At 41.1% G+C, this 57495-nt stretch carries 68 protein-coding genes and 3 pseudogenes (2 of these 71 running past the window's edge); 4 read left to right on the top strand and 67 right to left on the bottom strand.

All coding sequences use genetic code 11. The features are described from left to right. The 20 genes from BMY78_RS07960 to BMY78_RS07865 all read right to left on the bottom strand — a co-directional run. On the bottom strand, window positions 1-346 hold the start of the coding sequence (locus tag BMY78_RS07960) for a class I SAM-dependent methyltransferase (protein WP_090896389.1). It extends 536 nt beyond the left edge of the window; 346 of the gene's 882 nt are visible here — the first part of the coding sequence; it begins with the start codon at window positions 344-346; its stop codon lies beyond the left edge, outside the window. Window positions 347-359: 13 nt separating this feature from the next. Continuing rightward, window positions 360-791 carry a GNAT family N-acetyltransferase gene (locus tag BMY78_RS07955; RefSeq protein WP_090896385.1) on the bottom strand — a complete coding sequence of 144 codons (432 nt, stop codon included), beginning with the start codon at window positions 789-791 and terminating at the stop codon, window positions 360-362. Between the two features lie 33 nt (window positions 792-824). Next, on the bottom strand, window positions 825-1247 hold the full coding sequence (locus tag BMY78_RS07950; RefSeq protein ID WP_090896381.1) for a DUF1801 domain-containing protein: 423 nt from the start codon (window positions 1245-1247) through the stop codon (window positions 825-827). Window positions 1248-1262: 15 nt separating this feature from the next. Beyond that, a complete protein-coding gene (locus BMY78_RS07945) occupies window positions 1263-1487 on the bottom strand; it encodes a hypothetical protein (protein ID WP_143067012.1) in 225 nt (74 codons plus the stop codon). Window positions 1488-1492: 5 nt separating this feature from the next. Beyond that, on the bottom strand, window positions 1493-1915 hold the full coding sequence (locus tag BMY78_RS07940) for a GNAT family N-acetyltransferase (RefSeq protein ID WP_090896376.1): 423 nt from the start codon (window positions 1913-1915) through the stop codon (window positions 1493-1495). 15 nt (window positions 1916-1930) lie between these two features. Then, a complete protein-coding gene (locus BMY78_RS07935; protein WP_090896373.1) occupies window positions 1931-2416 on the bottom strand; it encodes an NUDIX hydrolase in 486 nt (161 codons plus the stop codon). A 77-nt stretch (window positions 2417-2493) separates the two neighbouring features. Next, window positions 2494-3270: an rRNA adenine N-6-methyltransferase family protein gene (locus tag BMY78_RS07930; protein ID WP_090896370.1), complete on the bottom strand. Its 777-nt coding sequence runs from the start codon at window positions 3268-3270 to the stop codon at window positions 2494-2496. 206 nt (window positions 3271-3476) lie between these two features. Beyond that, a complete protein-coding gene (locus tag BMY78_RS07925; RefSeq protein WP_090896367.1) occupies window positions 3477-3950 on the bottom strand; it encodes a GNAT family N-acetyltransferase in 474 nt (157 codons plus the stop codon). A gap of 103 nt (window positions 3951-4053) precedes the next feature. Continuing rightward, window positions 4054-4536, bottom strand: coding sequence for a GNAT family N-acetyltransferase (locus BMY78_RS07920; protein ID WP_256221996.1), 483 nt, complete (start codon window positions 4534-4536; stop codon window positions 4054-4056). A 43-nt stretch (window positions 4537-4579) separates the two neighbouring features. Further along, window positions 4580-5089 (bottom strand): DinB family protein, encoded by a 510-nt coding sequence (locus tag BMY78_RS07915; RefSeq protein ID WP_090896363.1) that lies wholly within the window; start codon window positions 5087-5089, stop codon window positions 4580-4582. Window positions 5090-5277: 188 nt separating this feature from the next. After that, window positions 5278-6222: an aminoglycoside phosphotransferase family protein gene (locus tag BMY78_RS07910; protein WP_090896358.1), complete on the bottom strand. Its 945-nt coding sequence runs from the start codon at window positions 6220-6222 to the stop codon at window positions 5278-5280. Next, window positions 6223-6747, bottom strand: coding sequence for a P-loop nucleotide/nucleoside kinase family protein (locus BMY78_RS07905; RefSeq protein WP_090896354.1), 525 nt, complete (start codon window positions 6745-6747; stop codon window positions 6223-6225). A gap of 18 nt (window positions 6748-6765) precedes the next feature. Then, window positions 6766-7266 (bottom strand): GNAT family N-acetyltransferase, encoded by a 501-nt coding sequence (locus BMY78_RS07900; RefSeq protein ID WP_090896351.1) that lies wholly within the window; start codon window positions 7264-7266, stop codon window positions 6766-6768. A 26-nt stretch (window positions 7267-7292) separates the two neighbouring features. Further along, entirely contained in the window at window positions 7293-7841 is a 549-nt protein-coding gene (locus tag BMY78_RS07895) for a GNAT family N-acetyltransferase (protein ID WP_090896348.1), read from the bottom strand. A gap of 163 nt (window positions 7842-8004) precedes the next feature. Continuing rightward, the gene (locus BMY78_RS07890) at window positions 8005-8529 is read right to left on the bottom strand and encodes a GNAT family N-acetyltransferase (RefSeq protein WP_090896345.1); all 525 of its coding nucleotides are present in this window, start codon (window positions 8527-8529) and stop codon (window positions 8005-8007) included. A gap of 133 nt (window positions 8530-8662) precedes the next feature. After that, complete coding sequence (locus BMY78_RS07885) at window positions 8663-9658, bottom strand: serine hydrolase domain-containing protein (protein ID WP_090896340.1); 996 nt, start codon at window positions 9656-9658, stop codon at window positions 8663-8665. A 26-nt stretch (window positions 9659-9684) separates the two neighbouring features. After that, a complete protein-coding gene (locus BMY78_RS07880; protein ID WP_090896336.1) occupies window positions 9685-10155 on the bottom strand; it encodes a DUF5662 family protein in 471 nt (156 codons plus the stop codon). 17 nt (window positions 10156-10172) lie between these two features. After that, window positions 10173-11282, bottom strand: coding sequence for a CHAP domain-containing protein (locus BMY78_RS07875; protein ID WP_256221994.1), 1110 nt, complete (start codon window positions 11280-11282; stop codon window positions 10173-10175). Between the two features lie 162 nt (window positions 11283-11444). Then, window positions 11445-11990: a GNAT family N-acetyltransferase gene (locus BMY78_RS07870; protein ID WP_090896333.1), complete on the bottom strand. Its 546-nt coding sequence runs from the start codon at window positions 11988-11990 to the stop codon at window positions 11445-11447. Window positions 11991-12149: 159 nt separating this feature from the next. After that, entirely contained in the window at window positions 12150-12374 is a 225-nt protein-coding gene (locus BMY78_RS07865) for a helix-turn-helix domain-containing protein (RefSeq protein ID WP_090896328.1), read from the bottom strand. A gap of 150 nt (window positions 12375-12524) precedes the next feature. Between BMY78_RS07865 and BMY78_RS07860 the strand changes: the two genes are divergently transcribed. Further along, window positions 12525-12812, top strand: coding sequence for a DUF6809 family protein (locus BMY78_RS07860; RefSeq protein ID WP_090896323.1), 288 nt, complete (start codon window positions 12525-12527; stop codon window positions 12810-12812). 70 nt (window positions 12813-12882) lie between these two features. Here BMY78_RS07860 and BMY78_RS07855 read toward each other — a convergent pair whose 3' ends face one another. The 31 genes and pseudogenes from BMY78_RS07855 to BMY78_RS07705 form a co-directional block, all read right to left on the bottom strand. Next, entirely contained in the window at window positions 12883-13284 is a 402-nt protein-coding gene (locus BMY78_RS07855) for a GNAT family N-acetyltransferase (RefSeq protein ID WP_090896320.1), read from the bottom strand. Between the two features lie 90 nt (window positions 13285-13374). Further along, window positions 13375-13860 (bottom strand): AAA family ATPase, encoded by a 486-nt coding sequence (locus BMY78_RS07850; RefSeq protein ID WP_090896318.1) that lies wholly within the window; start codon window positions 13858-13860, stop codon window positions 13375-13377. A 276-nt stretch (window positions 13861-14136) separates the two neighbouring features. Then, window positions 14137-14883, bottom strand: a complete 747-nt coding sequence (locus tag BMY78_RS07845; protein WP_090896315.1) for a class I SAM-dependent methyltransferase — start codon at window positions 14881-14883, stop codon at window positions 14137-14139. A gap of 203 nt (window positions 14884-15086) precedes the next feature. After that, window positions 15087-15968: a GNAT family N-acetyltransferase gene (locus tag BMY78_RS07840; protein ID WP_090896313.1), complete on the bottom strand. Its 882-nt coding sequence runs from the start codon at window positions 15966-15968 to the stop codon at window positions 15087-15089. A 255-nt stretch (window positions 15969-16223) separates the two neighbouring features. Beyond that, the gene (locus BMY78_RS07835; RefSeq protein ID WP_090896310.1) at window positions 16224-16865 is read right to left on the bottom strand and encodes a DEAD/DEAH box helicase family protein; all 642 of its coding nucleotides are present in this window, start codon (window positions 16863-16865) and stop codon (window positions 16224-16226) included. A 303-nt stretch (window positions 16866-17168) separates the two neighbouring features. Then, window positions 17169-17789 carry a zinc dependent phospholipase C family protein gene (locus BMY78_RS07830; protein WP_090896306.1) on the bottom strand — a complete coding sequence of 207 codons (621 nt, stop codon included), beginning with the start codon at window positions 17787-17789 and terminating at the stop codon, window positions 17169-17171. An 80-nt stretch (window positions 17790-17869) separates the two neighbouring features. Further along, complete coding sequence (locus BMY78_RS07825; protein WP_090896303.1) at window positions 17870-18385, bottom strand: phosphotransferase-like protein; 516 nt, start codon at window positions 18383-18385, stop codon at window positions 17870-17872. Window positions 18386-18660: 275 nt separating this feature from the next. Continuing rightward, on the bottom strand, window positions 18661-19767 hold the full coding sequence (locus tag BMY78_RS07820) for a DUF3626 domain-containing protein (RefSeq protein WP_090896301.1): 1107 nt from the start codon (window positions 19765-19767) through the stop codon (window positions 18661-18663). Window positions 19768-20035: 268 nt separating this feature from the next. Continuing rightward, window positions 20036-20563 (bottom strand): YfiT family bacillithiol transferase, encoded by a 528-nt coding sequence (locus BMY78_RS07815; protein ID WP_090896298.1) that lies wholly within the window; start codon window positions 20561-20563, stop codon window positions 20036-20038. A 237-nt stretch (window positions 20564-20800) separates the two neighbouring features. Further along, window positions 20801-21367, bottom strand: a complete 567-nt coding sequence (locus BMY78_RS07810) for a histidine phosphatase family protein (protein ID WP_090896295.1) — start codon at window positions 21365-21367, stop codon at window positions 20801-20803. Between the two features lie 190 nt (window positions 21368-21557). Further along, the gene (locus BMY78_RS07805) at window positions 21558-22109 is read right to left on the bottom strand and encodes a 2'-5' RNA ligase family protein (RefSeq protein WP_090896292.1); all 552 of its coding nucleotides are present in this window, start codon (window positions 22107-22109) and stop codon (window positions 21558-21560) included. A 113-nt stretch (window positions 22110-22222) separates the two neighbouring features. After that, the gene (locus BMY78_RS07800) at window positions 22223-23158 is read right to left on the bottom strand and encodes an acetamidase/formamidase family protein (RefSeq protein ID WP_090896291.1); all 936 of its coding nucleotides are present in this window, start codon (window positions 23156-23158) and stop codon (window positions 22223-22225) included. 235 nt (window positions 23159-23393) lie between these two features. Further along, window positions 23394-23981, bottom strand: a complete 588-nt coding sequence (locus tag BMY78_RS07795; RefSeq protein WP_090896287.1) for a histidine phosphatase family protein — start codon at window positions 23979-23981, stop codon at window positions 23394-23396. A gap of 223 nt (window positions 23982-24204) precedes the next feature. Further along, a complete protein-coding gene (locus BMY78_RS07790; RefSeq protein ID WP_090896284.1) occupies window positions 24205-24582 on the bottom strand; it encodes a VOC family protein in 378 nt (125 codons plus the stop codon). 245 nt (window positions 24583-24827) lie between these two features. Next, window positions 24828-25481 (bottom strand): lysozyme inhibitor LprI family protein, encoded by a 654-nt coding sequence (locus BMY78_RS07785; RefSeq protein WP_090896280.1) that lies wholly within the window; start codon window positions 25479-25481, stop codon window positions 24828-24830. Between the two features lie 194 nt (window positions 25482-25675). After that, window positions 25676-26197 (bottom strand): annotated as a pseudogene (locus BMY78_RS07780) (GNAT family N-acetyltransferase); the annotation flags it as partial. 215 nt (window positions 26198-26412) lie between these two features. Beyond that, complete coding sequence (locus BMY78_RS07775; protein WP_371129123.1) at window positions 26413-27018, bottom strand: GrpB family protein; 606 nt, start codon at window positions 27016-27018, stop codon at window positions 26413-26415. Between the two features lie 326 nt (window positions 27019-27344). Beyond that, window positions 27345-27605 carry an NUDIX hydrolase gene (locus tag BMY78_RS33220; protein WP_256221990.1) on the bottom strand — a complete coding sequence of 87 codons (261 nt, stop codon included), beginning with the start codon at window positions 27603-27605 and terminating at the stop codon, window positions 27345-27347. A 266-nt stretch (window positions 27606-27871) separates the two neighbouring features. Beyond that, on the bottom strand, window positions 27872-28747 hold the full coding sequence (locus BMY78_RS07765; protein ID WP_090896272.1) for an alpha/beta fold hydrolase: 876 nt from the start codon (window positions 28745-28747) through the stop codon (window positions 27872-27874). Between the two features lie 254 nt (window positions 28748-29001). Beyond that, complete coding sequence (locus BMY78_RS07760) at window positions 29002-29409, bottom strand: hypothetical protein (protein ID WP_143067011.1); 408 nt, start codon at window positions 29407-29409, stop codon at window positions 29002-29004. Window positions 29410-29618: 209 nt separating this feature from the next. Continuing rightward, window positions 29619-30290 (bottom strand): hypothetical protein, encoded by a 672-nt coding sequence (locus tag BMY78_RS07755; RefSeq protein ID WP_090896266.1) that lies wholly within the window; start codon window positions 30288-30290, stop codon window positions 29619-29621. A gap of 143 nt (window positions 30291-30433) precedes the next feature. After that, window positions 30434-31000 carry a hypothetical protein gene (locus BMY78_RS07750; protein ID WP_090896263.1) on the bottom strand — a complete coding sequence of 189 codons (567 nt, stop codon included), beginning with the start codon at window positions 30998-31000 and terminating at the stop codon, window positions 30434-30436. A gap of 230 nt (window positions 31001-31230) precedes the next feature. Next, window positions 31231-31758 carry an AAA family ATPase gene (locus BMY78_RS07745; RefSeq protein ID WP_244192865.1) on the bottom strand — a complete coding sequence of 176 codons (528 nt, stop codon included), beginning with the start codon at window positions 31756-31758 and terminating at the stop codon, window positions 31231-31233. A 219-nt stretch (window positions 31759-31977) separates the two neighbouring features. After that, window positions 31978-32973, bottom strand: a complete 996-nt coding sequence (locus tag BMY78_RS07740) for a phosphotransferase enzyme family protein (RefSeq protein WP_090896256.1) — start codon at window positions 32971-32973, stop codon at window positions 31978-31980. A 130-nt stretch (window positions 32974-33103) separates the two neighbouring features. Beyond that, window positions 33104-34042 carry a Cthe_2314 family HEPN domain-containing protein gene (locus BMY78_RS07735; protein ID WP_090896251.1) on the bottom strand — a complete coding sequence of 313 codons (939 nt, stop codon included), beginning with the start codon at window positions 34040-34042 and terminating at the stop codon, window positions 33104-33106. Window positions 34043-34250: 208 nt separating this feature from the next. Further along, complete coding sequence (locus tag BMY78_RS07730; protein WP_090896246.1) at window positions 34251-35348, bottom strand: Gfo/Idh/MocA family protein; 1098 nt, start codon at window positions 35346-35348, stop codon at window positions 34251-34253. A gap of 89 nt (window positions 35349-35437) precedes the next feature. Further along, window positions 35438-36610, bottom strand: coding sequence for a Gfo/Idh/MocA family protein (locus BMY78_RS07725; protein ID WP_090896243.1), 1173 nt, complete (start codon window positions 36608-36610; stop codon window positions 35438-35440). Continuing rightward, on the bottom strand, window positions 36607-37521 hold the full coding sequence (locus tag BMY78_RS07720) for a sugar phosphate isomerase/epimerase family protein (protein ID WP_090896239.1): 915 nt from the start codon (window positions 37519-37521) through the stop codon (window positions 36607-36609). The genes BMY78_RS07725 and BMY78_RS07720 overlap by 4 nt, the downstream gene beginning before the upstream one ends. Before the next feature lie 231 nt (window positions 37522-37752). Beyond that, window positions 37753-38250 (bottom strand): metallophosphoesterase family protein, encoded by a 498-nt coding sequence (locus tag BMY78_RS07715; protein WP_090896234.1) that lies wholly within the window; start codon window positions 38248-38250, stop codon window positions 37753-37755. Between the two features lie 36 nt (window positions 38251-38286). After that, window positions 38287-38721: an Rrf2 family transcriptional regulator gene (locus tag BMY78_RS07710; RefSeq protein ID WP_090896231.1), complete on the bottom strand. Its 435-nt coding sequence runs from the start codon at window positions 38719-38721 to the stop codon at window positions 38287-38289. A 62-nt stretch (window positions 38722-38783) separates the two neighbouring features. Next, window positions 38784-39161, bottom strand: a complete 378-nt coding sequence (locus BMY78_RS07705; RefSeq protein WP_024630343.1) for a DivIVA domain-containing protein — start codon at window positions 39159-39161, stop codon at window positions 38784-38786. A gap of 205 nt (window positions 39162-39366) precedes the next feature. Here BMY78_RS07705 and BMY78_RS07700 point away from each other — a divergent pair, with 205 nt between their 5' ends. Together BMY78_RS07700 and BMY78_RS33215 are read left to right on the top strand one after the other, a co-directional pair. Beyond that, window positions 39367-39837, top strand: a complete 471-nt coding sequence (locus BMY78_RS07700) for a TraR/DksA C4-type zinc finger protein (protein WP_256221989.1) — start codon at window positions 39367-39369, stop codon at window positions 39835-39837. Then, window positions 39782-39934, top strand: coding sequence for a hypothetical protein (locus BMY78_RS33215; RefSeq protein WP_256221988.1), 153 nt, complete (start codon window positions 39782-39784; stop codon window positions 39932-39934). Before BMY78_RS07700 ends, BMY78_RS33215 begins: the two co-directional genes overlap by 56 nt. Before the next feature lie 157 nt (window positions 39935-40091). Here BMY78_RS33215 and BMY78_RS07695 read toward each other — a convergent pair whose 3' ends face one another. The 7 genes and pseudogenes from BMY78_RS07695 to BMY78_RS07665 all read right to left on the bottom strand — a co-directional run bounded on the left by BMY78_RS07695 (window position 40092) and on the right by BMY78_RS07665 (window position 46244). Then, the gene (locus BMY78_RS07695) at window positions 40092-40775 is read right to left on the bottom strand and encodes an ArsR/SmtB family transcription factor (protein WP_090896228.1); all 684 of its coding nucleotides are present in this window, start codon (window positions 40773-40775) and stop codon (window positions 40092-40094) included. 110 nt (window positions 40776-40885) lie between these two features. Next, window positions 40886-42172 (bottom strand): MFS transporter, encoded by a 1287-nt coding sequence (locus tag BMY78_RS07690; protein WP_090896223.1) that lies wholly within the window; start codon window positions 42170-42172, stop codon window positions 40886-40888. A 189-nt stretch (window positions 42173-42361) separates the two neighbouring features. Beyond that, entirely contained in the window at window positions 42362-42637 is a 276-nt protein-coding gene (locus BMY78_RS07685; protein ID WP_090896220.1) for a barstar family protein, read from the bottom strand. A gap of 17 nt (window positions 42638-42654) precedes the next feature. Then, window positions 42655-42984: pseudogene (locus tag BMY78_RS07680) on the bottom strand (ribonuclease); the annotation flags it as partial. Between the two features lie 407 nt (window positions 42985-43391). Beyond that, entirely contained in the window at window positions 43392-44399 is a 1008-nt protein-coding gene (locus tag BMY78_RS07675) for a Gfo/Idh/MocA family protein (RefSeq protein ID WP_090896213.1), read from the bottom strand. A 2-nt stretch (window positions 44400-44401) separates the two neighbouring features. Next, complete coding sequence (locus BMY78_RS07670; protein WP_063563231.1) at window positions 44402-44776, bottom strand: replication termination protein; 375 nt, start codon at window positions 44774-44776, stop codon at window positions 44402-44404. Between the two features lie 322 nt (window positions 44777-45098). Beyond that, window positions 45099-46244: an acyltransferase gene (locus BMY78_RS07665; protein WP_090896208.1), complete on the bottom strand. Its 1146-nt coding sequence runs from the start codon at window positions 46242-46244 to the stop codon at window positions 45099-45101. 61 nt (window positions 46245-46305) lie between these two features. On the opposite strand from BMY78_RS07665, the gene BMY78_RS07660 reads away from it, so the two are divergent. Next, window positions 46306-46716, top strand: a complete 411-nt coding sequence (locus BMY78_RS07660) for a YidH family protein (protein ID WP_090896205.1) — start codon at window positions 46306-46308, stop codon at window positions 46714-46716. A gap of 530 nt (window positions 46717-47246) precedes the next feature. Here the strand turns inward: BMY78_RS07660 and BMY78_RS33680 are convergent. The 9 genes and pseudogenes from BMY78_RS33680 to BMY78_RS07615 form a co-directional block, all read right to left on the bottom strand. After that, window positions 47247-47456, bottom strand: a pseudogene (locus tag BMY78_RS33680) (general stress protein); the annotation flags it as partial. Window positions 47457-48018: 562 nt separating this feature from the next. Beyond that, window positions 48019-50538 (bottom strand): ATP-dependent helicase HrpB, encoded by a 2520-nt coding sequence (gene hrpB / locus BMY78_RS07650; protein WP_090896202.1) that lies wholly within the window; start codon window positions 50536-50538, stop codon window positions 48019-48021. 371 nt (window positions 50539-50909) lie between these two features. Further along, window positions 50910-51716, bottom strand: coding sequence for an SDR family oxidoreductase (locus BMY78_RS07645; RefSeq protein WP_090896199.1), 807 nt, complete (start codon window positions 51714-51716; stop codon window positions 50910-50912). A 189-nt stretch (window positions 51717-51905) separates the two neighbouring features. Then, window positions 51906-52748: a hypothetical protein gene (locus tag BMY78_RS07640; RefSeq protein WP_090896196.1), complete on the bottom strand. Its 843-nt coding sequence runs from the start codon at window positions 52746-52748 to the stop codon at window positions 51906-51908. A gap of 11 nt (window positions 52749-52759) precedes the next feature. Beyond that, complete coding sequence (locus BMY78_RS07635; RefSeq protein WP_064639011.1) at window positions 52760-53512, bottom strand: vWA domain-containing protein; 753 nt, start codon at window positions 53510-53512, stop codon at window positions 52760-52762. Window positions 53513-53545: 33 nt separating this feature from the next. Continuing rightward, window positions 53546-55615, bottom strand: a complete 2070-nt coding sequence (locus BMY78_RS07630) for a serine/threonine-protein kinase (protein WP_090896192.1) — start codon at window positions 55613-55615, stop codon at window positions 53546-53548. Between the two features lie 157 nt (window positions 55616-55772). Next, window positions 55773-56048 carry a WXG100 family type VII secretion target gene (locus BMY78_RS07625; RefSeq protein WP_017689071.1) on the bottom strand — a complete coding sequence of 92 codons (276 nt, stop codon included), beginning with the start codon at window positions 56046-56048 and terminating at the stop codon, window positions 55773-55775. Between the two features lie 194 nt (window positions 56049-56242). Then, complete coding sequence (locus BMY78_RS07620; protein ID WP_063566322.1) at window positions 56243-56791, bottom strand: WXG100 family type VII secretion target; 549 nt, start codon at window positions 56789-56791, stop codon at window positions 56243-56245. A gap of 6 nt (window positions 56792-56797) precedes the next feature. Continuing rightward, window positions 56798-57495, bottom strand: partial view of a hypothetical protein gene (locus BMY78_RS07615; RefSeq protein ID WP_090896189.1) — the 3' portion only. Its footprint extends 133 nt past the window's final position; 698 of the gene's 831 nt are visible here — the last part of the coding sequence; the start codon falls outside the window, past its right edge; the stop codon is at window positions 56798-56800.

Genomic DNA, 57495 nt, shown 5'->3' with positions numbered 1-57495 from the left:
ATAAAAAAGCATGACTCAATGCAATGTCATACTTCCTCTCCAATACAACGTCTTCTATATCACTAGTAATAAATTCTGTATCATAAGGAAGTTGGGAGAAGATCGTCTTAGCTTCATTGATTAATGTTTCACCCTTATCTACTCCAGTGTAGGTTGACCCTTTTGGTAACAAAGGGAGTAGTTTAAGACCCAAATAACCAAACCCGCATCCATAATCGATAACGCTTACAGGTTTATCTATCTTCCAAACAAATTGCACTAAAAATTGCAGATAATCATCATTGTAATAAAGCCATCTCGTATTTCTTAGGTATTCAATTTTATTATCCCAATAATATTCAGACATTCGATTATGCTCCTTATAGTTTCTTTTGTAGCAATACTTCTTCCGTTCTGGCATAATTTGATTTTACGTATGTCTTTATAGCCCTTTCATTTCTTTGGCCTGTCAGAATCTTTACACTGGTAACACCTCGTTCTCTAAGTTCCTCCTCTATAAAAGCAATTAGCAACGTAGCCAATCCTCTTCTCCGGGCAACTTCGGCAATATACATTTCTGTGATTTCTCCCTGGAGTCCACGATAACAAAAAGATTTAAAATATTGAGCACAAGCAAATCCAACTGCCTGGCCGTCAATCACAGCTAGAGCAATCAACTCATTAGATAAAGCAAGGCTCTCTTTTACTTCTTCTAAGGTTGTACCTACTCCATTAAAAGCATCATTGAGCTTAAGAAGGTCCTCTGCATCATTTCCGTTCGCCCATCGTATATGAATGTTCTCTTCTTGCATCACGTAACCTCCAATAATAATAGCGAACAGGAATTAATGATCCGGATAGGTTTCTTTCAAAAACCTGATGGATTGGTTGATCAACGCTTTTAATACATCTGTATCGATATCTGCAACTTTATTGATGTAAACACAAGCTTTTCCTGTAGTATGTTTTCCAAAGTCCCTTAATAGATCCTCTCGCTCTGCATCACCTGTCGCAAAATACAAACTGATTTTTGCTTTTCGGGGAGAAAAGCCCACCAATGGTGCATCTCCTTCGTGACCAGAAACATATTTATAATGATAAGCACCAAATCCGATAATACTCGGTCCCCACATCTTTGCTTTGTACCCTGTTGTTTCAGTGAAAATATCCAGTAGTTGATACGCGTCTTCACGCTTTTTGGGATTCTCAACACTTTCAATAAACTCAATGACACTGTTGTCTGTTTCTTTTGTTTTAAGTTTGTACATTGATAAAATCTCCCTTCATGTCTTTCGTAGCTTTAACGCAGGAAAAAGACTTAATATCAGACCAACAATCAGAAACAATATCCATTGTTCGTAACTAATGATTAGAATCAGTTCCCAAAAGCTTGCCGGCCCGGAGTTTGGTTCATCACTGTAGGGATAGGCAAAGATAGCTGGTATTACTCCAAGGGCTATAAAAACTATTCCAATGGTCAAAGAAAGAAAATAAATAGCTTTCTTCATAGTCATCACGCCCTCAAATAATCAGGAAGTCTTATCATGAAGCGTTCACTATTTCTATTAAATTGATATTGTTCATATAATTCATGTGCATCTAATGTTCCGAGTAACCCCATTAAATCTTTAAAGCGATCCGATTGTGTTATCACTTCAATTAGTTTCTTACCAAGTCCTTGGCCCCTATATTCCTCATGAATAAAAACATCACAAAGCCAATACATTGTCGCATCATCTGTGACAACCCTTGCAAAACCAACTTGAATTTCTTCCTTATAAATCCCAAAACATACTGAAGAATGGATGGACTTCTCAATTTTTTCATCGGATCTCTTATTGGCCCAATAGCTTCTAGCTAAGAAACCCTTTACCGCAGGGATATCCATAAGTTCTTTGTTATCACTGATAAGATATTTTCCATATATAAAATCCATCAATCCCAGCTCCTCTCAAAATCCTTGATGATTCAGGTAATACTTAATTCCAGCACGATCAACGTCGGAAAAATCTAATGGGTTCTCCATAAATAATTTATTTAGTTTCTTAATATCAATCCATTGAATATCTTTTGTTTCGTCACCAGCTTCTAACAAATCTCCACTTGCCTTACATCTAAAATAATATCCAACGGAATCAATTGGTCCCTTAATGGTTTGATAAGCTGCGAATGGTCTAAGACACTCCACTTCAAATTCAGGATTAATTCCAATCGTATCAATTCTTGTTTCAGTGCCTTCTATTTCATACACATTTAATCCAGTTTCTTCTTTAACCTCTCTTACCAGAGCTTGGACTAACGATTCAAACGGTTCAATTCTACCTCCAGGAAGTTCAAACTGAAAAGAGGAATCTGTCTTTGTTCTTTTTTGTATGACAATCTCCGTTGCTTCGTTACCAGATCTTTCAATGATCGCTCTTGAATTAACATAGAACATGCAAATCAGTCCTTTATAAGGTTTAAATTTTTATATAGTGTTCATATCGTTGTCATATTTCGAAATGAACAATTCAGTTACTTCATCTTCTTTCCTAAAAATAAAGCAACTCTATGGTCTTTAAAAATATATCCACCTGATCTATCAATAGAATTTTTGATTCTATTTAACAAATTGTTTCTGTCCGATTCAGACAGTTGCCTATGCTTTGAATTGGTATTAAGCAAAGAAATATAATCGCTGCTTGTATATGAAAGGATTTGGCTATATTCTTTGACTTCTATACTTTTAAAATTACCTGTTCCTTCAGTGATCGCTTTTCTTTCATTTATAGTTTCTTCAGGTGTTTGTAATGTTGAATCGTCCAAATGTGGTGCAAACTCTTTATAGTGAGATCGTATTTCATTATGGATCTCATCGTACATTGGCACATGAATGGTCCAGAAGAAACCAATTGCACCTGAATCCTCAAGTAACTCCCACACCCTGCGGTAACCAAACTGAGGATCAATAAAATGAAATGCAGTACCCGAAACTGCTAATTTAAAAGGATTACCTTCACCGTCCCAATCTTCGAACGATGTATTGATCACTTTAAGAGATGTATAGGATTTGAATTTTTCTGCAGTGAGATGGGCTAATTTATCCCCCAATTCAATACATGTAATATTTTTATATTCTCTATTAACTAATCCACTTGTTGCTTGTCCAGTTCCGCAACCGATTTCAAGAATTTTATCTTCTTTTACTACATTTGAATAATTGAAAATATCGTCAAACATTTCATTTGGGTAGGTGGGTCTATATTTTTCATATTCACTAGCAATACAATTAAACGTCACTTTACTCTCCACTGGTCATACTCCCTTTATTATGATTTTGGTTATTTCCAATAACGTTTCTGTATCTATGAACCCTAAAAAGGGGTCTCAATTGAGATACTTTCCAATCTCCATCCCTCAGATCAAACTTCCGTCAGGACCAAAGCTTGAATATTACGTTATACAATTTTGTTAGCCTTCACGCGCATCGATATAGTCTTTGATTTTTTCTTGATAACCTAGGTCATACGTTTTTCATAAATCACAATTGTCATCTTGTCGTTAATTTGTTTCGTATCTCCCTTCTGTCTATATCCTAATTTCTCATAAAGGTAACAATTCCTCTGCTCTTCTGAGATTGTAGCCAACTCCCATATTCTCGCATCGCTGTACCTATCTTCAATCATTGAAAATACTTTTTGTGCAATCCCTCTCCCTTGGTAGTCGGGTAAAATAAATACAGGGCTTACTCGATAGATTTTATTCTCCTTTTTTACTATTCTAATGGCCCCCACAGGAATATTTGCTTCTCTTATTAGGTAATAATCGGTATAGCTTTGATTTATTCGATCTTCTATTTGTTCTACCGTTTGATTTGCTGGGCTTGTTTGATAGTCTTTATATTTATTTAATAGAGGCATGAATGCTTTTATTTGCATTTCGTGAATGATTGAAGCTTCCTTAAGACCTGCTTTGGATAATGAGATTTCCATTTCATATCATCCTCCGTTATTAAAGCTAATTTAATGTTCTGCTTCTATGTTAGTTCCCAACATTACACGTATAATATGCGGTTTCGTTCTTCTTGAATGCATTCTAAATCTCTAACTTCATTAGTAAAGTTATTATTTTTTGTTCATCTAAATCCGTTATTCGCATATCAATGGGTTTAAATCCTTGCTTGTAATAAAATGCTAGTCCTCTTGAATTCGTGCTATGACATGATAATAATAAGTCTTTAACTTTATAAATCGATTTCGCCTTCATTATCATCGTTTTCAACAAATAATTAGCAGCACCTTTTCCTCTAAAATCCTTCGATACAATAACGTTGCCTAACCAACATACATCATCTTTATAGTCATATAAATTGGCATAAGCTACAACTTGACCTGACTCCTCATCAACAATAACTGTTGGTTCGTATCGATTCTCAAGAAGCTTTAATATTTGATCTGGTGTTAAAGGATATTTAAACCGAGGACTAATATAAAACAATTCTTCCTTTGACTGAGGAAAAGAACTTATACTTTTCAAGTCTTCATTCATTAGAGATCTATAAGAATAGATAGGTGCCATCTCCTTTTTTGGATTACACGTTTTCTATTGCGTTCCGTTGATATCAATTGTATTGCCAAACTAGCTGTCCTTTCCTTATTTTGGCTGCATATATGATTTGACCTGTGTGATAGTGAACCTCTCTTACCATTGCGATCATTAGATTCAAAACCGTTGTTTCATTATTTACTTGACTGAATGTAAGAGGGGGACGATTAATGAAAGGTTGAGATAACAACAAATTTGGGTTGAAACTGAGGTATTCAAGATATTGAATGATAATATCGAATGATTCCTTAGTCATGTTATAGGCTTCTTCTATCGACATTTTAAGCTCATATTCAAACTCCTTATCCCTGTCTCTTGAATCAGCAATATCATAAAATATCGTTTCAATTCTTGAGTGAACACAACCTCTTATATGTGCAACCAAATTTGCAATACTATTACTTTCTTGATTTGGTGACCATGTGATATCTTCTTCTGATAATTGTGAGATAGCCTGGAGAATCCATTTTCTTTCAGATATAAATTTCACTAACATACTTTGAATTACTTCTAATTCAATTTCCATGAGCACACTCCGATCTAATGTTTTTATCTAATCTACCAAACAACCGAAAAAGTATTTTCTTTAACTCATTGCATCCTTGCGCTGATATTCTATAACGTTGTTGTTCAGCAAACGGATCGATTACTTATACTCGCTGCTGTTAGATTAAGCGTAGTTTCATCGTAATCTTTTTTTAGAATTCAATATAATTATCCTACAAAATTGGTTTCCAATGTCCATTCCAATCTTCTTAGCCATTCATTTTTCACTTCTTCATTTGTGTACTTTATCCGATCTAAAACATTAATTACTCTTGAAACTGAGTATACCTTCACTAATTCATTGGTAATCTTAAGATCTGAAAATTTACTATACGCATTAATAAAAATCTCAGACAACTCACGAGCGAAGTTTGGATAATGTAAATGTACAAACCATATTACCCATGCGACATCTTGCAGTGGATTCCCCCAGCCCGCCCACTCCCAATCAATAATAGATATTAATTTATTAGATAAAATTGCATTATGCGGCCCATAATCTCCATGGATTAAGGTTTTCTCCCCTATAACTGATACATTAAGTATCTGTTTCACTTGTTCCTTTTGATCATTCGATACATAGTTAAGAGCATCAATATCAATATTTATTAGTTCTATGATTGGCAGGTCAAAGTCAACCTCTCTCCATTTTAATGAGTGAATATCTTTTGCAAGATGAATTCCAAGTAACTTGTAGATTGCCTTAGCTTTGCGAATGTCTCCATCATCAAGAAATATCTGGCTGTTAATTCCGTGCACATAGTCCATAATAATGTACTGTGAATCGTTGTCTTCAAAATAATCATGAATCTTTGGCGACACACCTGAATTATTCAATAGGGTTAAACAGTTAATTTCTGTTATCGCATCACGATTATGAGCATTGAAAATCTTTGCTACGACCAGAGGATCTGATCCCTCAAGTAATATACTGCTGTTGGTGTAACCTCCGGTAAGCTCAGTCAATTTACGATATTGAAATTTATGTAATAAGATGTCATGCACCTTCAAATTCAGCCTTCTTTCTTTATTTTTAGAATCACGACTGTTGGAAAATGTTTTAAAGCGTTTGCATTTTTTTCTCATTGGATCTTCGATTTCACGAGATATCACTTATTGTTCATCAATATAATTTAAAACTTTATTTAAATACATCTCTATAGGTTGTGACGAATCAACAAGCAAACATGGAATATCATTAGGTCTCTTACTTTCATTAATATTTTTTCTAAACTCTTCTTCAGATGTGCCCGAAATCTGACTTATCATCCGTTCTCGATTTTGTAATCTTTTACTTATTTCATGATAGTCATTCAGGTAACATTCAACGTACTTATATTTAGCATTATACTTCTTACTTAATGATGAACCTCTTTCAATCATCTCAGGATAAAAGCATGGGCTATCGAATATTACGTCATAGCTTTGGGAGAGATAAAACTCTATCAGGGCCCAATCCATATTATATGAAGTCATACCTAGAACTTTTAATTCTAAATTACTATTCCCAATGGATTGTAATATGGAAGACTTTGAGATATCATGATCAATAATTATGGCACCCGTTATTTTAGCGATCCGTCTTGAAAGAGTCGACTTACCAGAACCAGGAAATCCCGACATTTGAAGAAAAAACATTGATGAACCCACCTTTCCCTACGAAATATCCAATTCATATTTAACTTGCGTTTTACTGTGCCCTTCTATGGTTTCGATCATTTCTTCTATTTCTTTAAATCCACTTTTCTCATAAAATGCCCTTCCTCTATGATTCTCTTTCCCTACCCAGGCAAACAGTTTATTTATTGGCTTTAAAACTTGAGTGAATCTCTGAATGAACTCTTTACCAATTCCCATTTTGTGATATTCAGGGCGTATATAGATTCTTAGCAATTCGTATTCTTCTTCTTTCACTTGTCTTGTTTGAGCATATCCAACGACTTTGCCATTAAATTCAGCTATTAAAAAATGCCGTTTGGCACTTTGAAGCTCTCTCTCGACAGATCGACTTAAATTCTCATCTGAATATGCTCTACTTAGAAAATTTTGTATGTAGGCTTCGGAGTATATGCCTTTATAAGTATAATTCCATGTTTCTTGAGCTATGGATTGAATGTGTGGGATATCCTCATTTGAGACAAATCTAATTGTAATCATCAAGTTATCCTTCTTTCGTTTAGTTATTAATGCACTTTATAGTCTTTCTTAAGAAATGCATAAATGGCATTATCAACAAATCGATTCTTCCAATAATAATTTTCCTTCAATATGCCTTCTTCTCTGAAGCCGATTTTATCAAGAACCTTTCTTGATCCCACATTCTCTGGTTCTACAAATGCTTCAATTCGGTTTAAGCCAAGCTTATTAAATCCATATTCAATTACCTTTTCAACTACCTCGGTCATAAAACCTTGATGCCAATATTCTGGTGTTAGTTCATATCCAATGACAGCTTTAAAATGATTTTTCATCCAGCCATGAAAGCCACATGTTCCAATTACTTTGTTTTCCGACTTCAAAGTGATTCCCCAACGAATGACTTGACCTGTTTCATATCTTTCATTCCATCTTTGAATTAATTCTTCTGCTTGTTTAATGGTTGTAAAACTCTCCACATCATAAAACTTCGTAACTTCATCCAATGAAAAAAATTGAAATAGTTCTGTGGAATCATTCTGTGTTAGCTCTCTTAATACAAGTCTTTTTGTTTCTAATTCGGGAAACTGAGACATTTTAGTTCTCCTTAATGGTTTAAGTAGTTTCACTCAGCGCTAACCATATTATTACATATATGAAGTAAATCAAGCAAAAAAAAAAGCAGATGGTCTCTCATCTGCCCTGAAATATGGGAGAAAGCCATGCAGCTGATTTAAAAATCCCTCCATGATCTTGATCTTAATTTTCCTCGACTGCCAATCTCCAGTCATTACATCGTATGGTAGTCCCAATAGGGTATTCAAAATCACACTCGCCAATATACGAAAAGCCCAGCTTGCGACAAATGGCATTTGAAGCGGGATTCTTGGTTTTAGGAAAAGCGTGAATGAATTTATGTTTCTTCTTTTCAGAACGGATAGAAGCTATGGCTTTTGCTGTTGCTTCTGTCGCTATTCCTCTACCTTGATATTCCGATAAAACACTCCAACCTATCTCGAAAATAGATTCTTCTTTCCACGTCTGATCCCAATATCCTACACTACCCACGACTTCAAGATGCGGGAGCAAGAGGATCTTAAACATTTTCCCTGTTCCATTTTGGGCGATTTCATAATAGCGCTTATGGCGAGCTAGTATTTTCTCCTCAGTCTCTGGTCCTCCGAAGTGTACTGTCATCTCAGGCGAATTTAATTGGCGAAGCAAACCTAAATCTCCTTCATCCCATAGTTCAATTCTTACCTCTGACGCATTCCTTTGTTCCATCTCACTCACCTCACTGTTTTTATTTGTAACCAAATTTAGAGGAAGAGATTTACTATTCTTAATTCAATTATACCAGAACATATATTCTTATCCAGTAAAAATATATCATTATCATTTAAGCCAAGTTCACGGTTTATAGATCTTCTATGTACTTACGGACCAAATTCCCAAATGTTTTGATATCCTCAAGATAATTGTACCCCAACGGATTTTGTTCAGTCTGATTATACATTCTTATCGCTACAGTTTTACACTTAGGAATGACAAGACAGGCACATCCAGTGGCACCCAGAGACTGAAAAGAACCGTCTGGAAGTTTATCACCTAATTCTGTATTAGACCGTGGTTCATCTTGCACAAACCAAAAAAAACCGTTTCTCGGCAATTGTTGTTCCAGATCAGGAGGACTAATTATAGTGGTTGTTTGCTCAAATATTTCTTTAGGAAGTATCTGCTTCCCGTTTATAGCTCCCTTATTCAAATGCAGATAACCCCAATATGCCAGTTCCTTTGTGCTCATAAATAAGTTGGCTTGGTTACCTTGATCATCCTTATATTGTTCATTAAGCCATACTAATTTTTCATTATTTTCCTTTCTCCATCCTGTTTGGCTAAAGCCCATAGGTGAGAATAAACGCTCTTCGAGTAATTGTGATATAGGGATTTTATATACTTTCCGAATAATCTCAATAAGCAGATTAACACCTGTATTATTGTACTTCCAGTCGGTTCCTTGAAGAAACAATCTATTATGCAGATCACCTAAACCATGAGTGTGGGTTAACAAATGTCGTATTGTTATATGCCTTAGTCCTTCCCTATCTAACTCATTCAAGTAGTCCACAACAAGATCATCTATGCTTCTGACCTTACCTTCATATAATGCAAGACTAATAGCAAATCCTAAAAATGTTTTTCGAACTGAAGCAACATTAAATTGTGATTCCTCATCAACTAATCGACTATGTTTAGAATTGTCATGTACTCCTGAGTACCATTCATTCAAGATACGATCATTATGAATAATATATGTCGCAGCAGCGGTAGCAGATATTTTATTCTTTACCTGTGAGACATAATCATTCAGTTCAATGAATGCTTTATTATTTGATATTTTTAGGTTAAACAATGATAGGTGCACCTTCTTCACTAAGTTTATTTTTGTTGTTTTTTCTTCATGAAATTTTCAAGTTCTTCCCTTGTCTTTGGGTGTAATATTATACTTTCAGATGTCATCATTCTTTCTGGTAAATTAGTTTCTTTAACTTTACGCCCCCATTTTCTTGAGAAAGCCCGCCAGTCACATACCATTTCTATCAAATATTTCTTTGGCATTGGTAAGGCTTCTCTAGTATTTTTATTTACTATCCAATATTCCCAGTGGTGTTTATTATGATTTTGATGGTGCAGCCAAGCATTCTTCCACATCACCTCGGTATCCTCGTCCTTCTGATTTGAATAGAATTTACGTGCATAAGGAAAAAATTCGTTAGGAGAGAATTTAGACATGTCATGGATTATTCCTTGAAGATATAATCCTTCTGTCCAACATTCGATAAGAACGTTTAATTTATGATCCAAAACATAAAGAAAATACCGCCAATATACTAGGAGGATAGTGACCATCTCCTTCGGTTTTAAAGTTACTTACTCAATTTAGAAACAATCGGTATATATTCCCCGTCAAAATGAAATTGATAGCTGTCGTCTATACGTATATATCCGTAAATACAATGTTCCCTATCCCTGTAAAAAACGCTGGAAAAGTTTTTATTGTCTTTGTTACCTTCTGCAACCAATAATCGATTTCCCTCACATGCCAAAACAATTCCAATATGATCATGAGAATTATCGGATAGAAGCTTTTCAAAAATGACAATATCACCACGCTTTGGTTTAAAACCCTGGTATCCATCTTGATATAAAAAATTTGTTTCAGGTAGCTGAGCCCAATCTAACCACGCGCCAACCCCAGCTAATCGATAATTGTGATTCGGGTATCGAATAGGGAGTATGATGCCAGCCTGCATACAGCAATGATATACGAATGCGGCACACCAATTTGATTCCAGTACTTTATAGATATCCGAGTCAGGCCAGTACTTGCATATTTCCCGATAGCCTTCATCCTCTGGAATTCCCATAACCCTTTGACCTGCAAGCGCTCCCGCAATTTCAGCCAAATTAAGACGTCTATCTTCAGTTCCTCTGTTTATCGTTCTTTTGTTTATCGTTCCTCTGTTACTCTTGCACTTCACCTCTACCTGTTCGATCGGAATCCCTAATTCAACAAAACCTTTTTGTAATCTATTTATCTCAATATCAGAAAAAAGATCCTCCGGATTCTGAACATACATCTGTATAAGTATGGCGTCTTTAATAATTTCTTCATACGGTCCATGGACCCGATGTTTATCTTTTTGATAAAAGATCGATCGAAGAATGACAGATAGCTCTTCGTCGGTAAAGATTTGGGTGCTACGCAAAATCGGTCTTACCGAATCTGCACTGTTAGGACCAGGGAAGTATTTTATGCCGGTTTTATAGAAATAAAAATCATGGAGCAACCCTGCGATCGCAGCAATTTCCGAATTTTGTTGTCTTCGTATGGCAAGTAAAGAAGCAAAGCTAGAAACCCCGAAAAGATTAAACAATGCTTCTTCATTCTTGGAGGTATTCACTGTGGTAAGTAGCGTTTCAAGAACAAGAGCACGAACAAGTTCAACCCGTTTAAGCTTTTTCTCAGAAATCAAACTTTCGCCTCCTGTCACTAAATTAGGTTTAAATAGCTACTACCTTAGGTCGGCTCGCGTGTCGTCAGGATCAAATTCCTAGATTGTTAATTGAACGACAGAGGCATAAGCCCAATAGTAGAATTTAATCTCAGATGATGCGATGCTTTCTATAAAAAAACACTATTCCGATATCCATTCATTAGCTTTCAATCCATAGATTATTCTATCTAGAAACCTTCCATTGATATACTCGTAATCTCTTAGTTCACCTTCACGTTTAAACCCTAATTTCTCAGGAATTGCACGGCTCTTTAAATTGTTTGTAGCTACTCCTATTTCAATTTTATTTAATTTCAGTTCGTCAAAAGCATGATTTATTAGTACTTTAATAGATTTAGTAATTAATCCCTTACCCTCATATTCTTTACCTAGCCAATATCCGATTTCAGTTTTTTTGTTCTCTTGATCTAGATATAAGTAACCAATAGAACCCACAAGTTTATCCTCACTCCATATTCCTAACCAGTAACCCTCTTCCTTGGCATATCTTATCCGTGTTCTTTCTATAAAGGTTTTTGAATCATCCGCTTCTACAGTAATACTAGGAAACTTCAACCACTCACCTATATGATCCCTATTACTGTTAATCAAATTATATAATTGTTCTGCATCTTTAATTTCCAATAGCGATAAATAAGAAGATTCATCAATTTCATATTTAAACATTGTTTCGCTCTCCTTTATTTCTATGTATTGTCTGATATAGCTAGCTGAGCGTATCTACTAAAGCAACTCCACAAAATCCTACAGCAGACCAAGGCTCCAATGGAGCCGCTGCTTGATTATAATGTTAAACGACAAAAACACTTCTTGAATCTACCTTCGCTATCTATTTTCTCCAGGTACATATTCAATCAAATCAGATAACTTGCAGTTAAATGTATCGCATAGCTTAAATAAGGTTTCTAATTTAGTTGTTTCTATATTGGTTTCCCGGTATAACTTATTGATTGAATTCCTACTTAAGCCGGATTTCGCCATCAATTCTGTTATATCATCGATTCGATGTTCTGCCATGAGTCCTCTTATATTGCACTTGATTACGGTCATCTTTTCCCCTCCATAATTCCATCTTATCTCCCATATCAGCAATCATCAATGAAAAGAGAACTAATAACTCTATAAAGTTAAAAATTCACCTTGTAATTAACTTTTTAAGGTTATATAATAACTCTATAGAGTTAATTAGGAGGAGTGTCAATGGTTAATACATTAGATTCACTAGTTGAACCACTTATAAGAATACGTCTGGAATTACTCTACACTGAACTATCAGAACATAATAAAGAGTACAGTCAGCTTTCTTCAGAAACGGATCAATTTTTCAGAACGCTTCATGAAGCTTTACCCGATCATCTTCAACATACCGTCTTTCTTTACGAAGACGCTCAAATTTCTCTCCAGTCCATCCTAGAAAGAAGTATCTACATACAAGGTTTCAAAGATGCTCTCCAACTTTATTGTGAGTTACAAAACTCTAGCATTTAGAGGGTCTTCGGACCCTCTTTTGCATCATCTTCAGCCAGACCTGAAAGCGTATTGATGCTTCCTGAACTTTCTAAATTCCTTGATTCTTATAATGCATTACAATTTGCTTTGTCCGTTTAAATCCTGACAATTCGTAAAAACCTTCCAAATCCTCTGTACAAAATAAACTAATAACGTCAATATCTTTTAATTCATCTAAAAGTCTTTTGACCATTAGTTCTCCTATTCCTTTATTTCTGTACGTACTTAATACAACAACATCTTCTACATAAGCCCGATATATTCCGTCTGAAATAGACCTACAGAAACCAATTAATATATCATCTTTCCAAGCTCCTACTGCAACACCACTAACAAGTAGCTGTAATATTCCATTCTCATCTCGGTTAGGCCACCAACCAGCATCTTGATAAAGACCCATCAGGTCAGAATGTAAAATCGGTTTCTCTGTATGTAATTTTAACGTTAGCATAAATAACCCCCATAGATAATATTTTTTGGATTTATCATATAATGTTCCTACTTTCATGGCCTCCGACATAGTCGGATAAGTTCAAATTACTTACCAGTTCTTAATGACCCAATTTTGAATTTGTTTTGCTACTTTTTCTGGTGGAAGACTTGTTGTATCAATTGTTGGCATTGGGGGATTAAAAGCTTGATCAGCATTCTGTATTAACCATCCGGCAAATTTTCTATGATCTTCAATTGCACTTTCTTCCCATCCTCTTGCCTTCAATCGTGCTTCACGTGTCAAATCATCACAATGCAAGTTTATATAAAAGATCTTATCAAACATATCTTTATGATCTGCTGATTCAATATTTTCAGGAACCATGGTGCCACATAGAACCGTACCACGACCACTTAAAGAAATACTATAAGCAATTCTCAACCAATTAGCTTTGGCAATTTGCCAATCAACATTATTAATGATATCCATATCAAACACATCAAAGCTGGGAAGTAGATTGCGAATCAGAGAACAAATAGTCGTTTTTCCTGTTCCACTTGCACCGGTCACTATAAATAAAGGTAACTTCTTCATTGAATTTCCGCCTTTACGATTTGAGATAGTTTACAATTATTAATATATAATATTTCTGTTCTCTTTAACCCAATGGTTTGTCTGCTGAAATACCTCTTCGAAATTCTTCCCACAGAACTAAGCTCCAAAGAAGCCGCTGCTTGAATGTTATGTTATACAGCTCTCATCCTTTATCGCCCGTAATCGTCCTTCGTATCTGGCCAAAAATAATTCGTATAATCTATTTTTCTCATGATAAACCTCCAAAACTAATTATTTATGTATTTGAATTCGTTTTCAAAGTTTTCTTGCTTTGATAACAAAGGTTACAGGAAACATCTTCGCTCTTTTTACGAGATCATTATTTTCATCATGCAGTTGGATTATTTCCTGATCGGTTTCTTCAATCATTTGTTCAATGACAAACCCTGCTTTCGCTAACGCATTGATATAGGTTGATAGTTTACGATCAGACAAAGTTAGCTCGCCTTGAACAAAATCAGGAGCGACCGAATACCAAGATTCATCAAAATAAGACTTGTTAAAAGAAAATCTATTATTTTCTTCAACAACACATTTGTGAATTGGATGCGACCAACTGAAAATAAATATGCCATCTTTTTTTAAATAAGAAGCGATCCGACGAAAAGTTCCTTCAAGATCGGTTGTCCAGCCTACAGCGTAAATCGAATAAACAAAGTCAAAATAATCCACGGGAATGTTACATTCTTCTTCCATGGGAGAACAGATCAATTTTGCTGAAAGACCACACGTTTTCAAATGTTGCGTTGCCTTTTCAATTTGTTTTTCCGATATATCCATCCCCCATAGTTCCGCTGCTTTACGCTCTCCCTGATATTGCAAAGACTGACCATCTCCACAACCAATCTCTAACATCTTTTTTCCTGAGACATCGCCAAAAAGTTGGCATTTTTCCTCTGTTACAAATGCTCCATAAAAAGGAAGCACGATTGCTCTTAAAAAGTCATTTCCCTTTGTATCCCAATAGGAGCTGTTTGTTTCATAAACAATATGCTTATTCATCCTGATAACCCCCTCTTATAATTTTATTTTTGTTCGTTGCGCATTCGTTTTAACTAATGCCTCTTCGCAATCGATCTTGCAGTGAACACTCCTTGAGCAGCAAAGATTTTGTTTTAATTGTCGAAACCATCATTGAATTAACTTACGAAGTTCTTCTTTAATCTCATAATTCAAACCACTCTTTCGAGTGGCTTAAGAAAGTATCAGATCTTATGCCAATAGAAAGTATAATGAGAATGCTGTTGAAAGCCTATTGATTTATAAAAAGAACTATCCGAAATAACATATGCTTTTTCAACACCTAAGGAGTGACCTCTTTTCAAGGCTTCCAATACCACTGCTTTTCCAAGCCCCTTCTGCCGATACTCTGGAATTGTACATACAGGTTCAACATAAACATAATCCGTTTTCTGACTGTACCATAAGCCACAATAAGCAACGTACTCTCCGTCTTCATTTTCAGCAACAATATGTAGGAATGAATTCATATTTCTTGCTGACAACATTCTTTTTTGCTTACATATAGTAGCTTCATCCGTAGGTACAGATCCTTCGTTGTCAAATGCCTTCCATAACAAATGATGAAGCTTATATAAGTCATTTTCTATATCTATATTTTTTAGTATTACGCCTTCAGGAATTACATAATCAAGGCTAACATTCTCTAGTGTAAGTTCAAGTATGTTTTCAGTCAGATCATTCTCCACAAACTTTTTACTGCGCAATAAATCTAGAGTGTGAGTATCGTTGTCATTCACCGCAATCCCAAGGCCATTTTCATTACTGAAAGTAGCTATGGTATATTCTAATATATCTTTTTCCAATTCTTCAAAACCTTGTTTTGTAGCAAAAAATGCTTCACCAAAATAGTGGTCATAGGTTGCTATACCCACTAACTCGTCATTACAATACCACAACCCGATCTTATCCATTAAATCTCGATTGAATTCAGGATGATAAAACATCCACTCCCACCTTGCCCAGTTCCAATTGATATGCCTACGGTCATCTGTTGATAATTCAATCAAAAAATCACAAACTTGTTCATAGAAAGAATCATTGAAATTTCTGAAAGTAATCTTCATTTTAATCCCCCATATAATATATATTTTTATGTCAAAATAAAAACTAATGCGCAGGTTCCCATATTAATGACGCCTGATGTAGTCGGAAGTCTCCAACTGAATTACTTCCCTTGCCGTCCCAGTCATAATCGTGAATATTTAGTTTTTAATTTCATTCATTCCAGTATTAAAAATAAAATATTCCTTATTTAAACAGACTACCTTATTTCGGTAGCCTGTCCATTTTACATATCATATTAAGCAAAGGGGCTCATATCATATTGCAAAATGCTCCCGAACTAATCTGAATTGTTCTTCTATACCCAAGTCAGGTGTTCTTTCAAGTGTTTTGATATTGTTATTAACGCAGGCATTTCTAATTTCATTGGAGAATTTCACCATAGTTTTGTTGCCATGTTTAATCGTTTCCGCTGGATCTGATGTAAGGTTAATAACATCCAAAATCATCTTATGGTCTTCTCTAAAGTAATATAGCCTTTCTATTTCTTCATCAGATGTATAAAGACATATCATTCTTTCTTTAGGAATAAAGGGTAAGATGTGTTCAGGCATTATTCCTAAATCGATAATGATTGGTTTATCCGTTGGCATCTTCAATAAATCAATAACGAAAAATTCCATCATTTCTTCAACGATTTGACAAAGCCATGGAAAAGACACATCGGTAGGCCTATTAAACCACTCTTCCCAGTTTAAACCAGGAGGGGGATATTGAAGAGCAGGATATTCAGTTGGACGAGTGCATGGTCTATACTTCAAGACATCATCACCAAATGTTTGAAATCCTAACTCTGCAACAAATTTCTTTGTCATTGTTGTCTTTCCCGCGCAACAACCACCATTTAACCAATACACATGCTTTAATTGTTCTTTTAGATAACTGTTATTTATTTCCATTTTAATCCTCCTCAATTTTTAATATTGAGGGTGATTACGGATTCTTATCGGTTTTTTATACACACAACAAAACCACATAATATAATCCTCCTTTTCTTATTTATACCTAAATAGTATTCGGCGAATTGTAATTCACTCCTTCATTTTCCATTATTCTTGGCTATATTAATCATTAAATTTACAACCTGAAGCCACCTGACATTGAGGTGTACTTTCTCTCATGTCTTTAGGCCGAAGCAGCTACCAGGCTGTTGCGATACGTGATTGTATTGTTATGGGATACCTCATAATTCATAGAACTATTTACAAATTGTACTTCACTTTTATATACTTCATATTCAATAATCCCATATCGACGGATGTCTCTAAGTAACCAATGATCTGCTCAATAGTAAAAACCTTAAGGGTTTCATTTAAAATCTCTTTGTCATAATCCAAATCATCAAATACATATGGCACAAACTTCTCGACATCTGTAGATTTAACTTCCTCTAAATCCGGTATTGTTGGAATGTGATTGAGCCTGTTTCTTAATTCCTCTTTAAATCCATAATGTTCAAGCAACTTCCCATTCAATAATCTAAAGTCGTTATGATACTGTTTATATAGTCCCGCATTAGCTTCCATTCTGTTCCTTAACCAAGGTAAATTAAAACCTTTCAACCATATGTCATCGGCAATTAAATGTGTGAAATAACCCAGAATATAAAGGTCTTCTGCCTGTGATCGATACTTATGTAAAAATCCTTTATAGTCTACGTTCCTTGAATAATCCTGAATTTCACCAGCAAAAAAATGTGATGAATCTTTTGTTGTGACAGCATCCGGTGCAATATTTCCAAGTAAAAAAGGCGTCTTATCTACAATAGATAAGGAATCTGCAATTCTATTCGCCACAATAAGATGCATTATTCTTGACCCCATACTTCTTCCTCCCTTCAATGAAAGCTTGAAGTCTGTTTGCCTGATTCCGCTTTCTTGAACTGATATTTTCAATCATTAAATTATTTTTGGAATACTGATGTGATAATCATTTGAGCACACTCTTCCGGCGTATTCAAACTCGTATCGACTGAAAAGCTATAACGGATACGTTGCGACATTATTTTATTTTGCTCATCAGATTGATCTTCTCTTCTGTCACCACGTTCTATATTTCGCTTACGACAAAGATCTAATGGGCAGTACACCTCAACGATCTCCAAAGGATAGCCATCAAATATATCTTGGACTTTGTCATAATGTGGCTTTAATTCCGGTCTTTCAACAAGTATCCCATCGATTAAAACATTCTTTCCATGATCCGAAAATAATTTTGCTGTATGATACATTAGAATGATCGCTTCACTTAAATACTTCCAGTAGTCTGTTTGCAAATGTTTATCACCAATCGTATTTTCAAAAAGATCATTGGCCACAACATAAAAAAAGGGTTCATCGTAATTTTGCATCGCTTCTACGATTGAAGTTTTACCTGAACTGGTTACGCCATTCAGAAATATAATTTTCCCTTTATCCATTTTCTCATCTTCCTTTGCATGGGTTATGTTTGAGTGTCTATGATTCTTCGAATTGCAAAATACATAGACCTGTATGAATTTTGAGTTTTTAATAGGTCGAACCATGGGGCCAACAAGCTCCGATGCGTGAATATAATACAAATACCAATTCCCTAAAAGATAACTACGATCCAGAAGAATAGATCTATTCCATGTTCAGCTCCTGTATTATGATCTACTAAAAATGCACTTCCCAACTCTGCCTTCACTGATTCAACCAGTATTTCCAGTAAAAATTAATTACTCTGATCATCAATCGATTTACCATATCGAACGAGTATATGCCACATGTATTTTAATTCCTGAAGCACTTCTTCGTAATTACCTCTGTCAGACCAGAGATCAGGATTGCGTTTCAAATCGTTGACAGCATTCCCGATCACACTTGCGTCGATGTGACCATTCCTTGCAATTCGCTTCGCTAATGATGGCATGGTTGGACCCCTAAAATCAGAGGGCACTTCCTCTGCACGCATCGCAAATCCCATATGCCAGAATAGTTCATTGGAATATTTGATACAGATTTGCTCTAAGTAATTCCCTATTTCGGTTCCTCTGAACGATGGATCAGCAACCAAAACTTCCACATCATCTTCAAGATATATATCTCCATGAACTTGAGTTTCGATGAAATGGTTAAGATTTCGATGTGGGGCCAGTTTTGACGGATCCTCTAACGGACGTTCCAGATTGTACAATAGCTGATCTATCAATTTTTTAGGAGTAAGATCTTTTTCTCCTATAGCATAATCCCGAAAGAAAGCATCCGTAAAAAGCGCAGATAAAATAGCGTCTAATTCCTCATGTGTCCCCTTTTCCTTTGGAGCATCTTGAGATCCTCCGTAAGTGAACGTACAGCGATGTAAAGCATTCGGTTTTAAAAGAAAATAACAAGATCCGAATCGTGGAGACGGTCCATCCGGATGTAACAACAAATGAAGAGCTCCATACTTTGGCCTTTCAAAGTTGGTTACACCCTCTATCTGATAAGCTCCGTCAAATAGTTCTTCCTCCCAAAGATCCCGTACACCACCTGAATAAGCCGATACGCTCCCATTGGATATGAAAGTCTCGAACTGACTTTTATAGATCCCTTGCTCTAATAAAGATTGAGCCACACTTTTCATATCTACAACCGGACGATCCGGATGAAAATGCAAAGCCACCCTTGCATGGGATTTAAGTTTATGAACTGCTTCTTCAAAGGTGTTCCAAGGAATATTTGATAACTGGAAAATTTCTTTGAGTGATGCTTGAGCTTCTCTTTTTTGGGATCTCGCGCAATGACTTATATATTCAATTGCTACGTTCTGAGATCTTGTAAGTTGTCTGTTATTCGACATAAGAATCACCCCCTTTTTCTAAAATTGAGATCTCAATCTACTCTATAATAGTTTTTGACTAGACTTAGAATTTCATATATTTTGTTCAGCTTTCTGGTATTCATGACATCCTACTGATTTAAGGCTCCTTTTAAGGGCCGACCGCGATGCGGTTAGTTGGTGCAGATGTATTTGCTAAATTCGATTCACAGTCGGTTGAGCGTTGACCAAGGGCCGCTGATGTTAGGCGTAGTTGTTGTCTTCTTTAAAAAACTTACAAATTACCATTTTACCAACCTTTTGATATGATTAGTGATTCAATTTGTGCAGTGTGATGGCGGTTATGCCATATAAACCTTTGAAGTGCTATATCTAATGTTATTACGCCTAGAACTTGGGTTCTTAGCTTCCTCTGAAAGTCATCAGGAGTTAGATTATTGAGAAGAATAATAAAGCGTTCGTGGAGTATTTCTAGCAATCGAATTGAATTTTCATTTGGTATATTCCTGTAATCTATGAGTTTTGCCCATAGGTCTTCTCGATATGAATTAGCTAGGGGCTCATCTTCAGTTAATGCCCTCTTAAACCTGATATAGGCATTCATATCATTATCAGCTAGATGATGAATGATTTGATTTATAGTCCATCCATCAGGACGATAAGTTGTATTTAGTTGATCACAGTCAAGGCTCATGTATATTTCTTTTAAAGTACTTGTAATTAGTGGAATCTGATTAATCAAGTTTGATCGTTCTTTACAAGTTAGGTTATGACGTGGACTAAATTGTCCAATGGGATACTGCTTATTTGTGTCCACTTCAATTATTTCTCCTTCCTCAACAGTCAGAAATTAAGCATAACATCGTTGTATCTACTCCCCAAAAAGATTAAAGTAGCGTATTCGACTGGGTGGATCGCCACTTGGCATCACAGGGTTGTCTGCCTGATCATACATCACCGAATTGCTTCGTGGGGGACCAAAGGGAGCTTGTCCTCCGCAGCGTGAATGCGCTATCAAGTGATGTCACATTCCTCCTTGATGACCTTAGGTGATCTAATCATTCCACATTCTTGTTACTTCTTCTAATTCTAAGTCTTCGAATTGCATTTTATAAATATCTGGTTTCTTTAATTGATTCAAAAACTCCAAACCAAAAGCTGAATCAAAATGATTCATCATCAAAGTCATTACAAGACCATGAGTTCCGATGGCTATTTTCTTCCCTCTGTTCTCTTTTAGAAAGGGTTTTAGAACTGAGATTGCTCTTTTCTGACAATCAGCGTTGGACTCTCCACCCGGCAAGGTATAATCAAAATCGTTAAAACTCTCTCTGATACTAGACATTAACTCTGCATTTTCAATATTATAAGATGCAAAATGTCGTTCTCTAAGATCTTCAAATACTTTAATATCTAACTTTAAGTTTTCGGCCAATCCCTCAACACTCAGAATTGCTCGAGTATAAGGACTTGATATAATCATGTCTATTCCTTCACCTATAAGTAACTTCGTTACTTTTTCAATATCGATCTTTCCTTTTGGGGTAAGCCCTCTTGTTCTTTCATTTCCTTCGTTGTATGGTGATTCTCCATGCCTAACCATATAGATAATTGTCTTCATACAAGCCTCCTTTAGATGCTTTCATTAAATGTCACACTATGATTTCACATAAAGTTGATATATTCGCGACGTCCATTCCCCCCTGTATTCATGACCCAGCGAATGCTGGGGTGTCCGACTCATTGTCGGATTCAGGGCGAATACCTGCAGCGTGAATATTATGTTATATGAAGTACCTAATCTCTTTAAATTAACTCACAAAAGATTGTTCAAATATGGTTATATTTCTGTTCCCTTCTTCTGACAGTTCAATCCTCACTAAACTCATTCTTTCTATGATTCCTTCCATAGGTTCAAATTCATTTACTACATCATGAATTCCCTTAGCGATCGCTTCTCTACTTAATTGTGTTCCCAGGGTACAATGTGGATTCCATTGATTTGGGCTATAATATATACTCGCTTGATTATTATATTTGTCTAACTTCTTATAATAGTCCTTATGTATACGTTGAAGTTCGTCCGTTATGGTCGGCGCTAAAAATATCGTTCCCGAGGTCGGAAAGGTAGCTACGATATCAAATCGTAAACGAAGAGGAGAAACATTATCAAAATAGATTTGCAGTTTTTCTTTAAATCCTTCCAAATTGGATATATCCTTATATACAGCAAGCGTGATATGGGGACTTAAGTTCTCAAATCTATTCATAAAATGACTGATTCCCTCTTTGTCAAAATGCATCCATACTTTTCTGACGTATTCATCGAATTCTTTGTTGAAGAATAATTCTACAGCATACAAGCGAACCCTCACCTTTCTTTTTTATTCCTATTCATTGCACAATCGTATGACTAAAGACGCAGCTTGAATGCGGTGTTATAAAATGTTGGCGTCCTCTTCGAGTTACGTTCGAATCACTTCAAAATTCCATGTGGTAGACAGGCATGTACCCCTTTAACCCCATTTACAATTTGCGTTATACGTAGATCAACAACTGAACTCCCTAAAGCAATAGCTTCAACACGATTTAAACCATACAACTCCCCCATCAAGGTAAGCATTCCATCTAAAGCTTGAACGGTTGCTTCATTAAGATCTTCATGAAACCCAAAAGTAACCCAACCTGCGGGAGTGTTAGCTCGGGGGTTTAACAGATCTATCCCTTCAATCAAATTTACAGTTATATCAACAACTTCCATCGGACATTCAATAGCTTGGCAACTGATTTCTCCATCCCCTTGCAAAGCATGTCCATCTCCAATAGCAAGGTAACACCCATCGACAGAAATTGGAAGATACAATTTGCTGCCTTTCACAAGCTCTTTACAATCCATATTTCCACCACAATATCGTGGTGGCCAAGTAGAGTGAATTCCTATGTCATCTGGAGGCATTCCAATAACGCCCATGAACGGTCGTAACGAAACTGAGAAGGAATTTCCATTGATTTCACATACTCCCACCATGGATTTATTATCGAGTTTCCAATCAAGGCTAATTTCCTTATAATCGGTCAAATGTAACTTCTGGTTTTGCCAATTAGGATATTGACCTGCAGCAGTAAAACCATATTGCCCAGGTATAATATCATTAAACTCAACCTCTAAAGTCATGCCTTTCTTAGCACCTTCAATATAAATAGGTCCCACCATGGCGTGACCTCCATCCATTTTCTCTTTTCTTGAAAATGGCTTCCTTCTTTCACTATTACTTTTCCCGGTACCCCAACCTGCGTCTAATGTTTCAAAACGTATGGAATCACCCGATGACACCGAAAGGATAGGAGTTACTTCTTTAGTAAATGAACCAATTAGTGATTCTTGGGATAATTCAATTTTGTGTACTACCATAATATCGCCTCCAATGGGCTTATTATCTTTAGGCCAATTTCGTATGACGTTTCGTATTTGCGATGTCACCGACGTAAGTCTCCGTCAGGAGCCCCGTGATGCAGTTAGTCGGTGAAGATGTGTCCGGCTGCTTTCACTTCCTCGCTACTGAAAATCTAGCCCCGAATATTCCTCTAACTTCTGCCGGACCGAGGGGCAAATGCCCCGAAGCTTGAATATGGTGTTATCAGATGGATTAGCCTTCTTTGATATTACCCTCAAGATGTTTGGTACAGTTATGCAGTTCACATGTCCATTGATTATCTATTTTCTTTAAAATAGTTATTGATGTATTGCCAAAATCTTTTGTAGGAAAATCAGGAACTAAATTGATAAAGTTAAATTGAATTAAGGCACCATGAGAAACCACCAACACCTTTTCACCTTGGTGCTTCATCATTATTTCTTCTAAAAACTCTTCACCTCTCTTTTGGACTTTCTCAATCGGCTCAAGTCCAAGATCTAATTCTATCCAACCTGTTCCCCACTTTTCTATTCGTTCCTCTTCAGTAGTACCTTCAATCAATCCTCCGGACCTTTCCCGAAGACGATCATCAAGGTGAATATCAACTCCGATAGCACTCCCTACAATAAGAGCAGTTTGCTTTGCTCTTGCTAAAGTACTTGAATAGATATGATTCCAATCTTCTGATCTTAATCTCGTTGCTAAAAGTTCTGCTTGATTAATCCCATCCTGATCCAGCGAAATATCAGAGTTACCCTGTGCTCGTCCTTCTTTATTCCAACTCGTGCTGCCATGCCTTATCAGTGCTATAGTCGCCATATAGTGCTCCTTCAAATTTAAAATATAGATTTGCGTATCTTTACGATAACGTTATTTCATTCAGGAGCCCTCACCGCCTTAAGGAAATCTGAGAGGGTTAGATAGATCTTATCTTAGCCTCCCAGATCATCCGGCCGCGATAGCGACCCTCCGCGTGAATGCGGTGTTATATAATAATGCTGGCCCCTTCTTGAGATACTTACAAATTCTCTTTATATTGCGGTTAATCTTTTGGTTGAAATGCCCCTAACTCATTTCCAAATGGGTCTGTAAACTTAATTACCCATCCAAACCCATGATCTTCATATAGTCTTATCTTTACATCATGTGTTTGTAACGTTGTGTGTAATAATTCAATGTCCTTTGTTAGAAACATAAATGATGGCATAGGAAAACCATCATTGGACAACCATAATGTCTTATCATTTTTCGAACTGAAGTGAAGCATCAGTACGGGGCCTGAATTGAATTTCATCCATGCTGCGTGAGGATAAACTGTCAGTGTTTCTAACCCTAACACTTCACTGTACCATCCTACTGCCTGATCAACGTCTTTAACAGGTATTTGAACATGATCAACATTCTCAATCAAGTTATTCAAAGAGCTTCCCTCCTGGGTTTCGTGTTTTTCAGGGTTTAGCCAGTTTCATATAACGTTCTTGTATTCACGAAACGAGCCAGACTTAGATAGCACTTATCTTAGGCTGACTCGTTTGTTGTCTGAGTGTTCTTCCATGATTATACATCTGACAACCAAGGAGTGGTAGCCCGCAACATGAATACATTGTTATGCGCAGTTACTGTCTTCGAGGCATCACCTATTAACCTTTGATCAAGATTCCAACTCTATTTTTTACTTTGGTATAAAAACTCAACTTCACCATCTAGCAAATATCGATATTCAAATAATTGCATTGTTCTTTCCTTAATTCTCTCCCGTATAACCGTGCCTAGGCTTACCGATCCTTGTGATCCAAGGTAACCATTATTAATAAATGTCTTCTCTACAAATTTTGTTTCCTTTAAGTGATACTGTAACCATTCTTTCTGCGATTCGATTAGTGCTTCTCTTGGTTCTCTATCCAACTTAGAAAGAAGCTTTTTATATATTTGATTCAACTCTTTATCCCAAATCTCTGTATATTTGCTTTCCAACGCCCCCCATCCCATTGCTGTAATAATCTCTTTGGAATTTTGAGCTTCATTAAATTCCACTTCATAATCATGATCTATAGGATTTCGAAGCATCTCATCATAAAATTCTCCTTTCAATTCATAGTTCCCAATGCTCATGGATAAAACATCATTGTTAGAAGGATCTGATCGACCTTCCGTTATTTCTTTCAGTTCAGTTCCATTACCTGTACTCACTACATCAGGAGGCAGTTCAGAATTCATTATTATTTTAGTTTCGCTATTCAAAGTAGTCGATTGACTGCTATTTTGACAAGATGAAAACATTATCGTAATAAAAAATAAGAAGAGTATCTTACCTTTCATAAATTATCTCCTTAAATATTATCTTTAATATTTATCGGTAATGGCGCGTAACGTTTCTGTATTCATGAACCCCAAAGGAGTTGTCTGCTGTAATGCCTCTTCACAAAATCCATCCCCGTAGACCAAGGCTCCGTAAGGAGCCGAAACTTGAATATGTTGTTAGGCACAGTACCCTCTTCTTTAAGTAGCTTATAAATCTCTATCCAAAATCTATTTAGTATGTTTCCGTCTTCTTCTATAAAATCTTTATCCCTTAATCCGCCATTCTTAATAATTGTCTTTTTTGATGCTTCATTAATATCATCACATACTAAAAGCACCTTCAATATTCCCAGTCTTTTACTTTCAAATAAAGCCAGTCTTAAAAGCTCTGAAGCATATCCCTTCCGCCTTTCCGACGGTCTGATTCCATAGCCAATATGTCCTCCACTATGAAATAGTTTATCTGTCAATTCGTGTCTAATATTTACTGCCCCTACAACCATCTGATTTGCTACTAGCCAATAAGTTGAATTGGCAACAAAGCCATTTATATTAATGCCTTGTTTGTTATTGTTAAGCCATGTTATCATGTCTTCAAAGTTTTCTGGATCTTTCTCAATCACCCATGGAACCATATCTTCTCCACTTTGTTTCCATTCCTGATAAAAACTCAAATAGGAGTCTTTCAGTTCAATACTCGGATTAGATAAAACCAACTGATCGTTCAACAGCATTGTCTCCTTTCCATTGCATTTAGGGTGTTACGCCTAACGTTCTTACATTTACGAACCCGAGAGGCTTAAGGCGCAAACGCGCCGGGTCCGACGGACTTAGCCTCGCAGGGTTGTCTGCCTGATACGACTTCCTCGAAATACCTCTGGCAATCCAAGGGACGTTAGCTCCACAGCGCGAATACAATGTATCCGATGTTTTCGTCCCCTTGAGCTACCTACAAAGTCTTTCCACATTCATTAAGTACTTTATTTACAAATTCGGTCTTCCCATCCGTATAAGACTGGCGATTTTCTCTATATTTAATAACCAGTTCTTTCTTTAGATTGGCATATTCGACTACAAATTCGGGATTGCTAATTAATGCATCTCTGAAGGATATATGTCTTAATAACTCTTTGCTCTCTTTATTACAAACATATAAATGATGTTCAGGTTTCTGTATTTTTACTATACTATAGGGAACATTTGCATCTTTTCTTGCAAAAGCTTCTCTGTGCTCAACACCCAAATTCCCTTCATGATAGTAACCTAATCTTTCTAATCCTTGAATTACATCTGGAAGCAAGTCCATAGAATCAATTACTACATCAATATCTAAAATAGGTTTTGCCGCTAGTCCAGGTACTGCTGTACTACCAACGTGCTCAATTCTAAGTATTAGATCCCCGAGTCTATGTTCTATGATGGATTTCAGATCAGAAAACATTTCAGACCATTCAGTGTTGTAATCTTCAATAATTATTGTTTTTTTACTCATTCTTGAGATGCCCCCAAAAAATAAAGTATTTGTGAAGATTTCAGCTAATGTTTCTGTATTCACGACGTCCATTCCCCTTAGATAGCTCTATCTAAGGGAAATGGATGTATCTGCCCGATTCTTCTTCCTCGAAAACACTCCTGGCAGATCAAGGGACGAGTGGTCTGCAGTGCGAATATTTTGTTATATGAAGGATAGCCGTCTCGAACAACTCACAAAATTACTTATTGCCTTCGTTAAAATATGTTATTTCATATCCATCTATTAATCTTCTTAATCCATCTTTATAATAAGGCATTAATTGTTCAGCCTTCTCTAATTCAATCCAAGCTATCTCAGAAATTTCATTAGGTCTAACTATTTCTTCATTCCCACCGATTACCTCACCTTTAAATGTTATAAATATTACATGTTCTTTTTTTTTTCGGAAATTTACATTCATTTACTGCCACTATTCCATGAACTTTAATATCTAGTCCAGTTTCTTCTTTAGCTTCCCTTATCGCTGCTTGGTCTAATGATTCTCCTCTTTCAACAGCCCCGCCTGGAAGTGACCATCGGTCACTAGAATCATCTACATTCCTTACCATTAATATTTTGGAATTGGTTGGATCAGTAATTAAGGAATAAGCTACATCGACTCTGATCATTGTGTTTGACTTCCCTTCTGATTTAGATCTGAATATCTTTCATATAACGTTACCGTGTTCACGACGTCCCACCGACTTAAGCGAACGATATTTAGCGGCCGCGATATGGTTAGTCGGTGCAGATGTGTCCATTGAATCTGCTTTACTGCTACTATAATCCCGCCCCTAATCCACTTCTAAATTCTGCGGGCCGAGGGGGCGTAGTCCCCCGATGCGTAAACACATTGTTATGTTTCAGCCTTCTTGAGTTTACCCAAGGGTTTCTCTTATTTCAAAAATTTTATTATTTCCATGTTTATAACATCCGCTTGTTCATGATTAATCGCATGTCCAGCGTCTTCAATGATCTTGTACATAATATTGTTATCTTCTAATCTCTTAATTGCTTTCGGATAATTTGATAATCTATCGTATTTGCCAATTAAGAATAACACCTTATCTTTTAGAGCAAAAATTTCATGATTCGCATGTATTTCTATTTTGTGCTTCATCATTGATTGATTGTTAAAATATTTCAACAAATAATACCAATGCTTCATTAGATCTTCATTCTCTTCAAAGACAGAATAGTTTGGACCACTTAATTTTCTCAATAACTTTTTGCAATTTTTCTCCGTTGGAAATAAAGCTTCTGGTAGAAATGCAGTCATCATTTTGGATATAACTTCAAACTGACTCGAAGGAATCCTTCCAGCCATGCATATCGCCTTTTCAACTTTATTTGGTCTCTTTAATGCGTAATAATAAGATAAATATGCACCATAAGAAACCCCAGCAATATTTGTTCTATGTATTTCTGAGCTAGCTAACAGTTCGTCAATCCATACTATTTGATTGAAATGCTTATAATAATTGTCATTTGGTTCGCTTTTTCCTGAACCTCCTACAGCATCAACAGCAATTATAAAGAATTTTCCCGACAACATTCTAATATTGTAAATCCACATCATTGCTGAATTATCAGCAGTCCCATGAAAAAGTAATAGTGGAGGGAGTGTTGGGTCTCCTACTCTAATAATATGCGTACTACCAAATGTTGTTTCAATATCCTTTTCTTCAAAATCGATTCCCCATGATTTTAGTAATTTATCGTAGGATTCATAAATCAATTGCTTACCTACTGATTTATTATATCTTTCCATCTCTGTTCTCCTTTCATATTCATGATTTGCTGCAATTTCTTATAACGTTCCTGTATTCACGACGTCCCACCAACTTAAGGCTCCGTCAATAGACGACCGCGATGCGGTTAGGTTTGCAGTGTTGTTCGCCAGAACCCCACTTCTCTGAAATCCCTCGGGCGAACCGAGGGCCGAATGGCACGATGCGTGAATATGTTGTCCCGACTTCTTCGATCCACATCTACATTCTCATTTCATTGCACTCTACAAAACTGTTATTTTTCTTTATAGTCATTTGCTGCCTCTTTAATTTCTTCATTTTTTGAATTAATTCCCAATTCGATTCCCCAATTTAGTAATTTTGGAATTGCCTCTGAAAGTAGCTCTAACAATCTACGATACTCCCATTCATCATCAAGACAAATTGCTGTTTTAGCTACATTAGGAAGATGTTCTATTAGCCAATCAGAAGGAATTGTTTTAATCTTTTTCCTGGCTATTTCAATTGAGTGGGTATTTTGTGGCTGGCAAGCCCATTCAATAAGGATAGTGAGTATTTTTATTCCAAGCCCCGCAGGGATACGTTCAATATCTTCTAGTCTAGTTGATATATTAGGAGATATTTGATTAATTTCATAATCTATTTTCAGTTCTTGCCATGATGCCATACCATTATTCATCATCCTTCCCTCCTAATACATTCATCCTCAATTGGAACTTAGATCTCCGGGATTGCATATAACGTTATTGTACCTACGAACCCTCACTGCGTTAAAGGAGCATATGCGACTGGCCGCGACGCGGTTAGGCTGTGCATGGTTGTCTGCTGATTCCCTTCTTCGAAAATTCCTCGGCAGACCAAGGAGCAATGCGACACGGCGTAGATATCGTGTTATGTGCTGTTACTTGCCCTCTTCGAATTCGCCAATAAAGTTCGTGCTTTATAAAATATCCAGGTACTAGTCAATGACTCTTTATCTTTGTGAACTGCTACTTTATTCAAGAAAAAAAAATCTGATAAGGATACGCTTATCTTGGCTATTGGTGTTACAAATTCATTGCAAATCCACTCATCAAATTGCACTTTCCCATGCCCAGACATATGAAATTTATCTCTAGGTAGTATGTACAGCATGCCATCCGTCCAAGGATTATTATTAATTGTAGATTCATTTATCGAATAATAATGATACTTTTTGTTTCGCCCTATAATACATCCATTTCGAAAACTCCCAATTAATGCACTTCGATTAAATACTGAATAGAAAATAGACCATAATGGTTCTGTCGTTGCAAACACAGCTGTCGTTAGTTCATTGTTGTACAACGTCTGCTTACGTGGTTCAAATCTTTCAATATTGCCATCATTAGAACCGTGAAACACGTATTTTCCATTCAATGATAAATAATGTAGAAAACGGTGCTTGGGGTATTGTAAAGAATAATCAATTAATCGTCCTTCATTAACTGATTTTGATAACTCTTCATATTCTTCAATCTCTTCCTTAGTAAAAACAATGGTGGGAGATTGATACATTAATATCGATATAATAACTGAAATCATCTATGGAAATATCCCTCCCCATTAAACTTGTAAGTAATTGCAGATAACGTTTCTGTATTCATGAACCCCAAAGGAGGTGTCTGCTGAAATTCCTCTTTGAAATCCAACCGCAGACCGACGCTCGAATATTATGTTAAGTGAAGTTACTGCTCTAATTTCTTTAATTCAATTTTTTGTTTTAGGTTTGTTGAGAACTCTCGTATCGAATTCTCAACATTTCCTGTATATTCTATTTCTGTTGCCATCTCAAAGATCTCTTCTTCTAAAATCTCTTGTAAATCCTCTATACTACATGTCATTTCTTCTCCTAAAAATTCTTTTATAACTGCTTTTTGTTGGCTTTCAAAAACCAAAATCCATATCTTTCTACACTTCTCTTCTGCTCGCTCCATTAATACACGTAAAGAATCTTCGGCTTTATTTACTAATTTGATTGCGTTGTTTAATTTCGCATCTTTTACATTGCCTTCTTGAGATATTTCCACCCAACTAGCTGGATAAAAACATTCAAGACTTTCATCTAAATTTGAATTCAAATTTGATAATCTTCCCCAATACTCACAAAAGTCTACGTACTCCGCAGTAATCATCTCAATGGCTTCTATCCAATCTTCTATTTTATTGAAATCAAATGGTGTACTTCGATGTTTCATCCCAAGTATTTGATTTAGTTGTTTGATTTTTGTTTGTTGGTCTTTTGAAATAAACATATGTATCCCTCCGTAAATAAGACTTTAGTAATTTGTGTTCAGACGTCCCACTCCCTTAAGCCCGAAGGGTGGACGCGATGCGGTTAGGAAGTTGGATGTGTCCGGCCGATTCCACTTCCTGCTGTTGAATTTGTCTCTTTGAATTCACCTCTAGCTTCTGCCGGACCGAGGGCAAATAGCACGATGCGTGAACATGGTGTTATGTGGAGTCAGTCACTTCGTTGAATTACTTATACATTGATTTTTGAAATCTTTCTTAGAATTATTCTTATAACTTCTTCTGTTTCTTTATTATCTGTGTCAATATGTTCTTCAAATTTAATATCTTTAAATGCAATTACACCCGCGTTTGTTTGCTTCTGGTACCAAACATCAAATTTATCTCCACGTTTTTCAATTCGTTTTTTGATTGTCTCTTCTGATGCTAAGAGGCAAAAATGAAAAGTATCTCGATCAATACTTCGAAATCCATTTAATATGTAGTTGAAATTTTTAGACTTATAAATTGTCATTGGAACAATAAGATGTTTCTTATACCGATTCATTAATTCTTGAGCTGTCTGTACTACAAGTATTCTCCATAGTTCTATATCCTGAAAATCATCAGTTCGTTCTTCTTCAAAGTAGATGTCTTCTGTTATGATTTTTCTCAACATATATCCAATTTCTTCAGGATCATAAATCATACTATTAGGTATTAGAGGCTGCAACTTTTGAGAAGTCGAGGTCTTTCCGGATCCAAATGACCCATTAATCATAATAATCAAGTGATCACTCCTTCTGGTTTAGGTTTACATTACGCACTTGAATGATTTCACATAACGTTCCTGTATTCACGACGCGAGCCGACCTTAGATAGCTCTTATCTTAGGTCGGCTCGTGTGTCGTCCGGGTTATCTCCTATGATTATACATCTGGACGACCAAAGGGCGTAAGCCCCGAAGCGTGAATATAATGTTAGGCGATGCCGCATTGAACTACCTACAAAAATCCATTTCAATATAAGGGATATCATTCTTGATATTGTTCAAATAAAATTTCAACGCTTCTTTGTCCCAATCACTCCAGTTGTCATAATTATGAAAATTATAACTTCTATAAATCGCTGAAACTACTCCAAACTGCCTAAGATTAATAAAATCAGGTATTAATTTTAACCATGCTTGATCAATTGTATTTTCTTTTACATACCCATCCATGAAATTATTATAATACCTCTTGGTTATCTCTAACCTTTGTTTTCCATCTATTACCCAAGGGATCGGAATTTCATAGAATAAAGGAATAGCAATATCACTAACAAACCAACTGTATTCGGCTTCATCAAAATCAATAAAGACTACATCATCGTCTACGTTCAAATAATTCCCATGATTTAAATCTCCATGGATAATCCCATATGAATCAGTATTCTTGGGAAGCCGGCTGAGTTCATTTTTCAGAATTTCGTATTTGTCAATTACATAAGAAAGTTCCGCGGGTAAATACTTTTTCATATTGATAAGGAACTCTTTTTCATGCCATTTTCTCCTATTTAAATCATCTATTGGATTTAATTTCTTTGAAAGATTATGCATTCTTCCTGTATAATTACCAACTATTTGATAGAATAAATTGCTTTCTTCAGCAATTCTAGCCTTTCGTCCACTAGAAAACTCAAAAGAAGTTGCATAAAATTCCCCATTATCTATTTTCTCTACAAATTCCCCATCAATAGAGTTCACAGCTTTTGAAACAGATACATTATTTTTAGACAAGTAATTAATAAAATCAATTTCAGATAAAATCTCTTCTTCACTTCGATGTGATTTATGTGTTACCCGGAGAACAACACTTGTTTCATTTGACTTCCCAAAATAAACAAAGTTTTGGAACCCTTCTAAGTCTTTAAGACTTGATTCAACAATATTAAACTTTTGAGCCGCCTCATTAAGCACTTTCCAGGTAAAAAGCTCTTTAACATGCTTTTCCATAAAGTTTCTTCCTTTCTCTTCGCAATTTCGCCTAACGTTTCTGTATTCACGACCCGACGTACGTCGGGTGTCCTGCGAATGCCGGGCCAAGGGCGTATGCCCGCAGCGTGAATATTATGTTAGCTGTAGTTCAAGACTTCATTGTAATACTAATAGTTCCTTCAGGCTCATTAATTCTATGGTAAACAAATTTTACTGGTTTACAGTATTTAAGACTATGATTGTTTGCAAGCAATCTACACTCTTCACATGCTTCATCTGTATCGGATATTTCCCATATTTCATGGAGTTCTTGTAAAATAGTAATGGGTATATGCCTACCATCAGTAATTTCCCTTCCACAAAGTGTTTCAAAATGGTACTCAATTAGTATTGTCTTTTCCAACATTATCTTTTTGATTTGTTGATTGATTTTATTAAGAAATCTATGTAATTTAATAAAGTCTATAATTAAATACCTCAATTCCTTTATAGGGTGATCTGGCAATATGAAACCATCATCAGGCTGTAACATGCCATTATCACCATAGTAATGAAAAATTAGTTTGCCGTGTGGATCGCCATTATGTGCAAAAGTATTACGCAAATAATTTCTTACATACTGATGAAACGCTCCATTACAATATTTCTTTAACTCTTTAGCCAATCTTCTTTGATAAGGTTCTCGAGAACTTCTCATGGATCTTATAACATCCCAAATAGAAAGTTCATCACGCTTAAGACCTAGAGCATATGTTTCATTCAACAATTTCGCATACATATCCCAAAGAACCAATTGTCTATATACTGCATTCTCTAAATGGAATGAATAACTATCCCTATTATCAGTTTCTTCAATCGGTATTTTTATCTCTTGGGCAAATTCAATTGCATTAATTAAACAATATTCGTAATGCCTAATGAGTTTGTTCACTCTAATGACCCAGTTCAGTCCGTTCCTTACAATAAAAAGGTCTGGTGACATCATCAATATTTGCTCTTCTTTGTACAATCTATGCTCTTGAATTAAAGTGAATTTATTAATTTTTTTTAACATCAACTGATAATATTTTTGGTCTCCACCCTTCATTATTCATCCCTCATTCCATATTTCTTGAATTTCAGCTAACATCTAATTTATGTACTTCGTAAACACCACACATTTAAGTCAATTTCTGAACTACATACATAATAAACCATATTGTTCCATTTGCGAAGGTACTACAACAAACAAAAGAGCAGCCTGCACCAGGCCACTCTCCCCTTACATATTCTATTACTATCTCAAATAAAAGCGTTTACTTCGCACCACTACTCCATACCACTCTCTCACTCATTGCCTTATGCTGCGCAATCAAGCAGAGTTCCGCCGCTTTGAACGCATGTTCCTGTGTCATTGCAATCTCTGTTCGATCCAGACAGTCCCGGATCAGTTCACCGAAGAATGGATAACCGACCTGTCCTTTGACGCTATAACGGTATTCCCCTTCATGGTTAACCAGGTACACCTGATCGCCTTCAGACTCTCTGGCCACGTCGATATACTTGCGCAGCTCAATGTATCCGTCCGTTCCCAAAATAACCGTTCGCCCATCGCCCCAGGTACCCAGACCATCCGGTGTAAACCAGTCTACCCGGAAGTAACCGGAAGCCCCGTTGTTGCCGATGAGTGATGTTTCGCCAAAGTCCTCCAGTTCCGGGAATTGTGGATGATTGAAGTTATTCACCCGACTGAACGCCACTTCTGCATCCGTACACGAAGCAAAGGTCAGAAACTGCTCGATCTGATGACTTCCAATATCACAAAGGATGCCGCCATACTTTTCATGCTGGAAGAACCATTCAGGCCGACCACCCGCATTCAATCGATGCGGCCCCGTTCCCATAACCTGAACAACCTTGCCGATGGCTCCCTGTTCGATCAGTTGTCCGGCATAGATCGCACTTTCTACGTGCAGACGCTCACTATAGTAGACCATGTACTTTTTCCCAGTGCGTTTAACCTCTTCACGCGCAAGGGCCAGTTGATCCAGTGTAGTAAAAGGGGCTTTGTCCGTAAAATAGTCTTTACCTGCGGCCATGACTCTCATGCCGAGTGGCGCACGTTCCGATGGTATGGCTGCTCCGGCTACGAGCTGCACTTCGTCGTCGGCAAGTACATCCGCTTCAGATGCCGCAATCTGTGCCTGCGGGAACTGTTTCCGAAAAGCCTCGACTTTAGCTGGATCAGGATCGTATACCCATTTGAGTGTTGCCCCAGCCTCCACCAGCCCGCCAACCATACCGTAGATATGTCCATGGTCCAACGCCACAGCAGCAATAACAAATTCACCCGGACCGCATACGACCTCTTTTTTCACACTTTTTGGTGCATAAAACATGCCGTCTTTAGCCATACCTTCTCCACCTTTTCAATTGGATTTTCCGTTTATCGGTTCCGTTATCCTGTACACGCCTTGAGTTCAGCTTGGTGTACAAGTTCCACTTATTTAAATGTCTGTGACAGATCAGCAGGTTGACTGCTGCTGCCTGCCTTGTCTTTCTTTGTATTTGAACTGGCAATCCGCTGCTGCAAATGCGCATAGAACAAATCCTCATCGATCGGCAGATCCACCCAGTTATCGGTCCAGGTTGACAGCAACATGGCATTGGACAAGGTTAACCCATGGATACCCTCTTCTCCAGGAGCAATGAGCGGGGTCCCGTTCAGGATGGCATCGATCCAGTTGCGAATCAGGCCAGGATGTCCGGTTTCCACACCCGTAATTGGCACCTCGCATTTCCAGCATTCCGGCTGTCCGAATCCTCCGGTAAATCTTTGATTGAATTCAGGTTCGGGTTCACGAAGACGCCAGAAAGTCAACTGACCATCTTCAATGACAATTTTGCCGCGATCCCCATTGACCTCGAACCGGTTGGTGCCTGGTGCTTCACCTGTCGTGGTCACAAATACACCCGTTGCTCCATTTTCATACTCGACATATGCCGTTACATCATCTTCTACTTCAATGTTCCGGTATTTGCCGAATGAACAGAAAGCACGCATACGCACCGGCATCATACCGATGGTCCATTGCCACAGGTCCAGTTGATGAGGGTCCTGGTTGATCAGGACACCGCCCCCTTCACCAGCCCATGTTGCCCGCCAGCCGCCTGAATCATAATAGCTCTGAGAGCGATACCAGTTCGTAATAATCCAGTTGGTGCGACGTACCTCACCCAGTTCTCCCGAGGCAATCAGATCTTTGAGTTTGATATATAAAGGGTTGGTTCGCTGGTTATACATCATGGAAAATACTTTGCCGCTTGCAGCAGCCGCTTCATTCATTTTGCGTACCTGTTTGGTGTACACTCCGGCAGGTTTCTCAATCATGACATGCAGGCCATACTGAAAAGCCTGAATGGCCTTTTCGGGATGGTCATAATGCGGGGTTGCAATAATTACCGCATCAATCGTCCCTGATGACATCATCTGCTCCGCATCCTGCCAATAGGTGACTGAAGCCGGAAGGTTGCTGGATACCCAGCTCTCCATTTCTTGTCTCACATCACACACAGCCACCAGTTCTGCACCAGGTACTTCTCCTGCTACCAACGTTCTGGCATGGGCTGCACCCATATTCCCAATTCCAATAACGGCTACTCGAACCAAACTCATACCTGTACCTCCTCGTCCACACGACGTTCAATTTCGGCAAAAACATCTGCAAAATGCTGTAACATCGCCTTCGATTCCAAGACTCCGCTAAAATCCTCAATCCCGTAATATCCATCATATCCAACGGATTTGAGGTCACGGAATACTTGCAACCAGTTCACCACACCCTCGGTTAAGGGGGCCCACTGACAATGCCAGTTTGATGTTAGCGAAATTTCTGTATTTTGTTCATTCACGCTGGAATTCGAATTCATGTTTGATGCATCCTTGAACCAAGCTGCATTCTTCACATGCACATGTGCCAGATAAGGTCCCAGTAATTCCAGTCCCATACGATGGTTCTCATATCCTTCATGGACCATGTTACCTGGATCATACAATACCCCTACATGCTGTGAATCCAGAGATTGCACGAGCCGATAAGCCAGTGATGCAGTGGGGGCAATCGTTTGGTGATGGGTCTCTACTACAGCTTTTACCTTATACTGTTGGGCCATCTCTTGAACCTCATTCAGATAATGCACAGCTTGCTTGTATAATTCAGGATAGCTGGTTTTGCGATCATAACCGGGAACCCCAACACGCATCATGGATGCTCCCAAGGCTTGTGCCGTTTGAAATGCTTGCTCTGTAGCAAGCAGATCTCCGCAGCTCAGATAAGGCACCAATGCAATCGATTGTCTGCCATGCTTTTTTGCCACTTCACGGAATGCAGGTACCTGTTCCTCCCACTGGTCTGGATCTATCGAGCAACGATTATGTCTCCAATAAGAAGGTTCTTCGGACAAAGCATCCGCCGGTATTCCACGATATCTCCATTCGATCCCTTCAATACCGGCTGCGGCTGCAGCAGAAGCCAATTCTTCTGCGGTCAAGTCCGGTGTGGCTACAGTGAATACAGACAATTTCATCAACATTCATCCCCTTATGTAAACGTATTCAATTAATTGTTGTAACCGCATTGTATCATTCATACGAAGGCCTCCATAGGGGGCAACGAGAAGAGATGAATGACAGATAAACAGCAGACCATATTCCCCATTCAGAGATAACTTGCAAGTTCCTTTTTGAATGCATACATAGCAAAAAGCACCCCGAATAACAGAAGATCCTTCTGATTCGAGATGCCTAATTTGCAACTTCTATTTTACATCATAAAAAACATGTTCCGCCTGCAACTTCCCTAAATGTGTCGTCATGATACCAAAAGAATATTGGGGCTGAAAGCGCCGATCCGTAGGAGAGCCCGGATTAAATATCAGCACATCATTGACCGTATGCATCACTGGAATGTGCGAGTGTCCAAAAATCACAGCATCCACCTGCTGCCCTGCAAAGGTGTGGATCGCATTCTGCTCGGTAGACTTCGATCCCAGATGACCATGTACAAGACCAAGACGCAAACCATCCGCCTCAACGATGCGGGAGAACCCGAGTTTTTGACCTATTTCAGGCGGGTCCGTATTACCTGCAACACCTTCAAGCGGTGCGTAAGCGCTGAGCAGCTTGTGTACACTCCAGTCCGACCAATCCCCGGCATGGAGAATCAGATCGGCATCTGATAGCGCCTCAACCAAGGGATCGGGTAACTTACGTGCTCTTCGAGGTAAATGAGTGTCCGAAATGACAATAATTTTCATAGTACAGCACACCTTCCCTTTCCCTTATATTACGCTTTATTCGGCATGTGATGGAAGAACTTCAAGCTGGGAACAGGAACGCTCCATATCTTCAAGTGTAATGGATGCGAAGAACTGTTCCACCTTTGATTCGGCAACCTGGTACAGATTAGTCAGAAGGCTATCGATACGAAGGCCAACATCACAATTTGGATTACAGTTACCGTGAATCGGAAACAATGGCCCTTCATCCTTGGCAGCCTGATAGATCATGGATAATGTGATTTCGCTTGAAGGCTTGGCGAGGTAAAATCCTCTTGTTCCCGGTGAGGAGTCCACAAGTCCTGCCTTTTTCAACCCGCCCAGAATACGTCTGACCACGACAGGGTTGGTATTCACACTACCTGCAATCAGTGCCGAAGTGATTCGTTCAGGCGCGCTGAAAGACAACAACAACAAACAATGCACACTGACCGAAAAATGAGTACTCATGATTAACCACCTTTTATTTGAGCATTATAATGCTGATTTTATATCATCCCAGATGTGTTGGTTTACTCGGAGAACAGGTCCTGTTCAGGACGTGCCCGGATTTTTAACTGCCGAACGCTGTATTCCAGTTGTTTCACAATATCATCCAACTGTTTGCGATCAATCTTCGTTGGATCCTCCACTGGCTTCGCCGATGACTTCAGATCCCGAATCGTTAACTGCTGTTCTTGCCACTTGTCCATCAGATCCGCTATATTGGCATAGAAACGTTCGTAATCTTTAATAACCAAATCAAGATAGGCATCCACCTCATCCGGATCATAACCACGAAGTTTATAATTGAATTGTTTTTCATGAATCGATAAAGCATCGAGCTGCACGCCCAATTGTTTGAACAATTGTCTTTGTTTGTCCAATCTTCGTTTCATATGCTCATCCATATTGACAACCCTCCATTATCAAACGCGCCGCGGTATGCATAGAAGATTCTTTGATACCGCCGCATTTTCTCTCTATATTTTTTATAACACATTATCCGTCAGATATAAAATCGAACGTCTCTTTTTGCACACAAAACTGATTGCTTCTTATGAAATTCGGGTAAGGACTGACTACAACCCCATTGCGGGAAAGGAGCATGTCCTTATGAGTACATTAACCAAAGATCAACTTCAAGAGCTGAAAAACGCTCTTTTGGAACAACGTGAAGACCTACAGCGCCATTTTGAATCCAGCATGGAAGACGGTGCTCCAGCCGAGTCCCTGAAAGATTCAACTGGCGAGCTGTCATCATACGATAATCACCCGGCAGATGCCGGTACGGAGACGTTTGAGCGAAGCCGTGACTTGGCGATTGATGATACGTTAACCGAAGAGTTCAATCAAGTGAATGAAGCGCTGGAGCGAATCGAACAAGGAACGTATGGCACCTGTGTGACCTGTGGTAAGGATATTCCCTTTGAACGACTCGAAGCGATCCCTTACACAGCCTACTGTATCGATGATACGCCTAACCGCGAGTTAAGCAACGAACGGCCCGTTGAGGAGGAAGTCATTGACGATGCCACCGAGCGGTGCCGGAGAAGTCAGACAGCGCAATGCTGGCAAGTTCGATAACGCTGACGCCTGGGAAGCCGTCGAGGAATATGGCACATCGAATTCCCCTGCAACCGCAGCCAAACGTGACGTGAAAGATTATGATGAAAACATGTAGTTTATGAACGAATTAAGAATGGTTACGCTAAAATGGTATATGTCTTCCATCATGCCAAATTACGCATGAAAAAGCCGCCAATGGCGGCTTTTTGCTTGGTTGAGCATATCATCTTTACACAAACGAAACTTTAATAAAGCCGATGAATATGCTTCGATTACTCTTCCGCCAGACCACCAGACGAGGATTCCTTCTGCTTTTTAGCAGGTCTTGACGTTTTGGCAGCGGGCTTGCCTTTATCGGGTGAAGCCTTCTTTTTCAATTTCCCTGCGGTTTCCGAAGCAGGCTTATTCACCGTATCTTTGGATAGGGAACTGAATAAATGAAAGACTTCCTGGTCTGCATTATGCTTATCTTTCGTTAAATAAGGTTCACACATCTTCGTAATGTCGTTGTACAGCTGCTCTACTTCTTTCCGGCTAGCATACAACGTCATATCCGAGATGAACATACGGTCCCCGTTTTCCGCCTGATTCATAAATCGCCGACGGCTCTGATCATACATTTCATTTAACAATTTAAAGGTCTCGGAACGAAATACCTCCTTCAAAGGTGAATTCTCTTCGTCTTCGTTACGGAGCTGAATTTCCCCCTTGAAGGGCTCATAATATTTGGCGATGATTCCATTAATTTCACGAGTGGATACGATGGTGAGCAGACCGATTTTCTCCAGTTTTTTCACATGATAATGTACCTTGGCTGGTACTTCGCCCATCTGGTCTGCAACCTCTTTAACCGTAGAGGGTCTGCCCTGTTTATTAAACATATTCAAGATCTGTATCCGATACGGATCGGAGTAGACCTTGATTTCTTCAATCGTTGAAAGTACTTTGCGCTGCATACCTGTATCCTCATTTCCGGGGTACCTGTTGCCCATCATGTGTATATTATACCGTCCGAACAGGGTTTCGGTCAAAACAGGCTGAAGATAACAGGCTCCAGGAAGCCTTATTATAGAACCGTGCGGAAAGTCTTGCTCAGAAGCACCAGCGCGGCTGACATGGCAAGCATAACACCAAACACAATAAACAGAATCGGCAATGCCACCCAATCGGCAAGGGCTCCTGAAACCAAGCTCCCTAAAGGAGCAACACTCACGACGAGCATACTTTGAAGAGCATACACCCTCCCAAGCATATCGGAAGGCGTAACTTCCATCAGATAGGATGCAAGGGGTGTAGTAGCGAGTGGAATTCCCATGCCCATCATCAGACAAAAGACAGCAGCAACAGGCAGCTGGTAGGACGTCATGTAAGCCGGGAGTGCAGTCATGGCATAACTGAGCCCCAACATGACAATGCCGACGATGACCAGCACACTTTTACGGTAATTCGATCCTCGGTGAGACAGCCACAAGCCACTCAGTACCATGCCTGCCACAATCAGCCCACTGAGTAGACTTAGCCCTCCTGCTCCGGCGTGCAGCGTTTCAATGACATATGGCGTGCGAAGAACATTGAATGGCATCAGACAAAAGTTAACAAAGGCAAACAGAATGGAGACGATCAGTAACAACACATGTTTACGCATAAAATGAAAGGCTTCTGTCATTTCAGAAAATATACTTTTTCTTGCTGGAGGAGAATCAGATGATTCTAATGTTTTATTTTCATTGTTAGATGATGTTTGAGTTTTCGGGTACCCCACACGGCTCATCAGGAGTGCACTTAAGGCAAACAAGCCCGCATCGATCAATATCGTCCACGTGATCCCTGCCGTTGCAATTAACGTGCCCGCTACTGCAAGTCCTGCGAGCTCTGCAACCCGGGTTGCAGATGAGGCCATGGCGTTACCAGACAACAGCATTGATTTGGGAAGTAATCGCGGTACAGTGGATACCTCTGCGGGTGACGCAAAACATTCCAGAAGGGAATTCAAAATAGTGATGACGAACAGATGCCAGACTTGCAGTTCACCCAGACCAAACAATAGTGCTGTAATGCCAACAAATAATCCTCGGCAGGTATTCGTCAGCACAATCACCTTTTTGGGAGACATGCGGTCAACCAGTGCGCCGACAAACAGCCCCAGAAAGATACTCGGCAAAAAGTTAACAGCCAGCAATGTTCCCATCAGCAGCTTTGAACCTGTCAAAATGTACACCATCCAGCTATAGGCAATGGAATCAATCGAATCGCCAAATCTGGATACGACCTTGCTCACCATAAACTGAACATAAGGTTTAATCCGAATTAATTCTCCGATCCCTTGTTTGTGTGCGACTGTACCTTCGCTCATGATTACTCCGCCTCTCAACGTGAAAATATTTTTAATGTTAATTTTATTTTAACGTATGATATGCGAAAATCAACCCTTTCGTGAAAATATTTTTAACGATGTGTTTATCCTTATACAACACAAAAAAACAGACCACAGGGTCTGTTCTCTTTGCATCAAAATTTGCTGCTATGATTCGTAGTTCATGTATTAGTCCTCAGTCTTGAATTGAAATCCAATACTCTCTTCATCTGCCTCCAGCATCAACTGATACACCTTCTCTGCCTCACTACCCAGCCGTTCCTTGCTGATCTGGTAGTTCGTCCAGGTTAGTTCAAGCGGCAGCTCAATCATGGCTGTAAGGCAGTCCCACAAGGCGTCCAGATTTGCACCGTAAAAGTCCGGCAGTTCAAGCTTTTGCTTTAATAGCTCATGCAGCTCTGTTGTGTTATAAAAATCCTCACCGTTAAGTACTATCCTCTTCATGTCGGTCCTGTCCTTCCTTATTTCAAGCGAGTAAAGGATGCATAGTGGTCTGTCGTTTTGTAAATCAAGCCGTCATTGGAGTACAGGATGCGGTCCGAATTACGGAATCCGGAAGTATAATTGATATCCGCTTCACGCCAAGTACGCCCACTTGCTGCTGGAAGCAAACCTTCCCGGTTGCTAAACACGTCTCCACCGATACTTTTGCCCGGAGCAACCGTAGCAAGGTTGCCTTGGGACGATACCCAGCCCAGTGCCGTTGCCTGTGCTTTGGTAATGTAGTTGCATGGCAGTTTGCCGTTGGCGCTGAGATAGTTAGCCACACCCGTAAACGTGTTGATGATGGTACACGTTGCAGCTGAAGCCTTCTGCTGTCCAACCGGAGCGATCTGTGAACTGGTGAAGAAAACAATCGTTAACATAACCGCGAGCAGTGCTGTAGACATAAACTTTTTCATCAATCCAGCCTCCCAATGACTTAAAATGGATGAACGTTGCCACTATGTAAGTGATATGAGATGTGAATTCCACCTGGATGTACGTTCTGCTAGATTATAGTGAACAAGCCATCTATTTACTATTTATATCACATCATTTTGGAGGAAAGATCAAATTCAACTGCCGTTTTTGTAAAAATATATAAATATAACATTTAAATACAACAAAAGACTCACATCCCGGGGGATGGAGTCTACCATTTCGGTCAATTCCTATCATCTATCATGCTAAGCATGTTATTATGTTAGCTTCTCCTTTAATCCACTAACTGTACCCGTTGACGGGTTCGTGCCGATTCCAGGCATGCATCAATGACACGCATATTCTGAATGGTGTTTTGCGGACTGAACGGTAGCTCTTCTCCTTCAAGCACTGCGGCTGCAAAGGTCTCCACCTGCAAAACGTAGGAGTTCGATACCGATACACGTTCCTCACGGCTGACGGAATCGGTGTGCACGATAATCTGTGGTGGAATATCACTGTTCTCCCAACCGAACACCTTGGGTAGTTCAATCCGTCCATCGGTACCGAGAATTTCCATCTCGGCTCGTCCCGAGGCCCACATGCCGCAGTCAAACGTTAACGCTACTGAATTGGGAAACTCCACAAGTCCTGAAGCCATCATATCGACGCCATCATGCTCTTCCGAAAATAGAGCGTGTACTGTTACAGCTTCCGGCTCCTGCCCCAGATACATGCGGGCTGCCGAGATTGGATATACGCCAAGATCAAATAATGATCCTCCGCCCATCTCCCTTTTGAACCTTACATTGTCTTTATCGTCAGCGGTATTACAAGTGAAATTGCCATGGAGCGCTCTGACCGTACCAATCTCCCCACTGGCAATAATCTCTTGCACACGTCTATGCTTGGGGTGGTATCGATACATAATGGCTTCTGCAAACAGTACGCCGTGCTGTTGACATACCTCAATCATTTCCGCCGCTTCATCTGAATTCAGAGCAGCCGGTTTCTCACATAATACATGTTTTCCAGCCTGAGCAGCCTTAATCGTCCACTCCTTGTGCATGTGGTTCGGCAGAGGAATATACACAGCTTCAATATCCGGGTCCGCAATGAGTTCATCATAGCTGCCATACGCTCTGGCAATGTCGAGCTCATTCGCAAGAGCTTCCGCCTTCTCCTTGCTGCGGCTAGCTATCGCCAAGACCTCACCACGTTCGGATTGTTGAATCGCCGGAATGACTGCATTTTTCGCGATTGTGGATGTACCAAGCACACCCCACTGTAGTTGTCTGTCCATGCTTATCTTCCTTTCACTCCGTAATTGTCCTCTTCTGCCTTGTGTAACATACCGAGACAACGATCAAGATCGGCTTTGACCTGTTTTTTATATAATTCGGCTTTCTCCGCACCATCATCCGTGAAGTGATATAAAACGATTTCCTGAAAATCGACTTTCGGATCACTGCCCTTTAGCTTCTTCGTACGATAAAAGACACCCTGTTGAACCAATTCATGCAGCGCCCGGTATATCTCGCTCTGGGGTGGTACATATCCGTAGGCTTTGAATTCCTGCTTCATTGCCTCCAGCATTTCATAGCCGTATCCCCTATGCTGTTCAACCATGGTAATCAGATACAGCTTAATAAATGCCCGCTGCGCAATCATAAAAGCCACGTTCATTCCCCTCCTGTCAGCTCTATATATCTAGTATTATAAAACTTATGTTCCCCTTCTGCCATCTTTATCCGTCTTTCTCCCTTTAATCCATGGGCGTTGGAAGGCAAGAAGGAGAAATGATGGCTAGGTAGGAACGTAAGGTAGAGCGAGAATTTGGGTTTTCTATTATGAATTTTTCATGTAATGAAATTTTAAAATTTATTTCAAAAGTGTTAATCATGGTATTGGCGTCACTTTTTTTTCAGGTTGTTGCCTTCATTTTTATCGGCCTTTAACTCACTGTTGTTCTGAATTTTTCATATAATGATGTATTCACCTGTTAATCAGGCTTGGACTTCGGTACGGTTCCCACAATCCACTTGCCCCAGCTTGCGCGAGAGATGAGCCATGTGAGTACGCAGGATAACGTAAGCGCAAGCAGCCAGGTGATGATCATGCGCACGACGGGGTTTAATCCCCATACCACATAAAACTGTTCATCCGGAATGTAGCTGTAGCGCAACATCAGCATGTGCATCAGGTATCCCCCGTATGACACCCCGCCAATCCACGCCAGCAATCGTGTTACTCTGATATTGTGGAGCTTGCCAGCCAGCTGGTACATCACCATGATGGACGCAATGAGGAATAAGATCATATCCGGCCGGATGAGACTAACAGTATAGAACGTAATCTGTATACCCTCCGGCTTCTGGAACTCCTGCATTAACTTATATATAAACCGAAGACCCAGCACAATAAACACGGTCCAATATACCCAGCGCAAACGTTGAATCCGCTCATTCCAGCGTTGAACCGATAGACCGGCTGCCGCACCAAGCACAAAATAAAAAAAGAAATACAGGAAATTTCGATCAGCATAGGTGGTAAAGGCATCGGTCAGCACCGGGACATTCAACCAATCCATGAACCTGGCGATATTTCGCAATTGATCCGCGAGCACTAGGTACACCACACCGGAGATCAGAAGAGCTATGGTGCGCCCCTTCGCCTCATATCGGTTATAGACATAACGGATTGCTCGCAAAAACAGGGGAAATAACAGATAAAACTGAATAAGCATAATAATGTACCAAAAATGCGAGGTCGTTTTACCCGTGATTAATTTCAAACCAAGGTCAGGGATATCCTGCCAACCAAATCCGTTCCATCCGCGAGGCGCGAGTGTGAAGTAGATCAGGGACCAGATCATATAGGGAACGATGACATCGGTTAAGCGCTTTTGCATGAAACGTCCATAATGCAACTTGTCTCCTGTATTATAGAAAAGCACCATACCTGTGATGAAAATAAACAGGGGTACTGCAAATTTGGACAGCATCAGCAGGATCGCGAGCAATACGCCATCTTCCAGTCCCGCTTCCGGGACTACGGAATAATGAGCTATGGAGTGCTGAAGGACGACTGCCGCAAAAGCAATTCCCCTCAGACTCTCAATTTCTGTAATTCGTTCTTTACGAGGCATAACAGACAGCCTCCTTTCTTGGTTTCGCCATGAAAACGACGTACAATGAAGCCATATATGGATGAACGGGGGGATTCACATCTCAGATACAGACCAAGACATAACTACCATTGACTCCAAATATGTACAACAGCATCTGGCTAATGAACGGACCTTTTTGGCCTGGGTTCGTACCGGCATTGCCATGGTTGGGATCGGCTTTCTCGCAGCCGGCTTCGGCTTCAGTTCAACGGCCTATGATCGGATGGCCCATCTCGCAGCCATCATCATTGGTATTACTTCCTTGGTCAGCGGCATTCTGATCATCTTGTGTTCCGCTTCCGCTTATCATCGAAAACGCAATCAGATTAATTCACAGACATTCCAGGCATCCACGAAATTGATTCGGTTCCTGACGCTGATGCTGCTGGTGATTGGACTGGCCCTGGCCGTATTACTGTATGTATTGTTATTCCCTGCCTGGCAGGTTTAACACCTGAACCTTGCTACAGCAGGAAGTTAAAACAGAGACAAAAGCCGGCTTCCTCTAAAGGAAACCGGCTGATGACCACCTGGTGGCTCACTTATGTCATTCCAGTTGAAGATTCCTGTCTTTACTGAACCAATTTATTATAGAAAAGTATTGTTGCCAAGTCGAGCGGCCTTATCCCGAGCTTCCAATCTTTGATTTTCCATATCGAGATCCGTGCGCTCAACCGTAACATCATCCCGATTGACATCGATTCTGTCCCGGTTCACATAACTGTTACTGCTAAACACGTCATAAACATCCGTGTCCCGATCCGTAGAGTCCACGAGTAGCAGGATTTTACCACTTTGCACGTATTCCTCATACTGTCTTGCATCCTCTTCCGGAATGCCGAGACCCACGAGTCCACCTACAAGTCCGCCTGCTCCTGCACCTACAGCTGCACCCGTAAAGGCTGCGGCAATAGGGCCTGCGGCCAGAATAGGACCGATGCCCGGAATCGCCAATGCTCCAATGCCAGCGAGCAATCCGGCTACTCCGCCGAGCACCCCGCCTGTTGCTGCACCTGCAGCTACACCTTCGGGTGCTTTAGTACCCGTCTCTTCGCGAATAGCTTTCAGTTCATCCCGATCCTGTGTGACTACCGAGATTTCATCTGAAGTGAATCCTTGCGCTTTCAGTCCCTCGATTGCGGATGATGCCTCACGTTCTGTATTAAACACACCTACGATTTTCTTCTGCATAGTGAATCCCTCCTCATCTAATTGAGTGGTTCGCTATGTTATTACCCGCCTCGATTTCTTTCAAACGCTTCCACCGAAATATCATAACCTTGAAGGACTAGGAGAATGACCGACCATCGATATGCTGAGAGGCACCGCGCTGGGAACTGCATATGGTGTGAAACGAACTTGAACTCAGGCAAATAACCGTTGATATGCAAAGCCTGATCTGGTTTTGGCTTCTATTCCGGAGCAATTGAGCAGAAGAGTCCAATGGGCTCAGCATGCTTTTTCTAAAGAACGTAAGACGTCTTAATTGGAACCTATACTCTCATTTTCAATGATAAGGAGCACCAGACACGTTATTCCCCTAAAACGCCCTAAAAAAAGCCACAAATAGCTCCATAATCAGATATAACGTGTCTCAGGTTCGCTATTCCTCTGTAGGCTCTTCAAGCTCCTGTATAACACGTCTCATGTTCGTTAGCGCTCAAGACGCCGCCTAATTCCTAATCTGCCTATCGCATACTCGCCCGGTTCAGGGCGCCCATTTTCAGATCGAGATTTTGAAAACACATTCTAGCTAAACTCGTGGTTTAGCCCGGTTAGTCGCTATCGCTTCGAGCGGATTATCCGGCCAATAATGTTTGGGATAACGGCCTTTCAAGTCTTTCTTCACTTCAAAATAAGTCTCCCGCCAAAAGTTGGCCAGATCTCGTGTGACCTGTACAGGCCGCTGTGCAGGGGACAGCAAATGTATGGTCAGTGGCACTCGACCACCGCCAATACGCGGGGTCTCTTGCTGTCCAAACATTTCCTGCAGTCTCACCGCGAGCGTAGGATCTTCAGGTCGGCTGTAATCCACCGGAATGCGCGAACCACTAGGCACCTGAATATGTGTAGGAGCTTCACGATCCAATTGCTGTCGCTGCTCCCAACTCAATCCGCCGAGCAGCACATCCTGCAACGACAATTTCTTGAGATCCTCAGCAGATCGCATACCTGCCAGAAAAGGGCTGAGATGCTCTGCCAATTCTTCGGTCAGATGATCTTCGATAAGATCAGGCCATTCCGGCAAATGATGATGCAAAAAGCGCATCCTGTCTGCCAGCTGTCGCGATGATTTTGTCCAGGGCAGACAATCCAGCCCTTCGATACGTATTCCTGAAAGTAATGCTTCGAGCACCTGATCTTCGGGTGGCTGTGCAATGCCGCTCTCTTTCAATGTAATGGCTTCAATTTGCAGCCTTTTATGTGCCCGCACACTGCGCGTGTTTCGGTCCCAGGCCACTTGCACTTCTTCATGAAGCAGATGTGGACCCAGCTCCAGCAATCTCTTCTCCTGCACCGGCGCAGCCAGCAGGATGCGCGCATCCGCGCCCTGGTCGTCGGCTTCGGCTGCGACCAGATAGGCTGAACGGCTCAGCGATTCTGTCGCTGCGAGCCGTACCCCGCGGCCGCTGCTCAGCAGATAGCGGCCGTCCTCCCGGCGCTGCCCGATCCGATCCGGATAAGCGAAAGACAGCAGCCATCCGCAGCAGTCCTCATCCGGCTGTACCGGATCGGCCGCCGGGCCGAGCGCCAAGCGCAGCTGGCGGCTCTCCTGGAGCATGCGCCGCACGGCAGCACCGTCTGCGACAGACGCTGCCACTTGCGGCATGCCGCTGCTGTCCGCAGTCAGCAGCGCTTCCACGCGCGGGCGCAGATCGGTGCCCGCCGCGCCTGCACTGCCACTGCTGCGGAGGCCGGCAGGCTCCTGCAGCAGTGCCGCCAGCATGCTGGCGTAGCTGGCCAGCCCAAGCTCCGCCGCGCGGAGCAGCATGCTGGCCAGTCGCGGATGCACGCCAAGCGTGTTCATCCGCCGCCCGAAGGGCGTGATGCGGCCTGCGTCGTCCAGGCCGCCCAGCTGGCGCAGCAGCGCCTGTGCCTGGCCGTAGGCTGCGGCAGGCGGGGTGTCCAGCCACTGCAGCTCTGCAGGGGACTGGACACCCCAGGCGGCAAGCTCCAGCGCCAGCGGCGCAAGGTCCGCGGAGGCAATCTCCGGCTTTGCTGCATCAGGCAGCACGCCATGGGCCTCTTCGCTCCATAGCCGGTAACACACGCCCGGTGCAATCCGCCCCGCGCGCCCCCGCCGCTGATCGGCTGATGCCTTGGACACCGGCAGGGTGACGAGCCGACTCATGCCGGTCCGCGGCGAGAATACCGAGGCACGGCTCAGCCCCGCATCCACCACCACTTTGACTCCAGCCAACGTAAGACTGGATTCGGCAATGGACGTGGACAGCACAACCTTCCGTTTACCTTCATCTGCGGGTCGCACAGCTTCATCCTGCCGTTCTACAGGCATGCTTCCATATAGAGTATGCACCTCAGCATGAGCAGGAAGCATGTGGTTGGACAGCTCTCGCTCTGTGCGATGAATTTCTTTTGCACCCGGTAGAAAAACCAGCACATCCCCTTCCTGTTCTGCCAGTGCCTTAACGACGGCCTGAGCCGTAAAAGTCTCGATCTGCTCGGATGCCGGTTTGGACATATATCGGGTTTTCACCGGAAACGTTCGTCCAGGACAGTCAATCCATTGGGTTGCCTCGCCAAGCAATGCACAGACAGGAGCGGGGTCCAGCGTAGCCGACATCACCAGCAATTTCAGATCGGGACGCAGCATGGCCCGGGATTCAAGCGCAAGCGCCAAACCAAGGTCACCCTGCAGATGCCGCTCATGAAACTCATCAAAGATAATCATCGCTGTGTCTTCCAGTCCCTGGTCCTGTTGAAGCATCCGGGTTAATACACCCTCCGTCACCACTTCTATGCGAGTGGACGGACTTACACGTGTATCCATACGTACCCGATATCCTACGGTCAGTCCCACTTTTTCACCAAGTGAAGCCGCCATTCGTGCAGCTGCCGAGCGAGCAGCCAGTCTGCGGGGCTCCAGCATAATGATTTTCCGTCCGGCAACCCATGGCTCCTCCAGCAGTGCCAGCGGTACTACGGTCGTTTTACCCGCACCTGGCTCCGCAATTAACACACCTGTATCCTTTTCCTGAAATAACTGCCTCAGCTCAGGAATAATTGGTTGTATCGGTAAATCCGTCTTCATCTCATCTCTCCTAATTGATGCTCCACGTGTCTTTGCGAATGTTAGCATTATAACAAAAAAAGAGCTCTCCCAGAAGTCATAAACATGACGGGGAACAGCTCAAGTTAAGGTTATGTTGTTCTAATGAACCGCGGACACGCTAATAGCTCCTACTGGCACAGGTCTGAAATGTAACGAATCACAAAGACGTTATTTCGTCGTTTGGGTCGCTTTTTAAATTCTTACGGCTTTTGTATAAAGGAATACCGTGCTGAGATTCGTGACATTTTACAATCCTCAATAATTCACTTTTTAAGATGTAGTCGGTTCCTTAGCATGTTGACCCAAAAGAGAAATTATTTCCTGTACAGGCTCATCACTGATACATCCAGTTAGCTCAGCAGAGACTCTGCACCATCAATAACAATTTCCGCACCTGTAATGTGTCTGGACTCCGCAGAAGCCAGGAAAGCTACCAGATCAGCGACATGTTCTGGCTGACCCGGCCCATCCGCAAGCGGCTGCTGGCCTTCCGGGAATTCCATTGGAATGACGATTTGATGCAGCTCATCCGTTTTGACCGTACTTTGGTCAATATTCGTTGCAATCGCTCCAGGACAGATGACATTGACACGTATCTTGAACTTGGCCAGTTCCAGCGCAGCCATCTTCGCAAAAGCAACCTGCCCTGCCTTGGATGTACTGTACGCCGACATGCCGAAGCTGGAGAAGCGCTGATTACCATTAATGGAGCTCGTGATAATGATACTGCCACCACCACGTTTCTTCATATGAGGCAGTGCATACTTGATCGTAAAAAAAGTCCCGTTCAGATTGGTCGTAATAATCTGCTGCCAATCCTCAACCTGAATTTCTTCAATCGGGGCCGATACCCCATTAATACCAGCGTTGGCAAAAACGATATCCAGGCCGCCAAACAATTCGATGGTCTCCAGAACTGCTTTTTCCACCCGGGAAGGATCGGAAATATCTACATCGAATGCTCTTGCCGCACCTGCACGCAGCTTATTAATTTCAGATTCTGTCTCCGAGATCCGATCATTAACCAGATCGAGCAGCGCAACATATGCTCCCTCACTCGCCAGTTTGAGCGCTGCCGCTTTGCCAATCCCCGAACCAGCACCTGTAATCATGGCGACTTTACCTTCGAACCGTGGCTTGCCGTTATGTTGTGTCATTATCCATTCCACTCCTTCTCGCTCCGTAATTATGTAAGAATGTACGTTCATGCAATATCTGTAAGTAGATTCTTCACAAGATTACCCAAAAAGAGTGTCTTTTAAATCAACATGCATAAGTTTTTTCGTAGTTGAGTCTCACCATGTTTAGCAGCATGATCAGATCATCTCGTAAGGCTTCACCCGACCTCACCATTCCAGCTCAATGAAAGCGGCATCATCTTCAAGCCCGCCCGTATGTCTCGCATCCAGCAGTACCTGGATGTGCTCATCCGGTATATAAGCCTGGATCGCATCCAGGTCATTCAGGCCATCCGTGTACATTTGCAGACGAACTACTTCACTGGCAGACAGTTTAGCTTCATAGATATGCGGTTTGCCACCAACCGGACCCTCCAGTGTAGACCAACGTTCATTCGTACGGCAGTTCACCTGAAATGCTGCCGATTCCTCCTGACCGTTACGCCAAAGACGAATGCGGGAGTCCCCCTGCCAGGCAAGCCACACCTTGCTTTTCCGGTTGCCCGCAGAGAGCTCGATACGTCCACACACATACATGGCCTGACTTCCCCTGCTCCGCTTCTCCATAAGCACTTCCCGCAGCAGTAAAGGTGAGTTTTCCCAAGGCTGCAATTTCTCCAGCTGCTCGGATGCAGGACTTGTCAAGTCATGAAGGAGACGCTCCATAGCATCCAGAGAAGGATGCTGAGTCGTTTCCAGCCAATCCAGCAAGGCGTTTCCCAGAAAGCGTGCAGCAAAATCACCAAGGTAACTCATGCCTACCCCATCACATAATACGAAAGTACACACATTACCTTTCATGCGAACAGCAGCAAAATCCTGTCCGGTGTCTCCCTGATTAACGGTCTCCGCCGCTCTTCCATAACCATACCTGCACTTGAATGTACCTTGATAACGGGTCAACGGCTGTTCCCCCGTCTGGACACTCACATAGCGGAAGCTGCCCTGATAGTGTTCAGCACGGCTTCCCTTATCTCCAGCAGACAATGTTGCCAAACGCATCGCTCTCATGATTTCCCCTCCTATCTCACAGGCGTAGCAGCGGACATCTGAAACCCGATGGATACCAGTTCTGCACAAGTACCAGGAAGCATCATCAGTGCACCAGGTGAAAGCAAATAATCCGCTTCAACCAGCATCTCACGATAACTTTCCGGCAGAACCGAGGACATATTACGCAGCTTCTCCCCGTGTTCATCCTGAAGAACCGTCTCCTGGGAAATTCCCTTCCATCTTCGTGGCTCCGGAATGGGACCTTCCAGCAGATGATCGGATATAAAAATATTCTCGACAAGTACATTGCCGTCAGGCACGCTCATACCCATGATTCTTTTGGCAATTGGCTCTGGATCTTCGCCAGTAGCTACCCCATCGGTCATATGACATACAAGCGGTGCAGGACAATCCTGCATATTTGGAATTTCAGCCTGTAGAATCTTCTCGGCCTGCAGGAAAGCTTTCGCTGAATCAGAGAATCTTTTCGGTGTTAAGTCGGGTAAGGAACCCACAGCAGCGATTTCGTCAATGCCCTTAATCCCGTTCAACAGATCGTACACATCGTCGCTGTATGCAAGAATCGCGATCCTGTAACGGGGTGTCAGTCGGTTCCCCTTGGTCGAACGAAACACCATTTGGCGAATAGCCAGAGATAAGGCATCATAGACGACATCAATCCGTCGACGGTTGTCCAGAACCATATTCATGGAGGCGCTAATATCAATTAAATAGATTATCAGTGCGGGTGTGCGCTGGGATGCTTGAATTGTGTAGTTCATCTGGGATGTGTCACCTCCGTCGTTCACGTTATTTTACAAGTTAGGTAATGCATAATCCGTATTGCTCAGGAATTTATTGATCGCATTCATTCGTGCTGCCACTTTACCGACACCTTTGAAATAGGTCGCATCGGTGTTGTACAGATTTTTAAAATCACGTGCATACGATTCAGCATTCTCAATTTTTCTGCCTTTTTGCGCATTATATGTTTTATTGTAATGGGCAATCAGTGTGACGACATTCTGAGCACGTTTTTTCTTGAGTGCAGCTTTCTGGGCTGCCTCCTGTTTGCGTTGTGCTTCGGCTGCTGCCTTACGCTCAGCTTCCTGCTTCGCAATTTTGGCATCATTTTCTTTTTTCCAGACTAGATAAGCTTCATATTTCGCCTGTTTGTCGTACTTTTCCTGCTCAGCCTTTTTGGCTGCATCAAGCTTTTGTTGTTTCTGCTTGGCAAGATAAGCCTCATATTTCGCTTGCTTATCATACTTGGCCTGAAGTGCTTTGCGCTCTTCTTCCTTCTTCTTGGCTTCTGCCTGCTTTTTCTTTTCCTCAGCATCAAGTTTTGCCGCATCTGCCGCTTTTTGTTTCTTTTCTTCTTCCTGCTGCTTCAGAGCAGCCACCCTCTCAGCTTCGGCCTCTTCCGCAGCCTTTAGCTCGGCCTGCTTGGCCGCCGCCTCCTGCTCCTTCTGTTTAACCTCGGCCTGCTCGGCCAATATTTTAACCGTTGGCACGCTTCCAGCCAGGAGAACAATCAGCACCGCCGAAGAAATCATAAACTTTTTGGATCTGTAGAAAGGAATCTTGGCTGGCTGAGCTGCATCATCATGCTTGGGATTTAGCTTCGCGTCCAGCTCTTGAATCGCAGCCTCAACTTCCATCTGCATCGCACTGTTATCCGGAATGAAATGATGTAATGAACGATACACTTCGAGCGCCGCAGCCGGTTTGCCTTCATCCTCTAATGCTCTCGCCTGAAGGAACAGACGATTGACTACCGCTTCCTGACCAGGTGAGGGTTCCACGGCGGACACGTTCTGATCCGTATTTCCCAGTTTATCCGATATACCGCTTGCTGCTCCTGTCCCTATAATCTGGTTCGTCTCTACTGCATTTGTCTGGTCTGAAGTCTTGACTTCAGATTCTTCAACTAATGCTGCGCTTGCCAGATGGATATCCACTGCAGCCAGCGCCACAAACCATTCCCCAAACGTAGGGCAGCTGCTGAGATCATGACTCTCCCAGGCACGAATAAACAGATCCGACACCTTGGAGCCCCAGCGCTTCTGGAGCGAATCTCTCATGGTATAATAACGCTCATTTACCGTCTGCATTTCATGCTGGTCAAAATAACTTTCTCCCCATGCTTTCTCCACAATCGCTGCATCAGACCAACTTAACATTTCAGCAATGATAACTGCTCCGGCAAAACGATCGGCATACGCACTCCACAAACCACTGTGCACTGTCCGATGGGCCGCATACCCCGGTGAACCGGCAAGCAATGCATCCGGACGATCCATTCTGGAACCATACATCTGCTCAACATCTACCAGTTCAACTGCTGAAACCCCTCTCAGGTTCTCCACTTCGGAAAAAAACGGAATCATCACATTGGGTGCGGACAAATCACAATGAGCCAGTCCACGCTGCTCCATAGCAGAACCGGTCCCGGCTAGAGCTCTCGCCAGCTTCAGGCTTTCTTCTGCTGTCAGCTGCTTCTGATCGCTGATTACATCGAACCAGGTCAGACCATGTACCCACGGCATCAATACCGCATACAACAGATCAGGATGTTCTCCAATAAGCGCTCCGTTTCTTTCCGGAGTGAGCACATCACGCTTGCATACCTGCAAACCTGGCAGTTCACTATAAGACTCCATGTGCTCAGACTGATACACCATAGCCGGGATACGGAATTTAGGAAAAAATACTTTTAGTGCTTTGGCCCCACTTATGGAACCGTCACGGGGTAACAACTGATAGACGATACCCTGCCTTCCAGCTTGGGCGTAAGCCAGACCAGGTGCAGCCGGATGCTGCCCAATGGTATAGGCAATGTCGTTAATCACCACTTCATCCCCGGGATTTGGTTGAAAAGACATGCTCATCCCTCTCTCTGTCATTCTGTCATAGTGCAACAAAAACCGGGAGTTGTGAAAACGCCCGGTTTTTGCTGTAGTTGTAAATCCTCAGCTTGCTTCCTGCATATGATTCTGGGCAAATTCGGAAATGGAACCTGCCTGAACTATGTATCGCAGATTAGCGAGCTTGGTCAGCCGTACGGAATTTGTTGGCAATAGCCGTCAGTTCCGCGCTGATGCTATTCAGCGTCTGAACGAAAGATTGCATTTGTTTGCTAGCTTCCTGGAATTCCTGGAAGAAGCGTTGCTTCGTCATACCTTCCCATTGTCCTTCCATGCTTGTGATGGATTGAGTCAATGTAGAAACGATTTGCTGACTTTGCTCACCGCTTTGTTTAAATTGGTTGGAAACCTGATCAAGCTGTTCTGGGGTAACTAAAATACGTCCTGCCATTTGTAAATTCCTCCTTGGTTTGTGCAATTAAATTCGCTTGTTCAAATTGTACTATACAAGGATCGATCGGACAAAAGCCGAAGGACCTAATCCTATTTACCCCATTTTTGGCATTCGAAACTTCGCCTAACAGACTATTTATAAAAAAAATCACTTTCTGCTGTCTTGCTTATTCAGCCTTGTCCTCCGTGAGCTCAAGAAACCACAGGTTCGGTTCCTCTTCTCCCACGAAAGGAGGGATCTGTGAATCTCCACGCCACAGGTTCAGGCTGCATGGCCTGAATCAGGGTCGCCGGTGAGCCATCAGGCGGTGCAGCATCCTGTACACGGTACACTGCCGCTACCGCGGAAAATGGATCGGATACAACAGCAGCAGTTGCCGAATGCGCAGGCATAATCTCTCCTGCACGCTCCGTCTGAAGAACATTCAACATATTGACTGCATTGCCATAGGCTGTGTTCACATGACTCAACACTGTACGATACTCCATGTCCACCTGCTGGAATAACAAGGCCTTGCGTCCCAGCTGTACGCTCAAGTCCATAAAACGACGTACTGCTGCTTCGCAGAGTCGCTTGCTGTGATTCCATTCATTCATAATCGCGGCGCGGGCTTCAAGATCCCACTCCAGCGAATGAATGGCCTGATCCAATACTGTCATCTTTTGCTGTATTTGCTCCGCCGCATACTGAATCTGCCTGCTCAGTGCCCGAAGCACATCCGGTTCCACACGAATGCGCATTTACCATCACCTTTCCTCTTCCCCTGCAGGCTGTTTAAGCCAGTCCAGCAGCATCTCGTGAAACTGTTCTCTCGTCGTCAGTGCTGCAACAAGCCAATCATCCGAAGCCGCAGTACTCATGCGAAACAGCCAGTTGGATACCGTACTTGCAGCAAAAGCCGCAGACTGTGATTTCCATCCTTCTCCGTTCCATACAAGCAACCGCAGTTCTCCTTCTGATTCCTTGTTCACCAGACAGCGCGCAAGCGCAAGTGACCCCTCGGGATCGCTCGTCTCTTGTACCAACTCATCAGCCACTACCTGTAATTCTTTGTTCTTCAGATCATTCATCACATCATAGAATTTTTTCTTGGAGCACATCAGAGCCGGTTTTTCCGCCGGAGAATGACCACTCCAATTCATCCGTTGAATCAGAAAATCAATCGCTTCACGAACATTCCCCAAATCACTCAGCCGGAACGAATCCGGTTCGTCTGCAACACGGGATACTTCAACGACTCGTTCATCCGTGCAGTGCACATAACTTTCATACGACTTGCCGCTGTGCGTGTAGCGAATCCAGCAAGCCCTGTCGGACAGTCCCGCAATGGCTACCCTGGAGAAAACGGTCGGTGTCATGATCAGCTCATTGCTGTCCTGATCCTGAATCAGATATCCTTTGTCAAGCAGGGATGTTTTTACACGTTCCCACTCCAAAGCAATGT

Source organism: Paenibacillus sp. OK076 (assembly GCF_900110055.1).
Lineage (GTDB): Bacteria > Bacillota > Bacilli > Paenibacillales > Paenibacillaceae > Paenibacillus.
Note: the sequence above shows the minus strand (reverse complement) of the source record. Positions and strands in the feature narration are given on the sequence as shown.

Bases quoted from the DNA above. Each gene is read 5' to 3' on its own strand.
- BMY78_RS07865 (WP_090896328.1), bottom strand. From the start codon at position 12,374: ATGACCGTAATCAAGTGCAATATAAGAGGACTCATGGCAGAACATCGA.
- BMY78_RS07705 (WP_024630343.1), bottom strand. From the start codon at position 39,161: ATGGATGAGCATATGAAACGAAGATTGGACAAACAAAGACAATTGTTC.
- BMY78_RS07700 (WP_256221989.1), top strand. From the start codon at position 39,367: ATGAGTACATTAACCAAAGATCAACTTCAAGAGCTGAAAAACGCTCTT.
- BMY78_RS07950 (WP_090896381.1), bottom strand. From the start codon at position 1,247: ATGTACAAACTTAAAACAAAAGAAACAGACAACAGTGTCATTGAGTTT.
- BMY78_RS07735 (WP_090896251.1), bottom strand. From the start codon at position 34,042: ATGAAGGGTGGAGACCAAAAATATTATCAGTTGATGTTAAAAAAAATT.
- BMY78_RS07645 (WP_090896199.1), bottom strand. From the start codon at position 51,716: ATGACACAACATAACGGCAAGCCACGGTTCGAAGGTAAAGTCGCCATG.
- BMY78_RS07870 (WP_090896333.1), bottom strand. From the start codon at position 11,990: ATGTTTAAATATGAAATTGATGAATCTTCTTATTTATCGCTATTGGAA.
- BMY78_RS07625 (WP_017689071.1), bottom strand. From the start codon at position 56,048: ATGGCAGGACGTATTTTAGTTACCCCAGAACAGCTTGATCAGGTTTCC.
- BMY78_RS07925 (WP_090896367.1), bottom strand. From the start codon at position 3,950: ATGGAAATCTCATTATCCAAAGCAGGTCTTAAGGAAGCTTCAATCATT.
- BMY78_RS07750 (WP_090896263.1), bottom strand. From the start codon at position 31,000: ATGTTTATTTCAAAAGACCAACAAACAAAAATCAAACAACTAAATCAA.
- BMY78_RS07675 (WP_090896213.1), bottom strand. From the start codon at position 44,399: ATGGACAGACAACTACAGTGGGGTGTGCTTGGTACATCCACAATCGCG.
- BMY78_RS07830 (WP_090896306.1), bottom strand. From the start codon at position 17,789: ATGGGGTCAAGAATAATGCATCTTATTGTGGCGAATAGAATTGCAGAT.
- BMY78_RS33220 (WP_256221990.1), bottom strand. From the start codon at position 27,605: ATGATCAGAGTCGATGTAGCTTATTCCTTAATTACTGATCCAACCAAT.
- BMY78_RS07740 (WP_090896256.1), bottom strand. From the start codon at position 32,973: ATGGAAAAGCATGTTAAAGAGCTTTTTACCTGGAAAGTGCTTAATGAG.
- BMY78_RS07725 (WP_090896243.1), bottom strand. From the start codon at position 36,610: ATGAGTTTGGTTCGAGTAGCCGTTATTGGAATTGGGAATATGGGTGCA.
- BMY78_RS07620 (WP_063566322.1), bottom strand. From the start codon at position 56,791: ATGCGCATTCGTGTGGAACCGGATGTGCTTCGGGCACTGAGCAGGCAG.
- BMY78_RS07665 (WP_090896208.1), bottom strand. From the start codon at position 46,244: ATGCCTCGTAAAGAACGAATTACAGAAATTGAGAGTCTGAGGGGAATT.
- BMY78_RS07840 (WP_090896313.1), bottom strand. From the start codon at position 15,968: ATGAAGATTACTTTCAGAAATTTCAATGATTCTTTCTATGAACAAGTT.
- BMY78_RS07935 (WP_090896373.1), bottom strand. From the start codon at position 2,416: ATGTTCTATGTTAATTCAAGAGCGATCATTGAAAGATCTGGTAACGAA.
- BMY78_RS07755 (WP_090896266.1), bottom strand. From the start codon at position 30,290: ATGATTTCAGTTATTATATCGATATTAATGTATCAATCTCCCACCATT.
- BMY78_RS07825 (WP_090896303.1), bottom strand. From the start codon at position 18,385: ATGGATAAAGGGAAAATTATATTTCTGAATGGCGTAACCAGTTCAGGT.
- BMY78_RS07855 (WP_090896320.1), bottom strand. From the start codon at position 13,284: ATGCTAACGTTAAAATTACATACAGAGAAACCGATTTTACATTCTGAC.
- BMY78_RS07660 (WP_090896205.1), top strand. From the start codon at position 46,306: ATGAACGGGGGGATTCACATCTCAGATACAGACCAAGACATAACTACC.
- BMY78_RS07820 (WP_090896301.1), bottom strand. From the start codon at position 19,767: ATGTCGAATAACAGACAACTTACAAGATCTCAGAACGTAGCAATTGAA.
- BMY78_RS07850 (WP_090896318.1), bottom strand. From the start codon at position 13,860: ATGAAGAAGTTACCTTTATTTATAGTGACCGGTGCAAGTGGAACAGGA.
- BMY78_RS07690 (WP_090896223.1), bottom strand. From the start codon at position 42,172: ATGAGCGAAGGTACAGTCGCACACAAACAAGGGATCGGAGAATTAATT.
- BMY78_RS07895 (WP_090896348.1), bottom strand. From the start codon at position 7,841: ATGTCTCAGTTTCCCGAATTAGAAACAAAAAGACTTGTATTAAGAGAG.
- BMY78_RS07710 (WP_090896231.1), bottom strand. From the start codon at position 38,721: ATGAGTACTCATTTTTCGGTCAGTGTGCATTGTTTGTTGTTGTTGTCT.
- BMY78_RS07920 (WP_256221996.1), bottom strand. From the start codon at position 4,536: ATGGCACCTATCTATTCTTATAGATCTCTAATGAATGAAGACTTGAAA.
- BMY78_RS07715 (WP_090896234.1), bottom strand. From the start codon at position 38,250: ATGAAAATTATTGTCATTTCGGACACTCATTTACCTCGAAGAGCACGT.
- BMY78_RS07905 (WP_090896354.1), bottom strand. From the start codon at position 6,747: ATGTTTTTTCTTCAAATGTCGGGATTTCCTGGTTCTGGTAAGTCGACT.
- BMY78_RS07940 (WP_090896376.1), bottom strand. From the start codon at position 1,915: ATGGATTTTATATATGGAAAATATCTTATCAGTGATAACAAAGAACTT.
- BMY78_RS07845 (WP_090896315.1), bottom strand. From the start codon at position 14,883: ATGAATAAGCATATTGTTTATGAAACAAACAGCTCCTATTGGGATACA.
- BMY78_RS07765 (WP_090896272.1), bottom strand. From the start codon at position 28,747: ATGGAAAGATATAATAAATCAGTAGGTAAGCAATTGATTTATGAATCC.
- BMY78_RS07785 (WP_090896280.1), bottom strand. From the start codon at position 25,481: ATGAAAGGTAAGATACTCTTCTTATTTTTTATTACGATAATGTTTTCA.
- BMY78_RS07955 (WP_090896385.1), bottom strand. From the start codon at position 791: ATGCAAGAAGAGAACATTCATATACGATGGGCGAACGGAAATGATGCA.
- BMY78_RS07640 (WP_090896196.1), bottom strand. From the start codon at position 52,748: ATGAGAGCGATGCGTTTGGCAACATTGTCTGCTGGAGATAAGGGAAGC.
- BMY78_RS07685 (WP_090896220.1), bottom strand. From the start codon at position 42,637: ATGAAGAGGATAGTACTTAACGGTGAGGATTTTTATAACACAACAGAG.
- BMY78_RS07730 (WP_090896246.1), bottom strand. From the start codon at position 35,348: ATGGCTAAAGACGGCATGTTTTATGCACCAAAAAGTGTGAAAAAAGAG.
- BMY78_RS33215 (WP_256221988.1), top strand. From the start codon at position 39,782: ATGCCACCGAGCGGTGCCGGAGAAGTCAGACAGCGCAATGCTGGCAAG.
- BMY78_RS07915 (WP_090896363.1), bottom strand. From the start codon at position 5,089: ATGGAAATTGAATTAGAAGTAATTCAAAGTATGTTAGTGAAATTTATA.
- BMY78_RS07860 (WP_090896323.1), top strand. From the start codon at position 12,525: ATGGTTAATACATTAGATTCACTAGTTGAACCACTTATAAGAATACGT.
- BMY78_RS07810 (WP_090896295.1), bottom strand. From the start codon at position 21,367: ATGAAGACAATTATCTATATGGTTAGGCATGGAGAATCACCATACAAC.
- BMY78_RS07835 (WP_090896310.1), bottom strand. From the start codon at position 16,865: ATGGAAATAAATAACAGTTATCTAAAAGAACAATTAAAGCATGTGTAT.
- BMY78_RS07635 (WP_064639011.1), bottom strand. From the start codon at position 53,512: ATGAACTACACAATTCAAGCATCCCAGCGCACACCCGCACTGATAATC.
- BMY78_RS07945 (WP_143067012.1), bottom strand. From the start codon at position 1,487: ATGAAGAAAGCTATTTATTTTCTTTCTTTGACCATTGGAATAGTTTTT.
- BMY78_RS07760 (WP_143067011.1), bottom strand. From the start codon at position 29,409: ATGATGAATAATGGTATGGCATCATGGCAAGAACTGAAAATAGATTAT.
- BMY78_RS07630 (WP_090896192.1), bottom strand. From the start codon at position 55,615: ATGTCTTTTCAACCAAATCCCGGGGATGAAGTGGTGATTAACGACATT.
- BMY78_RS07795 (WP_090896287.1), bottom strand. From the start codon at position 23,981: ATGGCGACTATAGCACTGATAAGGCATGGCAGCACGAGTTGGAATAAA.
- hrpB (WP_090896202.1), bottom strand. From the start codon at position 50,538: ATGAAGACGGATTTACCGATACAACCAATTATTCCTGAGCTGAGGCAG.
- BMY78_RS07900 (WP_090896351.1), bottom strand. From the start codon at position 7,266: ATGATTACAATTAGATTTGTCTCAAATGAGGATATCCCACACATTCAA.
- BMY78_RS07745 (WP_244192865.1), bottom strand. From the start codon at position 31,758: ATGATTAATGGGTCATTTGGATCCGGAAAGACCTCGACTTCTCAAAAG.
- BMY78_RS07890 (WP_090896345.1), bottom strand. From the start codon at position 8,529: ATGGAACAAAGGAATGCGTCAGAGGTAAGAATTGAACTATGGGATGAA.
- BMY78_RS07695 (WP_090896228.1), bottom strand. From the start codon at position 40,775: ATGCAGCGCAAAGTACTTTCAACGATTGAAGAAATCAAGGTCTACTCC.
- BMY78_RS07880 (WP_090896336.1), bottom strand. From the start codon at position 10,155: ATGGTCACTATCCTCCTAGTATATTGGCGGTATTTTCTTTATGTTTTG.
- BMY78_RS07720 (WP_090896239.1), bottom strand. From the start codon at position 37,521: ATGAAATTGTCTGTATTCACTGTAGCCACACCGGACTTGACCGCAGAA.
- BMY78_RS07800 (WP_090896291.1), bottom strand. From the start codon at position 23,158: ATGGTAGTACACAAAATTGAATTATCCCAAGAATCACTAATTGGTTCA.